Origin of the sequence: Thermoleptolyngbya sp. C42_A2020_037 (assembly GCF_015272455.1) — a bacterium.
In the GTDB taxonomy this organism is placed as follows: domain Bacteria; phylum Cyanobacteriota; class Cyanobacteriia; order Elainellales; family Elainellaceae; genus Thermoleptolyngbya.
Genome location: NZ_JACYLP010000022.1, coordinates 1 through 57,671 on the forward strand (window position 1 = coordinate 1; position 57,671 = coordinate 57,671).

45 protein-coding genes and 1 tRNA gene (1 of these 46 running past the window's edge) are annotated in these 57,671 nt (G+C 57.3%); 27 read left to right on the forward strand and 19 right to left on the reverse strand.

Annotated features, from left to right (window positions below):
• On the reverse strand, positions 1-1,141 hold a 1,141-nt coding region (locus IGS16_RS06620; protein ID WP_297084390.1), incomplete at its 3' end, for a DnaJ domain-containing protein.
• Positions 1,142-1,413: 272 nt separating this feature from the next.
• Here IGS16_RS06620 and IGS16_RS06625 point away from each other — a divergent pair.
• Positions 1,414-2,823, forward strand: coding sequence for an amidase (locus IGS16_RS06625; protein WP_297084392.1), 1,410 nt, complete (start codon positions 1,414-1,416; stop codon positions 2,821-2,823).
• Positions 2,824-2,917: 94 nt separating this feature from the next.
• Here the strand turns inward: IGS16_RS06625 and IGS16_RS06630 are convergent, their stop codons facing one another.
• Entirely contained in the window at positions 2,918-3,436 is a 519-nt protein-coding gene (locus IGS16_RS06630; RefSeq protein WP_197673443.1) for a DUF3172 domain-containing protein, read from the reverse strand.
• 393 nt (positions 3,437-3,829) lie between these two features.
• Between IGS16_RS06630 and IGS16_RS06635 the strand changes: the two genes are divergently transcribed.
• The 4 genes from IGS16_RS06635 (at position 3,830) to IGS16_RS06650 (ending at position 7,551) form a co-directional block, all read left to right on the forward strand.
• The gene (locus IGS16_RS06635) at positions 3,830-4,399 is read left to right on the forward strand and encodes an NYN domain-containing protein (protein WP_297084395.1); all 570 of its coding nucleotides are present in this window, start codon (positions 3,830-3,832) and stop codon (positions 4,397-4,399) included.
• 174 nt (positions 4,400-4,573) lie between these two features.
• Positions 4,574-4,645 (forward strand) — tRNA-Asn (locus IGS16_RS06640).
• 18 nt (positions 4,646-4,663) lie between these two features.
• Entirely contained in the window at positions 4,664-5,857 is a 1,194-nt protein-coding gene (locus tag IGS16_RS06645; protein WP_297084397.1) for an aminotransferase class V-fold PLP-dependent enzyme, read from the forward strand.
• Complete coding sequence (locus IGS16_RS06650) at positions 5,854-7,551, forward strand: glycosyltransferase family 39 protein (RefSeq protein ID WP_297084399.1); 1,698 nt, start codon at positions 5,854-5,856, stop codon at positions 7,549-7,551. Before IGS16_RS06645 ends, IGS16_RS06650 begins: the two co-directional genes overlap by 4 nt.
• Here IGS16_RS06650 and trxA read toward each other — a convergent pair.
• Complete coding sequence (gene trxA / locus IGS16_RS06655) at positions 7,548-7,865, reverse strand: thioredoxin (RefSeq protein WP_297084401.1); 318 nt, start codon at positions 7,863-7,865, stop codon at positions 7,548-7,550. The genes IGS16_RS06650 and trxA overlap by 4 nt on opposite strands.
• A gap of 192 nt (positions 7,866-8,057) precedes the next feature.
• Between trxA and fabG the strand changes: the two genes are divergently transcribed.
• Positions 8,058-8,807, forward strand: coding sequence for a 3-oxoacyl-[acyl-carrier-protein] reductase (gene fabG, locus IGS16_RS06660; protein WP_297084402.1), 750 nt, complete (start codon positions 8,058-8,060; stop codon positions 8,805-8,807).
• 165 nt (positions 8,808-8,972) lie between these two features.
• Here fabG and rpmA read toward each other — a convergent pair whose 3' ends face one another.
• Positions 8,973-9,245, reverse strand: coding sequence for a 50S ribosomal protein L27 (rpmA, locus tag IGS16_RS06665; protein ID WP_068511494.1), 273 nt, complete (start codon positions 9,243-9,245; stop codon positions 8,973-8,975).
• 68 nt (positions 9,246-9,313) lie between these two features.
• Complete coding sequence (rplU, locus tag IGS16_RS06670; RefSeq protein WP_297084405.1) at positions 9,314-9,727, reverse strand: 50S ribosomal protein L21; 414 nt, start codon at positions 9,725-9,727, stop codon at positions 9,314-9,316.
• A 213-nt stretch (positions 9,728-9,940) separates the two neighbouring features.
• Between rplU and IGS16_RS06675 the strand changes: the two genes are divergently transcribed.
• Both IGS16_RS06675 and IGS16_RS06680 read left to right on the forward strand, forming a co-directional pair.
• Entirely contained in the window at positions 9,941-11,515 is a 1,575-nt protein-coding gene (locus IGS16_RS06675; protein WP_297084407.1) for a hypothetical protein, read from the forward strand.
• Between the two features lie 400 nt (positions 11,516-11,915).
• Positions 11,916-12,197: a hypothetical protein gene (locus tag IGS16_RS06680; RefSeq protein WP_297084409.1), complete on the forward strand. Its 282-nt coding sequence runs from the start codon at positions 11,916-11,918 to the stop codon at positions 12,195-12,197.
• Between the two features lie 320 nt (positions 12,198-12,517).
• Here IGS16_RS06680 and IGS16_RS06685 read toward each other — a convergent pair whose 3' ends face one another.
• A complete protein-coding gene (locus tag IGS16_RS06685; protein ID WP_297084412.1) occupies positions 12,518-12,910 on the reverse strand; it encodes an AbrB family transcriptional regulator in 393 nt (130 codons plus the stop codon).
• Positions 12,911-13,842: 932 nt separating this feature from the next.
• Here IGS16_RS06685 and IGS16_RS06690 point away from each other — a divergent pair.
• From IGS16_RS06690 to IGS16_RS06720, 7 genes are all read left to right on the forward strand, one after another.
• Entirely contained in the window at positions 13,843-14,658 is an 816-nt protein-coding gene (locus IGS16_RS06690) for a hypothetical protein (RefSeq protein WP_297084414.1), read from the forward strand.
• Between the two features lie 20 nt (positions 14,659-14,678).
• The gene (locus IGS16_RS06695) at positions 14,679-14,906 is read left to right on the forward strand and encodes a hypothetical protein (RefSeq protein WP_367185742.1); all 228 of its coding nucleotides are present in this window, start codon (positions 14,679-14,681) and stop codon (positions 14,904-14,906) included.
• Positions 14,907-15,094: 188 nt separating this feature from the next.
• On the forward strand, positions 15,095-16,387 hold the full coding sequence (locus tag IGS16_RS06700) for an efflux RND transporter periplasmic adaptor subunit (RefSeq protein WP_297084417.1): 1,293 nt from the start codon (positions 15,095-15,097) through the stop codon (positions 16,385-16,387).
• Between the two features lie 13 nt (positions 16,388-16,400).
• A complete protein-coding gene (locus IGS16_RS06705) occupies positions 16,401-17,582 on the forward strand; it encodes an ABC transporter permease (RefSeq protein ID WP_297084419.1) in 1,182 nt (393 codons plus the stop codon).
• Positions 17,583-17,647: 65 nt separating this feature from the next.
• On the forward strand, positions 17,648-17,980 hold the full coding sequence (locus tag IGS16_RS06710) for a c-type cytochrome (RefSeq protein WP_068511480.1): 333 nt from the start codon (positions 17,648-17,650) through the stop codon (positions 17,978-17,980).
• An 89-nt stretch (positions 17,981-18,069) separates the two neighbouring features.
• On the forward strand, positions 18,070-19,260 hold the full coding sequence (locus tag IGS16_RS06715; RefSeq protein WP_297084422.1) for an NAD(P)/FAD-dependent oxidoreductase: 1,191 nt from the start codon (positions 18,070-18,072) through the stop codon (positions 19,258-19,260).
• A gap of 266 nt (positions 19,261-19,526) precedes the next feature.
• Positions 19,527-20,171 (forward strand): HAD-IA family hydrolase, encoded by a 645-nt coding sequence (locus IGS16_RS06720; protein ID WP_068511475.1) that lies wholly within the window; start codon positions 19,527-19,529, stop codon positions 20,169-20,171.
• A gap of 117 nt (positions 20,172-20,288) precedes the next feature.
• Here IGS16_RS06720 and IGS16_RS06725 read toward each other — a convergent pair whose 3' ends face one another.
• Together IGS16_RS06725 and IGS16_RS06730 are read right to left on the reverse strand one after the other, a co-directional pair.
• Positions 20,289-20,843, reverse strand: coding sequence for a DUF4231 domain-containing protein (locus tag IGS16_RS06725; RefSeq protein ID WP_297084425.1), 555 nt, complete (start codon positions 20,841-20,843; stop codon positions 20,289-20,291).
• Positions 20,844-20,873: 30 nt separating this feature from the next.
• On the reverse strand, positions 20,874-21,641 hold the full coding sequence (locus tag IGS16_RS06730; protein WP_297084427.1) for a hypothetical protein: 768 nt from the start codon (positions 21,639-21,641) through the stop codon (positions 20,874-20,876).
• Positions 21,642-21,886: 245 nt separating this feature from the next.
• Here IGS16_RS06730 and IGS16_RS06735 point away from each other — a divergent pair, with 245 nt between their 5' ends.
• The 4 genes from IGS16_RS06735 (at position 21,887) to IGS16_RS06750 (ending at position 26,733) form a co-directional block, all read left to right on the forward strand.
• Positions 21,887-22,117, forward strand: a complete 231-nt coding sequence (locus IGS16_RS06735; protein ID WP_068511468.1) for a NifU family protein — start codon at positions 21,887-21,889, stop codon at positions 22,115-22,117.
• A gap of 186 nt (positions 22,118-22,303) precedes the next feature.
• Complete coding sequence (locus IGS16_RS06740) at positions 22,304-24,538, forward strand: glycoside hydrolase (protein WP_297084429.1); 2,235 nt, start codon at positions 22,304-22,306, stop codon at positions 24,536-24,538.
• Positions 24,539-24,664: 126 nt separating this feature from the next.
• A complete protein-coding gene (gene mgsA / locus IGS16_RS06745) occupies positions 24,665-25,957 on the forward strand; it encodes a methylglyoxal synthase (RefSeq protein ID WP_297084431.1) in 1,293 nt (430 codons plus the stop codon).
• Between the two features lie 179 nt (positions 25,958-26,136).
• Positions 26,137-26,733 carry a DJ-1/PfpI family protein gene (locus tag IGS16_RS06750; RefSeq protein ID WP_297084433.1) on the forward strand — a complete coding sequence of 199 codons (597 nt, stop codon included), beginning with the start codon at positions 26,137-26,139 and terminating at the stop codon, positions 26,731-26,733.
• A 242-nt stretch (positions 26,734-26,975) separates the two neighbouring features.
• On the opposite strand, the gene IGS16_RS06755 is transcribed toward IGS16_RS06750, so the two are convergent.
• The 4 genes from IGS16_RS06755 to IGS16_RS06770 form a co-directional block, all read right to left on the reverse strand.
• The gene (locus tag IGS16_RS06755; RefSeq protein ID WP_297084435.1) at positions 26,976-27,569 is read right to left on the reverse strand and encodes a molybdenum cofactor guanylyltransferase; all 594 of its coding nucleotides are present in this window, start codon (positions 27,567-27,569) and stop codon (positions 26,976-26,978) included.
• Between the two features lie 17 nt (positions 27,570-27,586).
• Positions 27,587-30,190: a tetratricopeptide repeat protein gene (locus IGS16_RS06760; RefSeq protein WP_297084437.1), complete on the reverse strand. Its 2,604-nt coding sequence runs from the start codon at positions 30,188-30,190 to the stop codon at positions 27,587-27,589.
• 2 nt (positions 30,191-30,192) lie between these two features.
• On the reverse strand, positions 30,193-35,457 hold the full coding sequence (locus tag IGS16_RS06765; RefSeq protein WP_297084439.1) for a TylF/MycF/NovP-related O-methyltransferase: 5,265 nt from the start codon (positions 35,455-35,457) through the stop codon (positions 30,193-30,195).
• A 104-nt stretch (positions 35,458-35,561) separates the two neighbouring features.
• Positions 35,562-35,930, reverse strand: a complete 369-nt coding sequence (locus IGS16_RS06770; RefSeq protein ID WP_297084441.1) for a tetratricopeptide repeat protein — start codon at positions 35,928-35,930, stop codon at positions 35,562-35,564.
• Positions 35,931-36,065: 135 nt separating this feature from the next.
• Between IGS16_RS06770 and IGS16_RS06775 the strand changes: the two genes are divergently transcribed.
• Together IGS16_RS06775 and ftsH3 are read left to right on the forward strand one after the other, a co-directional pair.
• Positions 36,066-36,914 carry a hypothetical protein gene (locus tag IGS16_RS06775; RefSeq protein WP_297084442.1) on the forward strand — a complete coding sequence of 283 codons (849 nt, stop codon included), beginning with the start codon at positions 36,066-36,068 and terminating at the stop codon, positions 36,912-36,914.
• A 332-nt stretch (positions 36,915-37,246) separates the two neighbouring features.
• A complete protein-coding gene (gene ftsH3, locus IGS16_RS06780) occupies positions 37,247-39,085 on the forward strand; it encodes an ATP-dependent zinc metalloprotease FtsH3 (RefSeq protein WP_172354567.1) in 1,839 nt (612 codons plus the stop codon).
• Positions 39,086-39,205: 120 nt separating this feature from the next.
• Here the strand turns inward: ftsH3 and IGS16_RS06785 are convergent, their stop codons facing one another.
• Entirely contained in the window at positions 39,206-40,516 is a 1,311-nt protein-coding gene (locus tag IGS16_RS06785) for a lipid-A-disaccharide synthase (protein ID WP_297084444.1), read from the reverse strand.
• A gap of 216 nt (positions 40,517-40,732) precedes the next feature.
• Here IGS16_RS06785 and IGS16_RS06790 point away from each other — a divergent pair, with 216 nt between their 5' ends.
• The 3 genes from IGS16_RS06790 to IGS16_RS06800 all read left to right on the forward strand — a co-directional run bounded on the left by IGS16_RS06790 (position 40,733) and on the right by IGS16_RS06800 (position 43,922).
• The gene (locus IGS16_RS06790; protein ID WP_367185741.1) at positions 40,733-41,050 is read left to right on the forward strand and encodes a DUF6825 family protein; all 318 of its coding nucleotides are present in this window, start codon (positions 40,733-40,735) and stop codon (positions 41,048-41,050) included.
• A 160-nt stretch (positions 41,051-41,210) separates the two neighbouring features.
• Complete coding sequence (locus IGS16_RS06795; protein WP_297084448.1) at positions 41,211-43,073, forward strand: AarF/ABC1/UbiB kinase family protein; 1,863 nt, start codon at positions 41,211-41,213, stop codon at positions 43,071-43,073.
• Between the two features lie 90 nt (positions 43,074-43,163).
• Positions 43,164-43,922 carry a PP2C family serine/threonine-protein phosphatase gene (locus IGS16_RS06800; protein ID WP_068511442.1) on the forward strand — a complete coding sequence of 253 codons (759 nt, stop codon included), beginning with the start codon at positions 43,164-43,166 and terminating at the stop codon, positions 43,920-43,922.
• On the opposite strand, the gene IGS16_RS06805 is transcribed toward IGS16_RS06800, so the two are convergent.
• Entirely contained in the window at positions 43,919-44,119 is a 201-nt protein-coding gene (locus tag IGS16_RS06805) for a hypothetical protein (protein WP_297084450.1), read from the reverse strand. The two genes, IGS16_RS06800 and IGS16_RS06805, sit on opposite strands and share 4 nt — an antisense overlap.
• A 939-nt stretch (positions 44,120-45,058) precedes the next feature.
• Between IGS16_RS06805 and IGS16_RS06810 the strand changes: the two genes are divergently transcribed.
• Positions 45,059-47,233 (forward strand): ATP-binding protein, encoded by a 2,175-nt coding sequence (locus IGS16_RS06810; protein ID WP_297084452.1) that lies wholly within the window; start codon positions 45,059-45,061, stop codon positions 47,231-47,233.
• Positions 47,234-47,319: 86 nt separating this feature from the next.
• Positions 47,320-48,969, forward strand: coding sequence for an aldehyde dehydrogenase family protein (locus IGS16_RS06815; protein WP_297084455.1), 1,650 nt, complete (start codon positions 47,320-47,322; stop codon positions 48,967-48,969).
• 352 nt (positions 48,970-49,321) lie between these two features.
• Here IGS16_RS06815 and IGS16_RS06820 read toward each other — a convergent pair whose 3' ends face one another.
• Positions 49,322-50,971, reverse strand: coding sequence for a cellulase family glycosylhydrolase (locus tag IGS16_RS06820; RefSeq protein WP_367185743.1), 1,650 nt, complete (start codon positions 50,969-50,971; stop codon positions 49,322-49,324).
• A 1,253-nt stretch (positions 50,972-52,224) separates the two neighbouring features.
• On the opposite strand from IGS16_RS06820, the gene IGS16_RS06825 reads away from it, so the two are divergent.
• Positions 52,225-52,878: a hypothetical protein gene (locus tag IGS16_RS06825; protein ID WP_297084459.1), complete on the forward strand. Its 654-nt coding sequence runs from the start codon at positions 52,225-52,227 to the stop codon at positions 52,876-52,878.
• 122 nt (positions 52,879-53,000) lie between these two features.
• Here IGS16_RS06825 and IGS16_RS06830 read toward each other — a convergent pair whose 3' ends face one another.
• The 4 genes from IGS16_RS06830 to lexA form a co-directional block, all read right to left on the reverse strand.
• Complete coding sequence (locus IGS16_RS06830; RefSeq protein ID WP_297084460.1) at positions 53,001-53,540, reverse strand: nickel-binding protein; 540 nt, start codon at positions 53,538-53,540, stop codon at positions 53,001-53,003.
• Positions 53,537-56,764, reverse strand: coding sequence for a BTAD domain-containing putative transcriptional regulator (locus IGS16_RS06835; protein ID WP_297084462.1), 3,228 nt, complete (start codon positions 56,762-56,764; stop codon positions 53,537-53,539). Before IGS16_RS06835 ends, IGS16_RS06830 begins: the two co-directional genes overlap by 4 nt.
• Positions 56,765-56,956: 192 nt before the next feature.
• Positions 56,957-57,556 carry a pentapeptide repeat-containing protein gene (locus IGS16_RS06840; protein WP_297084464.1) on the reverse strand — a complete coding sequence of 200 codons (600 nt, stop codon included), beginning with the start codon at positions 57,554-57,556 and terminating at the stop codon, positions 56,957-56,959.
• Between the two features lie 106 nt (positions 57,557-57,662).
• Positions 57,663-57,671, reverse strand: the final stretch of a protein-coding gene (lexA, locus tag IGS16_RS06845) for a transcriptional repressor LexA (protein WP_297084465.1). The gene runs 609 nt beyond the window's last position; 9 of the gene's 618 nt are visible here — the last part of the coding sequence; its start codon lies off the right edge, out of view — the gene reads right to left on this strand; its stop codon occupies positions 57,663-57,665.

The window sequence follows — 57,671 nt, forward strand, 5'->3', positions numbered from 1 at the left end:
AGATGCGCGTCTTTTCCAGCCTAGTTTTTCTACCAAGAAGGTGACACGCACCCATCGCCAAGGTGCGTCCGTCGGGGCTAATTTCGAGGGCAGAAACGGAGGTTTTTTGCCAGTTCAAGCCTTTCACTAACTTTCCCGATCGCAGATCCCAAAAGGTAATACTGCCGTCTTTGCTAGCGACAATCAGAATCGGCTGATGCGGATGAAAGGTGAGGTCAGCGATCGCCTCCGCATTGGGTCTGAGCGTTTTGAGCAAAGCGCCCGTCCGCAAATGCCAGAGTTTGACTTCAGGCATGGCATTAGCGCTGGCTAAAATTTCGCCATTTGCGCTAAGAGCCAGCGAGGCGATCGCCGCTGATCGGGTTTCTAATGCAGCCAGTAGTGTGCCTTTTAGCGGATTCCACAGCTTAATTGATCCGTCTTTACTGGCGCTAATTAGGCTCTTGCCATTTGGGGAAAATAGCAGTCCTGTGACTTCATCGTCATGTGGCTCTAGGGGATGAATCCATTGCCACGTTTGACCTTTGGAGTTTTGCGGAGTCAGAATTTCGGAAGCAGTTTCAGGCTCAGATTGAGCCGTTCGATCCGACCGAGAGGTACGGTTTTGGGGAGTGAGTCCCAGTTCTTTGGCTTTTCTCAGGTCTGATTCTGCCCCTAGCTCCAACCCCATCAAAGAATAGACAAAGCCCCGATGTTGATAAGCTTCTGCATAGTCTGGATTGAGCTTGATGGCGCTGCTGAAATGGGCGATCGCCTCTTCATATTTTCCGTCCTTGGTCAACTCAGCACCCGTCCGGTAAAGCGCTTCTGCGGCCGATGCCCCTGAAGCGTAGATTTTGGTCTGTGCCGACGAGGATTTGGATGACGAATGATTTGCGGTTGGGCCTGAGTTTTCTCGCTCTTGAGACTGTTCTCCTGACTCAGTTTGAGGAGAGGGATTTTCGATGAGAAACGCCTTGATTTTTTGATAGGCTTCATTGATTTTTTTGAGTTCCTCTTCGGCCTGTTTCTTCTGTTGCGGATCACGAAACTGATCAGGATGCCAGCGCTTTGCTAGGGCCCGATAAGCCGCCTTTACATCAGCTTCGGATGCGCCAACTTTGAGATGAAGACGCTCGTAATAGGAATGAATTTCTGCCATATTTCAGCACTCAAGTTGGCACACAAGTTGACCTGCTAGTTAACCCTGCTCAGGGTTGCCTGATCGCGACGGGTGGGATGGTCTAGTATTCACAGGAATCATGAGTGGGCAATCAGAATGGGGCAATCTGAACAAGCGCCATTCACATGGAGACAACTGGGACAGCAGGCACAAATCGCGGGGATTCAGAAAATCTGTCCTGCTGTTGCGAGAATTTTGGAGTGGCCTTGCTACAGTCGTCAGAAGTCGCTCCTTACCGAACGTCACTACCCATGAATGCCGTTGACCTTGCCTTTACCCCTGCGCTAGAGCAGGCTCGCCTGATTCGGAGCCGCGAGGTGTCGCCTCTGGAATTGGTAGAGCTATACCTAGAGCGAATCGAGCGGCTGAATCCCTTGCTGGGCAGCTATTTCACCGTGATGGCCGAGGCGGCGATCGCCACGGCAAAAGACCAGACCGAGCGGCTCCGCCAGGCAGACCCCAGCGAACTGCCGCCGTTTTTGGGTGTCCCTATCTCTATTAAAGATCTGACTCCGGTGGCGGGTGAGTGCTGTAGCTATGGTTTGAGCGTGGCAAAGAATCGAGTCGCTGCCGAAGATGCGGGCGTGGTGACGCGGCTGCGGCAGGCGGGCTTCGTGCTGCTGGGTAAAACGGCCACCTCAGAAATTGGCTCCACGCCTTTTACGGAGCCGCGCGGCTTTCCACCCGCCCGCAATCCCTGGAATCCGGACTATACACCGGGCGGCTCTAGCGGCGGCGCGGCGGCCTCGGTGGCGGCGGGTTTGGCGGCGATCGCCCAGGGCACAGACGGCGGCGGCTCAATTCGCGGACCCGCGTTTTGCTGTGGGCTGGTGGGGCTAAAGCCAGCACGAGGGCGGGTGTCGCTGGCTCCGGTGGGCGATCGCATGAACGGGCTGTCTACCGATGGCCCCATCGCCCGCACGGTGGCAGATGCAGCCGCCCTGCTGGACGTAATGGCGGGCTACACCGTGGGCGATCCCTACTGGCTGCCCGACCCCGAACCCAGTTTTCTGGCAGCAACGGAGCGATCGCCCGGTCGCCTGCGGATTGGCTATACTACTGACTTTTCGCCCATCGGGGCTGCCGATGCCGCCTGCACCCAGGCCGTGCTGGACACGGCAAAGCGGCTGGAGGCGCTGGGCCACACGGTCGAACCTGTGCAGATTGACCTGAATCAACTGGTGGAGCCGCTGATCGCCGTCTGGCAAACGGGCGTAGACGTGGGCGTGCCGTGGTTTGTGATGGGCAAGCTAAATCGCTGGCTCTACTGGCGATCGCGCAAACGCAGCGCCGGACAATACCTGACCGCAGTGAACCAAATGCAGATTGCCGCCCGCCAGATTGTCGCAACGCTGTTGCCCTACGATGCCGCCCTGTTTCCCGTGTTTCTCCATCCCACGATTCGCGTGGGGGAATGGGCTAGCCTACCTGCCCACAAAATGTTTCAAAACATTGTCCACTGGGTTGCGCCCAGCCCCATCTTGAACGCAACCGGACAGCCGGGTATTGCTATCCCGACGGGATTCACCGAAACCGGATTACCCATCGGCGTTCAGCTGGTGGGGCGGCCCGCCGACGAAGTGACGCTCATTTCCCTGGCGGCACAGCTAGAGCAAGACCAGCCGTGGATTCAGCACCGGCCGGCGATCGCCATCTCCTAAAATGGGCTTTCCTGCAAATAAGGGCTGACCCCCTGGCCAGCCCCCGCAAACCATGCTCTGAATTAGAGACTCGCGGACTGAGACACCGATAAACTTAGAACCGATCGGTTTCTCGCGGCGTACCAGTGAGTCCAGACTGATCCAGGAACAGGTTTTGGGCCGAGTCGTTTTGGTAAATGCAGGTGACGCGCACATTCTCCCCACCTTTCTGGATGTCGCCCGTAAAGCCGAAGGTATTCAAACGGCGACGGCACTCATTTACTTCCTGCGCGTTCACCACGTTCGCCTTCTCCAGAATCGACCAGTTGCTACTCCGCAACACGCAGCCGGGTTGCATCACCGGACGCGACACATACACGCTAAACGGGTTCAGCGTCAGAAACGCCCGCATGTCCATCGTGATGGCGCTGGCTCCATATTGCACGCAGATGTCAGCATTGGGAGCGCTGCGGTCGATCACTTCTCGCGAGGCGACGTTCTCCGTGCCAAAGTTTGCCGTCGAGCTAAAAGCAATGCCAAGTCCGATGCCCAGAATCAACACGGCAGCCATCAGCATTGCCGTGCCGTAGTTAATGGCTGAGCCGAGGGGCGATCGCTTGGGTTCGTCATCCATATAGCGGGAAGCAGGGGGACGCTGGGGTGCCTTGGGTCTACGTGCCATAGGGAAATATCTGGAAAAGCACAACGACTACTAAAGAAGCCAGGACTGGGCACTTGCCGAATCCTTTCATCCAGTTTAGTGCCTCGCTTGGGAAATCGACAGGCACGGGGGCAGGAATCGAAAAACAGGGTTTGGGGAAAGGGGGGAAAGGGGCAAGTCGAGATTCTCAAGCTTCCAGGGAACAGCGGCAGCGGTTTACGAATTGCAACAAAACCGGGCATCATATAAGAAGAGGTAATACCTAGCTATCACGGCTTTGGAATGATTTAACGCTGCTTTCTGGTTTGCCGTTGGTTTGCAATTAGCTCGCCAATGGTTCGCTACTGTCTCACTCCGCACTCTGCCATGCCCCGTCGCCGCCCCGTGTTTCAGGCAATTCTGCTCGTCGATGGCTACAACGTGATTGGAGCCTGGGACGTGCTGCGACAATTGCGCGATCGCCACGGGCTGGAAGAGGCGCGGCGTGGGCTAGTGGAATCGCTGGTGGGCTACAGCGCGTTTCAGGGCTTTAACACGCAGGTCGTGTTCGACGCGCAATATCAGGATACGCCGGGCAGCCGCGAAATCATTACCGAAAATCTCTGCATCTGCTATACCGACTTTCAGCAAACAGCAGATACCTTTATCGAACTAGCCTGCTCTCGCTTTCGCAACGATCTGCGGAAGTTTGAGCAGCGGCTGATTGTGGCCACCTCTGACCGGGCGCAGCAGCAGACGGTCATCGGCTACGGCGCAGAACTGATGTCGGCGCAGCGGCTACTGTCGGAAGTGGAGGCGGCAGAGCGGCGGGTGCGGCAGCGACAGTTCACCAAGGGGCGATCGCCCGGCCGCTTCCTAGCCAATTCCCTCGACCCACAGGCGCGTGAAAAGCTCTCCCGACTACGGTTTGGAGAGTTAGAGCCTGAACAGCCCTAAAGTGGCTTTCAGCAACCCCAAGCCTCCATCTCTCCCGTCTCTCTTTTCGTTTTTCGTTCTTCTTTTTTCGTTTTTCATTTTCCCTTCTTCCCAACGGCTCCAAAAAAATCTCAAAAAAACTGCGGTTCGCTCTTGCCAACTGGCCGTTTCGATCTGTTAATATGAGATTCGCGTTCCTCAGTAGCTCAGTGGTAGAGCGGTCGGCTGTTAACCGATTGGTCGCTGGTTCGAATCCAGCCTGGGGAGTTTTTTGAATTTTGTGCCATGCTCTCTTCTGCGGTGGTTGATGCGTCGAGTCAGGGCTGGCGAGAGATCTGGGAATTAGACCCTGCTTTTACGTTTCTAAACCACGGCTCCTTTGGCGCGTGTCCACTGGCCGTGCAGCAGAACCAGCAAGCGCTTCGGCGGCAGCTAGAGGCGCAGCCCGTGCAGTTCTTTGGGCGATCGCTCGAACCCTTGCTAGACGAGTCGCGGGCGGTGCTGGCCGCATTTGTGGGGGCGAGTCCTGCCGATCTGGCCTTTGTGCCCAACGCCACGACGGGCGTGAATACTGTGCTGCGATCGCTCTCGTTTCGCCCTGGCGACGAACTGCTGACCACAAACCACGAATACAACGCCTCCCGCAACGCGCTAGACTTCGTGGCCCAGCAGAGCGGTGCAACCGTGGTGGTGGCAGACATTCCCTTTCCGCTCACGAGTCCATCACAGGTCGTGCAAAGCGTGCTGAGTCGCGTCTCCGACCGGACGCGGCTATTGCTCATCGACCATGTGACCAGCCAGACGGCGCTGGTGCTGCCGATTTCGCCGCTGATTCAGGCGTTAGCCAATCAGGGCATCGACACGCTGATCGACGGGGCCCACGCTCCGGGCATGGTTCCGCTGCATCTGGGCGAGCTGGGCGCGGCCTATTACACAGGCAACTGCCACAAGTGGCTCTGTGCGCCCAAAGGAGCAGCATTTCTCTATGTGCGCGAAGATCGGCGCGATCGCATTCGGCCGCTGGTAATCAGCCACGGAGCCAATTCTCCCCGGCGCGATCGCTCCTTTTTCCATCTGGAATTTGACTGGACGGGCACGGGCGACCCCACGCCGTTTCTCTGTGTGGGCGCGGCGATTCAGCATCTCGCGGCGCTGCTGCCCGGCGGATGGGCGGACATCATGGCGCAAAACCGGGCGCTGGCGCTGTGGGCGCGGGAAATGCTGAGTCAACGGCTGGGTTTGGGGTTGCCCTGTCCCGACGCGATGATCGGCTCGATGGCGACGCTACTGCTGCCAGAGGGCGATGCCGACTCGCTCTACCGGGTGCTAGTCGAAGACCACGCCATTGAAATTCCCGTGATCCCCTGGCGGGGCGCGTCCAATCGGCTGATTCGCCTGTCGGCGCAGCTTTACAACACGCCCGCAGACTATGATCGGTTGGCAGATGTCCTTGCGCTATTGCTTGCCAAATCCCAGTGACCGATCGCTTTTCCACAAATTCGACTGCCAAACTTGTCCCTGAAGGGCGATCGCTCCTTTGGCTATTGGGATGGATGCTGCTGGGTCTGGCACTGCGGTTTGCCCGCCTGTCGGACAAAGCCCCCTGGACGGACGAATTTTCTACGATGGTCTTTAGCCTGGGCAACAGCTTCCGCACCGTGCCGATAGACCGCGTGATTTCTCTATCGGAACTGATGCAGCCGCTCGTGCCCAACCCCGATGCAGGCGTGGGCGATGCCGTGCAAACCCTGCTGAGCGAGAGCAACCATCCGCCGCTGTATTTTGTGCTGACGCACCTCTGGCTGCAACTATTTTCCCCCGACGGAGGGTATGTCTCGCTGTGGGGCGTGCGATCGCTCTCTGCCCTCTTTGGTACGCTGACGATTCCCGCTGCCTTTGGGCTGGGCTGGCTGGCCTTTCGCAATCGCCCCGCTGCTCACCTGGCCGCCCTGCTGATGGCAGTGTCGCCCTTTGGCGTGTATCTGGCGCAGGAGGCACGGCACTACACGCTGCCCGTGCTGTGGGTGATGGCCTCCCTAGCTTGCCTGCTGGCGACCGTTCGCGCTTTGCAAACCGGGAAAGCGCCCGCGCTTTGGCTCTGCGGCGCGTGGATTTTGGTGAACGGGCTGGGGCTGGCGACGCATTATTTTGTGGCGATCGCCCTTGCTGCCGAAGCGTTGACCCTGGTCGGATTGGCGCTGCTGCAAATTCGCCAGCGCAACTTTCGCCTGGGGGCGGGCTGGGGGCGGGTGCTGGCAGTGGGCATGGGCACGCTGCTCAGCGGGTTGGTGTGGCTGCCAACGATTCAGGGCACGCAGGAATCGGAGCTAACCCGCTGGATTGTGCGGCGCGATCGCACGGGGTTGGCGTGGCTCACTCCCCTAGGACAGTTGCTCAGCGGGCTGGTCAGTATGCTCTATTTGCTGCCCGTCCAGGCAAAGTCGCAGGTTATTGCCTACGCCTCGGTGCTGGCGCTGGTGGGGCTGGCGCTGTGGACGGCTGCCAAACTCACGGCTGGTCTGCGGCTCCAGGTTCAGAAAACGCCCGATGCAGTCCTGCCGCTGGGGGGCGTGGTGCTAAGTGCGATCGCCCTGTTTTTGCTCATCACCTATGGCTTTCAGCGCGACCTGACCGTGGCATTTCGCTATCAGTTTGTGGTTTACCCGGCGGTCATGGTGCTGGTTGCGGGAGGACTCGCGGCCCTGTGGCAACGGGGGGAGCGGCGGGTGATTCTTCTGGTAGCCTTGCTGGGGCTGCTGGGCAGCCTTACGGTGCTGGCCAACCTGGGCTTCCAAAAAACGCACCGGCCCGACTTGCTGGCGCAGCGGATTCGGGAGAATACCCGCTTTCCGGTTCTAGTGGCGATCGCCCACCGCACGCATGGGCAAACGGGTCGGCTGATGGGCGTGGCGTGGTCCTGGCGATCGCAGTTTCCAGATGCCCCCGAACCGCGTTTTCTACTGGCGCATCAGGAGTCCCCCACAGCGGCGATCGCCCCCAGCATCCTCCGCGCTGTGGCGACCCAGCCTCGACCACTCGACCTCTGGCTGCTGAATATCGAAATTCCCCAGCGTCCGGCGCTGCTTCGGGGACTAGCGCAACAAAACTGCACCGTGCTAGACGACGGCACGGAAGACGGCTATCGGCTGCACCACCTCCGCTGCGAGGGCTAGATCTTCGCGGCAAGGCGCTGCATGAGCTGCGGCGCAGTCAACACGCCCTCAATCCGATCCACAGGCTGCCCCTGCTTAAACAGCACCAGCGTCGGCAGCGCGTAGACCTGATACTTTGAGGCCAAATCTGGATAGGCTTCGGTGTTGATTTTCACGACCCGCAGTTTGGACTTCATCTGGGCATTCACCTCTTCCAAAATCTTGCCCATCATCTGACAGGGGCCGCACCAAGTTGCATAAAAATCCACCAGCACAGGCTTTTCCGACTGGTCAATCATTTCTTGAAAACTGCCAAAGGCTTTTTTAACGGCCATCGTCGCATCCTCCGTTGAGTAGGGCTTGGGGCTGCTTGTATCTCCATCCTAGTGAGGATTTCTCGCCGCGAGGGGCGGTTTTCTGGCAAGGCGCTGCGGGTTTTCTCACCAGTCCTGCCCCCTTGACCGACTCTCCTAAATTCATGGACTCGCATTGGGATAAGATGAACTCTGGATTTTCGAGAAACGGCTATGACAACACAACGGTTAGCAGGACAGGTCGCCATCGTGACGGGTGCATCGCGGGGAATTGGACGGGCGATCGCCCTGGCCCTGGCCGCAGAGGGCGCAAAGGTCGCCGTCAACTACGCCAGTTCCAGCGGGGCGGCCGATGCGGTGGTGGCAGAGATTGCTGGGACAGGCGGTGAGGCGATCGCCCTGCAAGCCGATGTATCGAAGGCGGATCAGGTGGATGCGCTGTTCAACGCCGTCATGGAGAAGTGGGGGCGGGTCGATGTGCTGGTCAACAATGCAGGCATTACCCGCGACACGCTGCTGCTGCGGATGAAGCCAGAGGACTGGCAGGCCGTCATCGACCTGAACCTGACGGGCGTGTTTCTCTGTACCCGCGCCGCCAGCAAGATCATGCTGAAGCAAAAGTCTGGGCGGATCGTCAACATTAGCTCGGTCGTGGGGCTGATGGGCAATCCCGGCCAGGCGAACTACAGCGCGGCCAAAGCGGGCGTGATTGGCTTTACCAAGAGCGTCGCCAAGGAACTGGCCCCGCGTGGGATTACCGTGAATGCGATCGCCCCTGGGTTCATCGCCACCGACATGACCCACGGGCTAAACAGTGAAGATATTTTGAAGTTCATTCCGCTGGGGCGCTATGGACAGGCCGAAGAGGTTGCTGGAGCGGCCTGCTTTCTCGCGGCTGACCCCGCTGCCGCCTATATCACTGGGCAAGTGCTGAATGTAGACGGCGGAATGGTGATGGATTAGAGCGAGAGATGAAGGGCTAAAGCAGGGGCTAGACGGCAATTCAAAAGCCTCTGAGGAAATAGGCCGAAGCTTTACCTCAGAGGCTTTAAGACTAACGCTGGTTAGGTTAGTGCAAGAAAACAAACGAGGCGCGATCGCCTCATCCGCTCCTCAAACTCGTCTCAGCTAGGCAGACGCGGTTTCCGCCACCGGATACACGCTCACCTTCTTGCGGCTCTTGCCCTTGCGCTCAAACGTCACCACGCCATCAATCAGCGCAAACAGGGTGTCGTCGCTGCCAATGCCAACGTTGAAGCCAGGGTGAACTTTGGTGCCGCGCTGACGCACCAGGATGCTGCCTGCGGTCACGGTTTGTCCACCGTAGCGCTTCACGCCAAGGCGCTGTGCATTAGAGTCGCGGCCGTTGCGAGTGCTGCCCGTTCCTTTCTTGTGTGCCATGATTCCTGCCCTTTTCTAAATCAACAAACTCACGTCTCAAAACCAGAAACTGCGCTCCAGCTTACCCTCTAGGCTTCTGCGTCGTCTGCCGCAGGTTCCAGGGCAGTGTCCACCAGATCAGTCGCCTGAACAACTTCAGATTTTTTTGCAGCCGCTGGGGCCGCGCCGCCCAGGTGAATCGCGTCGATCATCAGGCGGGTCAGATCTTGGCGATGGCCTTGCTTCTTGCGGGTTTTCTTTTTGGGGCGCATCTTGTAGACGATGATTTTGCGGGCCCGCAGATGGCGCATGACAGTCGCTTCGACGGTTGCCCCAGCCACCAAAGGCTGACCCACCGAAATTTCGCCCTCGTTTTCAACAAACAGCACCCGATCCAGGGTGACTTTTTCGTTTTCGCCCACATCCAGGCGGTTCACGTCGTAGAACCGGCCCGGCTCTACCCGTAGTTGGGTTCCACTCGTTTCGACAATTGCGTAGGTCATTTTCGTAAAGCGATCGCCGTACAGGCCGCATCAGGGAAAGGCGTTGAGCCATGTCCTTTATGCTGTTTAGAACCTGATCCGAGCGCATAAACAACAGTTAACCATTCTCGCCAAGAATCTGCCAAAGTGTCAAGTTCGCTTTCGTTTCCACCAGGGGATCTATAGTAAATGAGTAATGCGGTGCGAAGAATCGCGTCTGAACGTGACAGCGCTATGAATGCTGGCAATTTCATCTATCGCGGCTTAAAAAACGGCTTGATTCGGCTTATAAAGCTGCACTCGGTTAAAGGGCACTTGGGCTGGGCAGCGGGGTCGGCGCTGGTGGTGCCGCTGTGGTCGATGCCGATTTTGCCTGTGGAGGCGTTTGAGATAGAGGCGATCGCCCCCCTGCCGCCACTGGTGCCGCTGCTATCTACAGTAAGCCTGCCGCCCGCTTCGGCAGATCCGCTGCCCGATTCACCCCAGTATTTACCGAATTTCCCTTCCTTCAACAGCCAGCGGCTCGACCAGCAGATCCGGCTCTATTCGCACTACGTAATGACCGAGGGCACGCCCGATGTGCTGATTATCGGCAGTTCGCGGGCGTTGCAGGGCATCGACCCGGCGGTGCTGCGGCAGGCGCTCGCAGAACGGGGCCGCCCCAACCTGCGAATTTACAATTTCAGCATTAACGGCGCGACGGCTCGCGTGATGGATCTGGTAGTCCGCCAAGTGCTGCCGCCCGACCGCCTGCCGCGGCTGATCATCTGGGCAGACGGGCTGCGGGCGTTTAACAGCGCCAAGGCGGACGTGACGTTTAACGGCATCACATCTTCAGCAGGTTATCGCCAGTTGGCGGCGCGTGTGCGAACGATTCCGCCGGAGCCTGTGCCCGCGTCGCAGGCGATCGCCGAGCAGCCGCCCGAAATTTGCCTGGAGATTCCGCCGATTCCAGTACTGGCAAAGCCTGTGGTCAACCCAGCGGCCCCTAGCGCAACGGCGCAAGCATCGACCCCCGCCCCCACGGACGCGCGATCGCCCGCTGCAACCACGGGGCAAGTCTCAGGGCAAGTCACGGGGCAAATTTCTGGGGGCGATCGCAAAGAAGAAAAAGGTCAAACGCCTCACCCGGAGCCTGTTCTATCCTCCTCTGTAGATTGGTCGAATCCCGACGCGGCGAACTTTTTCTTGGATCTTCGGTCCACGCTGACACCGTTGCAGATGGTTCCTGATCTGACCGATCCACAGCGGGCGTTTCCGGGGGATGCGCTGCTGGCGGAGTCGCCCGTCTGTCTGTCGTTTCTCGATCCGACGCTGCCCGCGCCGAGCCAAGTAGCCTCGGTGGTGGTGTTGCCCGATGTGCCTGCAAATTCGGGATTGCGGGCGGATGGCTTCGAGGCGATCGCCACCCAGTTCAACCCCGCCACGTATTACCGCCAGTTTCCCCGCGTTGCGGGCCAATACGACAGCAACTACACGCCGTTTCAGCTGACTGGCTCCCAGACCCAGGCGACGGTGGCGCTGACCAGCTATGTGCGCGATCGCCAGATTCCCCTCGTATTCGTCAGCCTGCCGCTGACTCAGGACTACCTCGATCCGCTGCGTCGTCGCCGCGAGCAGCAGTTTCGCCAGCACATGCAGCAGATCGCCACCCAGCAGCGGTTTCTCTTCCGCGACCTGAGCCTGCTCTGGCCCACGCGCAATCAATACTTCGCCGACCCCAGCCACCTGAATCAAGACGGTGCCGCAGCGGTCGCTCGTCACTTGGCCCAAGATCCGAATATTCCCTGGCCATCGCCCCGTCCGTGATCTGAGAATTGTGTCTGGCTCTCAGCAGTTTGCCTGACTTGCAAAGCCCGGATGTATGAAGCAATGTCCCCAAGGGCGATCGCCTTCTGTAAATTTTGGGTGGAGGAGGGCGATCGCCCCTGTTGCCATCTCCGGGAAACCGGGCACACTAGACTTAGAGATTCGTGACAGCCGAACTGCAAAACTCGCAATCCTACTGGGCAATCCTACTGGTTTTTCATGACACAGGTTCAGGAAATCTAGAGCCTGAATCCGCTCAAACTCTGTTCAAACTCTCTGGTTCCAGGATGTTAGACCCAACTGATTTGGTCTAGCGTACATTGCATCCTTAGAGATGCACCTTTGAAAGTGCGTCAAAGTGCATCTTTGAAGATACCCCCACAATTCTGCAATACACGCCATGCCCCAACATCAAACGCTTTTATCCAGTGTTAAACCCAGTGTTAAGCCCAGTGTCAAACAGCCAGTCGCAGTGTATCTGGCAGAGTTTGCCTACTTGGGCACAACCGAGCTAGCCGATGAACTGCTCATTCAAGCCGAATCTGCAAAGCAAGCAAGACGTTTCGCAAAAGAATACGCCGCACATTGGGGTATTGAGCTATTTGCCATTACCCAGGCAACCAAGCAGCAAGTCCGCCTGTATCGACTGCTGGGCAGATCCGTTTTGCTGAGTGCAGCCTGAAGACGATTCGTGCATTAAGATTGGGGCATTAGCGGGCATCAGAATAATGTGGCGATCGCCTTGCAATAATGGCAGTAAAAATGCGGCAAATGAGTTAGAGAAACCTCATCTGCCGCACTGATGGAAACAATCATAGAGACGATTGGGTGAAGGCTGTTGAGCCAGACATACTGATGAACCCTTGTACATCAAGCCCCTCATCACATACACCCTTTATCAATCGAAGTGTGCATAGGAAGCGCCTGACAGTCAAAATCTTGATGAGAGGACTCACGGTCAGGAAGTTCGATGTCAGGAAACCCTGATTGATGAGCTTGCGGTTACTCTTCAACTGCGCCGTCTTCATCGATTTGCTTCAGACGAATATGCTTTCGCCCAAGAGAAATCTCAAACTCGTCTCCGGGCTGCAAATTCATCTGCTTAGTGTAGGCAGAGCCAATCAGCAAGTTTCCGTTAGACTGCACCGTAATGCGATAGCTGGCGCTGCGTCCGCCGCGACCATTTGCCGCAGATTTGCTGTCTAGCTCGATTCCCTCCGCGTCAATCAACGCATTCAGGAATTTCATCATATTGACCCGCTCTACACCATTTTTAGTAACGGTATAGTATCCGCACTCCCTAGCCTTCTCTTCCTTGGTAAGGTTTTCTAGTTGCTTCACCTTAGCCAGCAGAGATTCTCCTGTCAGTGGCTCGATCTTCTTTTTTCTACTCATTCACCTAAACTCTAAAACGAGCGACTTAGAAACATTGCGCCTTGCCTAACCGAAGACCCCATTCATCGGGAACTTCTATTCAGGACATTGCTCTAGCTTTTGACTTCACAGCGTTTGCTTGCTAGCTGAAGCATCCCCTCTATGCCCTGTGCAAGGATCATGATAATTCACACCTTCACTTGCTTTAGACCTGCCTCAGAAACGCTGTAGCTTGCCCCTATGTTACAACGAGATAGATAAAGCCATACATTTTTCTAAGCGGCGTTCGAGAAAGCTCATTTCACTCTGGCGCTAGGGCGATTTCACCTTCTGATCGCGGCTAAATGTTCAGCCAAACCATTGCTTGTCAGCAGTTGTCCATATGGACGAGCCATTCATTAGCCCATCTATATAGACGATGAGTTTATATCAAATAACGAGTTTGGAACCAACTTTTTTGACAGGGCTTGTAGGCAAATTGAATGCAACCCGTTTGGTCATCTTCAGGAGGACAGTGGGCAGCCTAGGGGTTGCAATCAGAAACCTGCTTGAGATCGGTGCATCAAGATAGCTTCTGAGGCGGATATCTCTGCTTACTTGCATGACTGACTTGCTGAACGGAATCGACTGGCTGTATGAGCGGAGCGCTGGATAACAATCTCAGCGCGATCGCCCGCTTCTCTATCTCAGGGCAAACGCATACTCAGGACGCGAGGAGGTGAGGGAGGAATCGTCCCATGCAGCACGGTTAATATCCAGGGGTTTGGCAATTCTTCATAGAACTACGCCAAAACCGGAGCCTGCCAGATAGAATCAGGTCAGTGCAACAGCAGTTAGGATTCTTTAGTTAGGGTTCTTTGTCAGGCTCTTTTTTGTAGAACTCTTTGTCAGACTTTATATTGTCAGACTTTGATATTGTCGGACTCTTTGTTGAACCGTGGGGAGGAGGCAGCGTGGACGAGCTAAGGGCAGCGTTGGAACTGGCGACCGAAGAGGAATTGGAAGTGCTGACCGAGATCCTGTTCTGCCGCAAGCTGAACCCGCTAGACTATGTGTATACGCCCGACCCCGTGGCGGTGTGTAGCCAGGAGCGCGATCGCTGGCTGAGCGATTTGGAGCAGCGCTTTCGGTTTTTGGCGGCGGACGGGATAACGGTGTTGCAGGGCAAGACGCGCCACGTCACCTACCGCCAGGTCTTGATCCAGATTTGTCGCTATCTGCGAATTCCTTATTCCCTCAGCCTGTCCACCGCAGAGCTAGAAGCGGAGATTTTTCTGACGTTGCTCCAGCGGGCGTGGCAGCAGTTGCCCCCGTCTGAGCAGCGGGTATTAAACAGCGAATTGCAGGAGTCGCTGTCCCATGCTGAGCTAACTCGCCAACTTCCGCCGTCGCTGCAAACCAACCCATCTGGTCTGCTGATGAAGGGCGGCAGTGCGCTGGCGGTGAGTGCGGTGGTGCGGCCGTGGCTGCTGCAAATGATGGCGCGTCAGTTTACGCTACACGCGGCGACCTACCAAGCAGCAAAACAGGCCGGCGGGGCGATCGCCAATCAGGTTGCGGTGCGGGCGGCCTATCGCGGCATGGCCGCCAGCGCTGCTCGGTATGGGGCTGTGCGCTCGGTGCTAGCGGTACTGGGGCCGGCGCTGTGGGCGTGGTTCTTTGCAGATTTGGGCTGGCGGGCGATCGCCACCAACTATGCCCGCGTCATCCCTGTTGTCTTCACCCTGGCTCAAATCCGCCTGATTCGCGCCGCCGAATGCCCCGCCTAAACCTATCCCCTCATTAAGCCATCATGTTGACTTTGGAAGGAACTGTTGAAAAATCTACCCTTGGCATGGGCGCGTGGGCGCTGAGGACCGAGCAGGGCACCTATGAAATCATGAAAAACGCGCCAGAGGGCTTGCTGAAGGCAGGTCAGCAGGTGCGTGTGACGGGAAAGGTGCGCGACGATGTGATGTCGATTGCCATGATTGGCCCGGTTTTGGAGGTGAGTGGGTTTGAGGTGATGGGATCTTGAGGTGATAGAATCTCGAGGGCATGGGATCGTAGCAGGATTGCCGGAGGACGCGGCTTTCTGGTTCTACCCCCTTCCGTTCCTTGGCCCTGGTTCCGGAATCCTGGCTGCTTTTTGTGTAGTTAGTAAATATTCTCATGTGATATCGGATAGAGATATCATTAGAGCGATCGCCCTTTCAATTTACTGCTATGCTCCAGCCTCCTCCGGTTGCATCTCCCTCCCGGTCTACCCCTCCTGAAAAGTCGGTTTATCGCTTCAAAACTGGATCGCGTCTGATTTTGACTTCGGGCGCATTGGCGCTGCTGAGTTTGGGCGGGTGGGCAGTGTATGCCTGGGTGACCAGTCGGGGGCCCGAGCCAGTAGCGGTGCGCCTGTTGACGATAGAGCGGGATACGGTAGAAACCGTCATTAACGAAAGCGGCACGCTGGAGCTGGGCGGGCAGCAAACCCTGCTGTCGCCGCTGGAAGGGGCTGTGGAGCAGGTGCTGGTGGCACCGGGCGATCGCATCGAGCAGGGGCAAACGTTGATCGTGTTGCGGAATCCCGATCGCCAAACGGCCCTGCTAGAGCAGGAATTGCAAGCCGCAAAGCAGGTGGAAACCCTGGCCCGCAGCCAGATGCAGATTGACGAAGCCAGGGCACAACTGAGCGCCGATCAGGAGCAATTGACCACGCTGCAAGGGCTGGCCAACGCAGGCGCAATTTCGCGGGAACGGGTGCAGCAGCAGGCTACAGAGGTGCGGCGATCGCTGGCAGCGCTGCGAGATGCAGAGACGGCTGTGAAGACGGCTCGCTTAGAACTCCAAAGCTTGCAGTTGCAGCAGCGGCGCACCCAGCAGGAACTTCAGGACACCATCATTACGGCACCGAGGGACGGCGTGGTGCTGGGATTGAGCGTGAAGGACGGGGACGGTGTAGAGCGGCGGACGGAGTTGCTGACGCTGGGCGATCCGCGCCAGGAATTGGTGAAGTTGCAGCTTTCCACTTTGAATGCGGCGCAGGTGCGCCCCGGACAAACGGCACGGGTGACGGTGATTGGACCCGACCCAACGGTGTATCTGGGGCGCGTGGTGGAGTTGTATCCGCAGGCGATCGCCTCTGAGTCTGGTGAGTCCCAATCTGCCCAGACCACCGTGCCGACGACGATTCGCCTCGATCGCCCAACAGGAACGCTAATTCCTGGCAGTTCGGTCAATGTGGAACTGGTGCTACAACAGCGCCAGAATGCCGTGACGCTGGAAATCGAGGCGTTGCAGCGCAATGGCGAAAATTCGTTCGTCTGGCTGATGGACGGCAACGGACGGGCCCAGCAGCAGCCTGTGGAACTGGGACTGGAGGGACTGACGGAGGTAGAAATAACGAGGGGGCTGCGGCCGGGCGATCGCGTCATTGTGCCGCCGCCAGACGTGCTGCTGACGCCGGGAATGCCCGTTGTGCCTGCAAACCCGTTAGATGCATCTGGCAACGCAGAGCGGAATTGACGGAGGGCGAACCGTGAGCCTTGCGCCGGGAGATTTGCTGATGCTGACCTGGCGATCGCTGCGCGGCAACCCCGTGCGATCGCTCCTGACGACCCTGGGCACGCTGATGGGTGTTGCCGCCGTCAGCGCCACGCTGAATGTTGGCGACATTAGCCGCGCCGTGATTGCCCGCCGTCTGGCCGATCAGGAAGCGCCCCAGGTGACAGCGATTCCTGAGTGGATGGGCGGAAATGATTGGGTATCGCTCCAGCAGAGCGATATTGCCTACTTGCAGCAGCGCTTGCCTCAGGCGGCCGTGGTCAGCGGGCTAAAGTGGGACGGGCCGAAAGAGGCGCTATTTCGCGATCGCCGCGCCCGGCCCAGCTTCGTTGCAGTAGACACCGACTATCTCCGCAGTTCTGGCAATCGGTTGCAGTCGGGGCGATTTTTTACGTCCGCTGATCTGGCGGCTTACCGTCCGGTTGCCGTGATCGATCAGATGCTAGCCGCGTCCCTGTTTCAAGATATATCAGCGGTCGGCGAGCAAATTTATGTGAATCGTCAGCCGTTCACTGTGGTGGGTGTCATCCATCGCAAAGTCAATCCCGAAAGCACAAATCGAGACGGTCTTTTATTGGTATCGCTCTCGTTCTATAGCGCTCTTACGGGCAATCGCGGTATGGATGCCGTGCGCGTTCGGCCCAAGCAACTCACTCAGATTAAACCGCTGGAAGATCAGGTGAAGACGCTGATGCAACAACGCTATGGCGGGCATCGCTTTTACACCTGGAATAACGTGGAAGAGGTATTGCAGCAGCAGGAGATGCTAACGCTCACATCGCGGGCCCTGGCGGCCGTCGGAGCCATTTCGCTGCTGGTGGGTGGGGTAGGCATTGCCAATATCATGATTGCCGCTGTAACTGAGCGCACATCAGAAATTGGCATCCGTCGTGCCATTGGCGCAACCCAGCAGGAAATTTTGGTGCAGTTTGTGCTGGAAGCGGTACTGCTGAGTTCGATGGGCGGTCTGGTGGCGATCGCCTCGGTTCACGGACTCACGCTACTCGTCGCCCAACAGTTTGACCTGCCCTACCAATTCAACCCCCGCACTGCTACAGTGGCCATGAGTTCTGCCCTGCTCGTTGGCATCGGAGCCAGTCTGTTCCCTGCCCTCCGCGCCAGCCGCCTCGACCCCGTAACCGCGCTCAGGGAATAAACGGCTGGGCATTCAGGCTTAGATTCAAAATCTAAAATCCAAAATCTAAAATCCAAAATTTCAAAATGCGTCTTTTTCTCATCGCACTGCTATCTTTTTTACTGGTCTTTAGCCCGTCACTTCCCGTTCACGCTGCTGATCTAGAGACGGGTGCAGCTGTGTTCGAGGTTCACTGCGCGGGCTGTCACGTCAACGGGGGCAATATCATTCGGCGCGGCAAGAATTTGAGGCAGCCCGCACTGGAGAAGAACGGCTATGCCACGATAGAGGCGATCGCCCAAATTGTTGCCAACGGCAAGGCCAACATGTCTGCCTACAAGGACAAGCTCACGGCTGAAGAAATCGAATCCGTCGCCGCCTACGTCCTTGATCGCGCCGCTGCGGGGTGGAAATCCTGAGCGTTCCAAAATTTTGGCCTGAAAACCCCGCCCCTCAAAACCTGCGATATCCTAAGGGTGATGCCCGATTTCAACCTTCACATTCATATATGACCCAACGTTCCAATCGAATCTGCATTCTGGGCGGCGGGTTTGGTGGGCTATACACGGCCCTGCGCCTCAGCCAGTTGCCCTGGACAGACGCAAAGCCAGAGATTGTGCTGGTGGATCAGCGCGATCGCTTCCTGTTCTTGCCGCTGCTCTACGAGCTGGTGACTGGGGAACTGCAAACCTGGGAGGTTGCGCCGCCGTTTTCGGAACTGCTGGCCAACACAGGCATCCAGTTTCGCCAGGGAACCGTTGCCCACGTAGATGTCACGGCTCGCCAGGTACAACTTCAGGATGGCGCAACGCTGGACTATGATCGCCTGGTGCTGGCCCTGGGCGGCGAAACGCCCCTAACGATGGCACCTGGTGTGGCGGAATATGCCATCCCCTTTCGCTCGATTGAGGATGCCTATCGGCTGCAAGAGCGGCTAAGAATCCTCGAAGCATCGCCCGCCGACCGGATTCGCGTGGCTATTGTGGGCGCAGGCTACAGCGGCGTAGAACTGGCCTGCAAGCTGGCGGATCGGCTGGGCGATCGCGGTCGGGTGCGTCTGGTGGAACTGGGCGATCAGATTTTGCGAAATTCTCCCAGCTTTAACCGCGACGCTGCGACAAAAGCCCTGGAAAAGCGCGGAGTTTGGATCGACCTGGAAACCCAGGTGACCGAGGTGACCGCAGACAGCATCTCGCTAGACTATCGCGGCAAAGTAGACACCCTTCCGGTCGATATTGTGATGTGGACGGTGGGCAACAAGGTGCCAGACTTTGTGAAAAGCCTGCCTCTGCCCCAGACCGAGCGCGGGCAACTCCTCGTCAGCCCAACCCTGCAAGTGGTAGACTACCCAGAAATCTTTGCCTTGGGCGACCTGGCCGAGATGAAGGATGCCGACGGGCAAAAAGTGCCTGCGACGGCTCAAGCCGCGTTCCAGGCGGCAGACTATGCCGGATGGAATGTGTGGGCTTCTCTGTGCGATCGCCCCCTGTTGCCCTTCCGCTATCAGCACCTGGGCGAAATGCTCTCCCTTGGCACCACCGAAGCCACCCTCACGGGACTCGGCGTTTCCCTCGATGGGCCCGCCGCGCATCTCTTCCGCCGCCTCGCCTACCTCTATCGAATGCCCACCTTCGACCATCAAATCAAAGTAGGGCTGAACTGGATCACGAAACCGATTCGGGATCTGCTGGCAAGCTGAAGGGGAAAAAGGGAAAAGGAAGAACGAAGAAGGAAGAACGAAGAACGAAAAAAGAAAAGCGAAAAAAGATAGAGATGCTTTTCTGGGTTCTTTCCAACTCCTCGCTTGAGCGCCCCTTATGGCTGCTTCGCTCGTCTCTCCCCAGCGCATTAATCCGCTAACCCCAACCCCCAACTTTCACACTTCCTTCTTCCCTCTTCGTTCTTCCCTCTTCCTTTTTCGTTCTTCCTTCTTCGTTCTTCCTCCTTTCATCCCCCCCTCCCCCAATGCCCCTCCCCAAGGTCATTTTCTTTGATGCAGTTGGTACGCTGTTTGGTGTTCGCGGCAGTGTGGGTGCGGTGTATGCCGATCTGGCCAAGCGGTTTGGGGTGACGGTGGATGCAGCGGCGGTGGATCGGGCGTTTTTTAAGAGCTTTAAGGCTGCAACGCCGATGGCTTTTCCAGGAACCGATCCGACGGAGATTCCCGACCGGGAGTATGCCTGGTGGTGGGCGATCGCCGCTGAGACGTTTCAAGAAGTTGGCGTGCTGAACCAGTTTGCGGATTTCTCTGCCTTTTTCAGTGCGCTCTACGATCACTTCGCTGCCGCAGACCCGTGGTTTGTCTACGCCGACACCCTGTCCACGCTGGGTCAATGGCGCGATCGCGGCGTGGAACTGGGTGTGTTGTCCAACTTCGACTCCCGGATTCACAGCGTGCTGGAAGCGCTGGATTTGGCCAACTACTTCTCCTCGGTCACGATTTCTACCGAAGCAGGCGTATCCAAGCCAGATGCTCAAATCTTTCAACTGGCGCTGAAAAAGCACGACTGCCCGCCTGCTGCCGCATGGCACGTCGGCGACAGTTTCCGAGAAGACTATGAAGGCGCGACGCGGGCGGGGCTGCGGGGCATCTGGCTGAAGCGGGAATAGCCTGTCTCCACATGGCTACATTGCGAGCTTTATGGCTGCTCTATCCAGTCGAAAATCCCAATCGAGAATTCCAATTGCAAATCCCAAAAATCGCAAATCTAAAATCGAGAATCGCTCTTAGAAACCTCTCTGTTGGGCAGAGTCTTCGTGTCTCTTGGCAGTGGCAACGGTCGTTGAGTAAGTTTCTACGTCTTTTTGGATAATATCCTCGACTTGGCTGGCGAAGAAGTCGAACGCCTCTTCATGGGTGGGGTATTGTGCGTATAGCCCGGTCAGTTGAGAAAACTGCCAGCCCTGGGTTTTCAGGGACTCTACGCTGCGGCGGTAGTGTCGCCAGCGTTCGCCGTACTTGAAAAATTCCTCGACTGCTGCACAGGCCGCAACCACCGTGCTGATGCCCACTGTAGACCAGCGGATAATGGCATCTGCATTGCGGTTATCAACGTTATTCAGGCTCACCAGCACTGGCACCAGCACGCCGCCAATAATCGTGGTCAGCCGCAGCCGATAATAGCGATCGCGCGCCCTACCGGCCTTGTTCTCCATCCACAGCACCTGATCTAGCCAGCGCGATCGCAGGTAGTGTCGCTGGGTTTCGTCTAGTTCCAAGGTGTTAAACAAGGTGCCAAAATCTTGCTTAAGCTGCTCGCGGTAGGGGTCTTTGCTAGCCATAATGCACCCTGGGTTGTGGAGCTAAAGTCCTCATGAGAGGATTTTACTCGATAAAATCTCGTGAATCACACAGGACAACTTTTCTGAGCTACGCAGATCAACGGCTTGCATCAGCCCCGATGCTACCAGTTTGCGGGCGCGTTCATCGGTGATTTTCCCGGCCAGGGCATCGGCCAGCGCGTCGGCGGTGCGGCCACTGCCTGCCACGACGAGCAGCGGGCGACCCTGCCCCACATTGTGCGACGCATCACTCCAGGTGACTTCGCCGCCGTTGATCAGCACGGTCAGCGAAGGAAAACCATCGGACAGGGCGCTGGCCAGTCGAGCAATCCAGGCGGATTCGTCGCCCCAATAGCGACCGGGCACCAGCACAAAATGGGTGTGGTTTGGCTCTAGATTGGCGGCATCGGGGTGAGACGCACTTCTCCCCGGCAAAATCGCCATCTGTTCTGGCGCAATGCCAATGAGCGGAAAACTGCCGTGGGTGCGGCGACGGGCCTGCCCCATCATCCGCATAATGCCTGTGTCTGTGCCGCCATCAATCACGGCTGCACCGAGGGTTTCCGCCAGGGGCGCTAAAACTTTTACAAAGAGCGATCGCACTTGTGCCTGATCTTCGCGGCTCAGCTTGCCGGCCCCGCCCACCAGCACCAGCACAGGCCGCTTTTTGACTAAGCCCAACTGGTCAAGCACCAGAGGCAACTCGCGATCTGCCTCAGCCCGCAGAACAGCTGCCACAGCACCATCTTCAAACTGGATATCGAAGCGGTTTTCCATCTTGTACGCGCTTGAGATCATGGGTGGCAGGCTCCGTGTTTACTATTGCACCTAGGAGTCAAAATGACTCCCTTCATTAATGTTTTAGAAAACCCGGAGGGATAGAAGCCTCTGAAGATCTACGGAGACAAGGGGTTCCCCCCTCGTTGGTGTCCGGCGATCAGCAATGGCTCTAGAGAGATGCAGAAGCGACTCTCTACAGTCACTTACAATAAGAATAAATACTTCTGGGCGATCGCCTCTTCAGGTAAAAACGAGTGACAACTATGGAACTGACAACCGACAACGTAGAAAAGGTGCTGGACGAACTGCGCCCTTACCTCATGTCCGATGGCGGCAATGTGGAACTGGTAGAACTGGACGGGCCCATCGTCAAGCTGCGGCTCCAGGGTGCTTGTGGCTCTTGCCCCAGCTCTGCAATGACGCTGAAGATGGGCATCGAGCGCAAGCTGCGCGAAAGCATTCCCGAAATTGTTGAAGTCGAACAGGTGTTGTAACACCTCGAATTAAAACCATAAAAAAATTCTGGAAATTTGCTACGCCGCACCGATCCAGGTGTTGGTAGACTCTGAGGCAGGGACAATCGGGTTCCCTGCCTTTTGTTTTCGCGCCGATTCGCCACTGCCTGTTACTGCCTGTTACTGCCTGTTACTGAATGTTGTTGAACGTTATTGAACGTTGATATGCCCTACCCTCTCTACGTCGCCTTTATCTGGCATCAGCATCAGCCGCTCTACAAAAGCCGGACTGCCGGACAATATCGTTTGCCCTGGGTGCGATTGCACGGCACAAAGGATTACCTGGATTTGATTCTGATTTTGGAGCAATTTCCCAAGCTCCATCAAACCGTAAACTTGGTGCCGTCGCTGATGATGCAGATCGAAGACTACGTAGCGGGAACCGCGTTTGACCCGTATCTGACGCTGGCGCTGTCTCCCGAAGACACGCTCGATCAAGAGCAGAAGCAGTTTATTATCGAGCATTTCTTCGATGGCAACCACCGCACGCTGATTGACCCGCATCCGCGCTACGCCGAATTGTATTATCAGCGGCAGAACAACGGGCGCGAGTGGTGCTTGGAACACTGGAGCATGCAGGACTATAGCGACCTGCTGGCGTGGCATAACCTGGCGTGGATTGATCCGCTGTTTTGGGGCGATCCGGAGATTTCGCAATGGCTAGAGCAGGGGCGCGGGTTTACCCTGAGCGATCGCCAGCGAATCTATTCCAAGCAAAAGGAAATTCTCAGCCACATCATTCCCCACCACCGAAAGATGCAGGAAACGGGGCAGCTTGAGGTGATCACCACGCCCTACACACACCCCATCCTGCCCCTGCTGGCGGATACCAACGCTGGCCGCGTGGCCGTGCCTGATATGGCGCTGCCCAACTTCCGTTTTCAGTGGCCAGAAGACATTCCCCGCCACCTGACGCGGGCCAAGCAGATGTATTGGGAACGATTTGGCTGCAAGCCGCGCGGGCTATGGCCGTCAGAGCAGTCGGTCAGTCCCGCGATTTTGCCGGAGGTGGCGGCGCAGGAGTTTGAATGGCTGGTGTCGGATGAGGCCGTGCTGGGCTGGACGCTGAAGCACTTTTTCCACCGCGACGGGCATGGCAACGTGCTGGAACCGGAAAAGCTCTATCGCCCCTATCGGCTGGAAACGCCCAATGGAAACCTCTCGATCGTGTTCCGGGATCACCGCCTGTCTGACCTGATTGGCTTTACCTATGGCGTGATGGAGCCAGAAGCGGCCGCAAACGACCTGGTGAGCCATCTAGAGGCGATCGCCCACACGCTGAAATCCCACCAGTCCGACGGCACAACAACCCTCGAACAGCCCTGGCTCGTCACCATTGCCCTCGACGGCGAAAACTGCTGGGAATACTACCCGCTCGACGGCAAGCCCTTCCTAGAAGCGCTGTATCAAAAGCTGAGCGACCACAGCGAAATCGAACTCGTTACCGTCGCTGAATTTCTCGACCAATTCCCCGCGACAGAAACCCTGCCCGCCGACACGCTCCACAGCGGCTCTTGGGTAGACGGCAACTTCACCACCTGGATCGGCGACCCTGCCAAAAATCGCGCCTGGGATTTGCTGACTCAGGCTCGTGCCGTGCTGGCCGCCCACCCCGAAGCCACCGAAGAAACCAACCCCGAAGCCTGGGAAGCGCTCTACGCCGCCGAAGGATCGGACTGGTTCTGGTGGTTTGGCGAGGGGCACTCCTCCAATCAGGATGCTATGTTCGACCAATTGTTCCGCGAACACCTGACCGCGCTCTACGCTGCCCTCAATGAACCCATACCGCCAGACGTGCGCCGCCCCGTCGAAGACCACGCCCGCGCCCGCAGCCACGGGCCAGACAGCTTTATCAGCCCCATGATCGACGGACGCGCCGACGAGCAAGACTGGGACAAAGCAGGGCGCATCGAGGTCGGCGGCGCACGCGGCACAATGCACCGCAGCAGCAAGGTGCAACGCCTCTGGTATGGCGTAGATCACCTGAATTTTTACCTGCGGGTAGACTTTGCTAGCGGTACGCGGATTGGCGTGGATATTCCCCCAGAGCTACACCTGCTGTGGTTCTATCCCAATCGCACGATGCACAATAGCCCTGCGCCCCTGGCCGACCTGCCCGACGAAGCGCCGATGAACTACTTGTTCCACCATCATTTGGGGATTAACCTGCGGACGGGCGATCGCTGGCTGCAAGAAGCCAGTGACCACTTCCAGTGGCACAACTGCCCCACCCAGGCCCAGGTTGCCCTCGACACCTGCCTGGAGGTCGCCGTGCCCTGGGCCGACCTGCGCGACGTAGAACCCGACTGGGCCCTGCGCGTGGTGGTGTTTCTGGCAGACGAGGGCCGGTTTGTGGCAAACCTGCCGGAGAATGCGCTGATTCCGGTGCAAGTGCCTTAGGGAGAATTGGAAGCGACGGAGTGACAGAGTGACGGAGTGACAGAGTGACGGAGTGATGGGGGAGTGGAGTAACAAGGTAAATTAAGGAAGCGACTCCAACACTTCATCCACTTCACTGCTGCATCAATGCCCAACACGATCGCCCTGATTGCCCACGACTCCAAAAAAGACGACATCGTTCAGTTTGCTCAGCGGCATCAGGCTATGCTGAGTCGGCATCGGCTGGTCGCCACGGGTACGACGGGGCAGCGCATTCAGGACGCAACGAGCCTGACGGTGGAGCGAATGCTGTCGGGGCCGCTGGGCGGCGACGCGCAAATCTCGGCGGAGGTGTGTGAGGGCAAGGTGCTGGCGGTGATTTTTCTGGTCGATCCCCTCTATGCCCAGCCCCATGAACCGGATATTCAGGCGTTGCTGCGGATCTGCAACGTCCACAACGTGCCGCTGGCGACGAATCTGGCAACGGCCGAGGCGATCGCCCTCCACCTCACCAATGTTCCCGTTGCCCATCTGGTCTTTAATCCCGCAGCGGGACGCGGCTCTCCAGACCAAGATCTGACGCTGATTCGCCAGCTGCTAGAGCCACACATGACGCTGCATGTGTATACCACCTCGGAGCAGGAAGACCCGGCAGACTATATTGAAGCGGCGATCGCCAGCCATCCTGATGTGATCATCGCAGCAGGTGGTGATGGCACGGTGTCGGCAGTGGCCAAGGCACTGATTGGCACGGGGATTCCCCTGGGCGTGATTCCCAAAGGCACAGCCAATGCCTTCGCCACGGCGCTGGGTTTGCCCGGAGTGTTTCCCATTCGGAGTGCCTGTCAGGCGATCGCAGGCGGATACACGCGCACAGTCGATGTGGCCCGCTGCAACGGGCTGCCGATGATTCTGTTGGCGGGCGTGGGCTATGAAGCGCTGACGATTGAGCGCTCTAGCCGTGAACTCAAAGACCAGTGGGGCGTGCTGGCCTATCTGATGGCAGGCTGGGAAGCGATGGATCAGCAATCCCTCTTCGACGCTGAAATTGAAGCCGATGGACAAGTCTATCCTTTTCAGGCGCACGCCATTACCATCGCCAATGCAGCACCCCCCACCTCCGTCCTAGCGCAGGGCGCAGGGCAAGTGGTCTTCGATGACGGGTTGCTAGACGTGACGATCGCCTCGGTGCAGAATAAGCTCCAGGGCATCGCCACCATGCTGCAAATTTTTGGAACCGCACTGGTCGGCGGCACCCCGCAGCGACCAAACGTTGTGCATGGGCGAGCGTCTCGCCTGAAAGTGACCACCAATCCGCCGCAAAAAGTGGTTCTCGATGGCGAAATCATTGGCACCACGCCGATTGAAGTCGAAACGATTCCAAATGGACTCACGGTGTTGGTGCCCAAACCTGGCTTCTTGAATGCGCTGTCTGGCTAGCGAGTAGGTTGTTTGGCAAGCAAGGCGCGGACTTGAGCAGCGATATATAGCGATACATGTGGCGATACATTTTGTGAATTACGCTTTGTTGCCCTAGCGACACAGAACCAGATCAACGGCGTAAGGTCAAAAATATGTCCATATCGAACAATATCGAACAGCTTTCAGGAGGACAGACCATGGCCGCGAAGATTCTGATGCTGGTGGGAGACTTTGTAGAAGATTACGAAGTCATGGTGCCCTTTCAGGCGCTGCAAATGGTTGGGCACACGGTTCACGCCGTCTGTCCCAACAAAAAATCGGGGGAGTTTGTCCGCACGGCGATCCATGATTTTGAAGGCGACCAAACCTATTCCGAAAAGCCAGGACACCGCTTTACGCTCAACGCCACCTTTGCCGAGGTGAATCCCGCCAGCTACGACGCGCTGGTGATTCCCGGCGGCCGCGCTCCAGAGTATATCCGGCTGAATGCGGATGTCATCAACATCGTCCAGCATTTTGCCAGTGCCAACAAACCCATTGCCGCCATCTGCCACGGGGCACAGCTTTTGGCTGCCGCTGGAGCCGTGCGCGGCAAGCGCTGCTCGGCCTATCCCGCCTGCGGCCCAGAAGTCACCGCTGCGGGCGGTCAGTATGTTGACGTTCCTGTAACGGAGGCCGTCGTAGACGGCAATCTGGTAACGGCTCCTGCCTGGCCTGCCCATCCGCGCTGGCTGGCAGAGTTTCTTAAGGTGCTGGGCACCCGCATTGAACATGCAGAACTGCTGCGGGTGTAGCGCTTTTCGGCATTGAGTCGCAGCATTCTGATGGGATTTAGGAGATTTCACTGCTCAGGGGCGATCGCCTCTGGGCTATTTTGTCTGAGCTACTTTCTGGGTTGATTTTCGATTTTGGATTGGCGATTTTGGAATGCTTGTGAAGTGTCTGCGGAACGTCCAGCGATTTCATTCGGAGCGACCCCGGGCAGAGGTGATGCCATCTCAAACCGGGTTCAAATCAGTTTAGCCGCATTTCAACATCAGAGATGTGTCAGGTCTTCCGGCGTGTTGCAGTTCAATAAGTGGGCAAAATCAACGGACGGAATTTCGGCAACCGGATGTTGGGCTAGCCACCGCTGAAACGATCGCCCGCCCGCCTGCACAAAGTCGCGCAGCAGCGGCAGACTGCTCAGGCGATAGAACCCACACAGCGGCTGCCAGCCCTGCGAATCGCGTGGCAAATAGGCGATCGCCCCCGACTGGACTGTTTCCAACTGCGCGGCCCACTGCTGCACCTCCGCTGCTTGCAACTGGGGCAGATCACACGCCAGCAGCAGCACCCACTCCGACGTTTCCTGGGCCGCAACCTGCTCCAACCCCTGCCAAAAGCCCACCAGCGGCCCATGAGGCTCGGTTTCTCCGGGCAGCGGCATTTCAGGCACAAACTGGCAGTCGGGCAGCAGCGCAGCGTAGCGATCGGGCCAGGGCGTAACGACGAAGACAGCGTTGGCACAGGACTGGGCGATCGCCCCGGTTCTTTGCAGCAGGGGCACGCCTTCAATCTCAATCAACGCCTTGTCGCGCCCCATGCGGGTGCTGTGGCCACCTGCGAGAATAATGGCGGAGAGCGGCATTGGGGTATTGTGTGACTCTATCTCATCATCCCACCGACCATTTGCTCCAGCGCATCCAGGTTTACAAAAATATCCTCAACTCGAACCAGCGGATAGAGCAGCGATTGCCAGAAGCGCCCCGCAGGAACCTCGCCCAGCAGATAGGCATAGTCCAGCCCGACCAAGTTGCTGAGATACCAGTAGCAGGGATAGACGTAGTTGGGCGAAAACAGTTCTATAACCTGAGTGCCAGGGCGACAGAAGGCAAGGTTGGTGAGTCCGCTGCCGTGGGGAGAGACGATGAGTTCAGCGTTGTAAAAAAGCTGGGCTTGTTCGGCGATGGTGCAAGTCTCCAGGTAGACCGTGGTGAATCTCTTGGACTCAAGAAGTTTCACTACGGATTCTTCGTTGATGATTCGGCGATCGCGCGTTTTCTGCCTAGAAAGATACAAGCGCTTTGGCAAGTCAGAAGTAAAACCCTGGGAATGCAAGAAGGACGACTTGAGCCAGTCGCAGACCCAAGCCTGGGGCCAGGCCGCCGCACCGGGAAATGAAGGAACGATGAGTTTATCTGCCTGGATATGGAGATGCTCCTGAACAGGCAGAATTTTTTCAGATGGAATGTGGAGATGACGTAAACTGTCTTGCTGCCAGGAATGGCGATCGCCCACCAGCCAGTAATCAATTTCATCAAAGTGCAATCCACTATCTTGCAGGATTTTGAGACGTGGCAGGACATCCAGCATCCAGTGAAAGTAGATGTTGTTCGACAACCCTGCAAGCACAGCGACAGTTCCCGATATCTCCTCTGCTGGCGGCAACTTTTGGGCAGAAAAGACCCAGTGCTGACGGGTGAGCCAGGCGGGATGTCCGGGGGTGAGCAGCGGAAACTCGACGGAGAGATCCCGCATTACGTCGCCTGTCGCGTTGAACACGGCCAGACTGCTCTGATCGGGATCGAGCCAAAACCGTCCCTTTGACAAAACAGTGACAAAGGTTTCAGGAATAGACAGAGCATTTCCTAAACCAAAGCTCAGGTGAGGCAGCGACTCTAGACAGCGAGGCGGTTTGAGGGCAACGACCTGGGGCGGATGCACAGGGATTAAGCAGGCTTCTGGCTCAGAGGCAACCCAGTCGCTAGTCTGTCTGACTTCGCGGGTCGGCGCGTCAACGGGCAGCGTCTTCTTCCAAAGTGGGTCATCGGGTATGGGCGATGCTGCGCTGCACGGCGGTTGCCCAGTCCGTTGGTCTAGCCAGTTTGCCAGCAGGTTTGCGACCTGGGGAGCCAGGTTGGAATTGAGCCTCAGCGCCGTTTGCAGGCATTGCAGCGCTTCCTCCTTTTGACCCGCCTGCATGAGCGCTGTCGCCAGGTTGCACCAGCCCTCGACGGCTTCGGGCTGCTGAGCTAGGAGCGATCGCCAATGCTCGGCCGCAAGGTCTATGTTCCCCTGCGCCAGATACGCTAGCCCCAGCAGTCGGTGTGCGTCTGTGAGGTCAGCGTTTAAGGACAAGGCGTGATGGGCAGCGGCCATCGCCCCTTCTGTGTCCCCCTGTTTCCAGAGCGCCTGCCCCAGACTCAGCCAGAGATGGTTGGCATTTGGGGTTTCGCTCAGCGCGGTTTTATACAGGGCGATCGCCGCTGGAATTTGCCCCGTTTGCACCAGTGCGTTGCCCAAATCTATAATGGCTGCGAAATTTGACGGATTTTCTTGGAGCGACTGCTGATAGAGGGCGATCGCTCGTTCGCTCTGCCCGCCACGAGCCAGCAGATTTCCCACCTGGTGCAGTGCCGCATCGGAATGGTCGGCCACCGCCAGGGTTTCTAAAAACGCTGCATTGGCGCATACCGCAGGATTTTGCGGCGGTGTTTTTGCCCAGGCGCAATAGGTTTCGGCAAAGTCTGACCGTTGCCAGAGTGCCTGACGCAACCCCGACAGCGCCTCCGCCTCTTGCCCCAGTTGCAGCAGCCCATAGCTCATATCTGCTAGAACGGGCGCAGCATCGGGAGCCAGCGCATGAGATTGTCCCCAAGCCTGCACCGCTGCATCCCAATCGCCCTGCATTGCCTGACACCGACCCAACCCCGCCCAGGCATCGGCAGTTTCAGGCTGGAGCGTCGTCCATGCGGCGTAGCATTCGCCTGCTTCGGCAAATTGCCCAAGCGTCTGGTAGGTCTGCGCCTGCTGTGCCCAGGCATCCACAAAATCTGGCCGAAGCGCGATCGCCCGTTGCCAGCTTGCCAGCGCCGCATCCAGGTCACCCAGTTGCGCCTGGGCGATTCCTAGCGGGTGGTGATACTTCGCCTGCTCGTCCAGTTCCAACAACTGCCGCGAAAGCCGCTCGGCCTCTAGGAATTGCTGATGTGCCAAACAGTGGGTTAGCGCTTGCTCCAGGAGATTTGCCAAATCGCTCAGGTAGGCTTCTAGCGCGTCTGGTTCGGCATCGGATAGCGGGGTCATCCACACCGCCTGGGCTTCGGCTTCCTGACCTTGCAACAGCAGCGCCAGACCCAGCAGGGCATAGTGCCGGAGGTCTGCCTCGCCCTGGGCAATCTGCGCTTCGCAGTGGGTGTTAGCGAAGCTTTCCGAAGGAATCGCCCCGGCATGGTCGCCCTGAAATACCCAGTCCAGCGCCTCGCTCATGGCTAGCCAACCGATTGCGTTGGTAAGGTGTCGAGGGCAGCGCGGGCGATCGCCGCAGTGTTGTTGTGGGGCAGGTCAATCCGGGCGGTCAGGCGCGGGCGCAGCAGCGTCCACTGGTCGGCAGGTAGCGGCGGCAGCAGGGTAATCTCCGGCGCGTCTTCTCCCAGTTCTAGTTCCTCTTCCTCCATCAGGTGCAGCGTCACGCTAGACAGGGCAAAGTCTGCTTCCTGCGCGTCCATATTGCCCATGTCTACCAGCAGCGTGGTTTCTTCGCCGCCGGGAGCGGTGATCACGGTTCGCAGCAGGTCTGCTAGTTCGGCAAACAGCACGTCTTCGGGCTGCTGCCAGTCGGGTAGGGCGATCAGATTGCGATCGCGCAGGTGCAGGGTTTCCGCAAGCTGCCGCTGCTGATGGGAATGGTACAGATCCCAAAGCACCCGGCTCATCTGTTGCCCATAGCGCTTGCTGTCGAGGAAGCTCGGCGTTTGCTGCATAGCAGCCTGGAGGCGATCGCCCAGGTCTTTTCTGAGGCTGGCATCGGTTCCCAGGGCGATCGCCCGCGTGACGTATTCTTCGACCGTCGTGGCGATTAGCTCCGGCAGTTCCAACTCTCGCAAGAACGCCGCACCCCGACCTAGGGAAACAGGCGTATCTTGCTCTATCACTAGCGTTGGAACGCTGGCCATTAGCGGATCGAGCAGCGACGATAGGCCAGACATCGGGAACGAGTCGAGATACACATCGGCTAATTGCACTCGCGCTTGCAGGTTGGCTCGGCTGGAGGTGGGGCCCAAGATCAAGAGGCGATCGCCTTCCACGTTTCTGGCGGACAGTTGTTTCGACAATCGGCGCTGAAACGCCGCCAGTGGGTACTGGTTTGAGTAGTTTGGGTTAAACGGGTAAATCAGCAGCCGAGAACCCGGAACATTGGCCAGAATTTCTGCCCAGGCTGCCTCTAGTTCGGGCGAAATTTTGTAAAAACTTGCGCCACAGATAAACACCACCTCATTGTCCGCAATGCCCAGCATGGCGCGGTCTACAGGTTCGGTTGGCGGGTCAGCTCCCTCGACCGAAAGGTCAAAGCACTGGCCAGCAGCTTCTAGAGGCAGTAGGTGTTCTGTAAAGTGGCGCTGCGCCTGATCCGCCGACCCCGCTAGGCGGCTGGTGAGCCAGTAGTCGATTTGGGCAATCCCGCTGGAGATGGGCGAGTTCATGCCACAAACCTGCACCCGCGCCAGCCGATGGGATGCCAGGAGGGTTATAGAATCCGTCACAGCCGCAGTATTGGTCGCAATCCAGAGGATGTCTAATTCCGCTTGCCGGAGGACATCAACCTGTTCTGCTAGCCGCCCAGGAAGCTGCACTGCCCGATCGGCATATTGCAAGCAATACTGAGCAGCCGGGTGTTCATAGGAGGTCAGGGAAAAGAGAATGACTTCAAACTGGTCGCGATTGAGGTCGCGGAAAACAGGAAGCGTTGCAGCCGTCTTGGTTTGAGGAATAAAACCAGGAGACAGAATCCCCAGCCGGAGCTTCTGACGCGGCTCTGGGGCAACCGGGAAGTCGTAATCTAAGGCGGCTCCTTCAGCAGTGAGCGCTTGGGCAATCAGCGCTGAACGCTTCTGGCAGAGAGATTTGAGCGATCGCCGCGTCAGGTAAAGCGGTGTGAGATCGAGGGTTTGCAGCGTGACCTGAGCTACCTTTTTCCAGAGGAAATCGGTGGGGTCGTTTTGAACCTGTTCATAGAGTCTGTCCACCCATCGCTCCAGGTATTTGGCATACTCGTCAGCCTCGCCCAGTTCCATAAACATCGTAGGCGGCGTACAGAGATACCGCACGATGTCTGCCAGCAGAGACGGTGGCACAAAGGTCGGATCGAATCCATCGGGGAGATGGTGGGGATAGCAATACAGCATCGCTGCCAGCAGTGCGGATGTCTGGTTTGCCCATCCCTCCGAAAGGGTGGCAATGAGTTGGAGGGCGATCGCCTCGTCGGTTTCTGTGAGGGGTTCCAGCCGAATCCCAGAATCCAGCATCAGGCGATGTGCTTGTCCCAACTCGCCCGCAAAGGCGGTTTCCAGGTCCTCCGGTGCAATATTCAGCAACTGCTCAATCAGTTGGTGACGGTACTGACGGATTTGTTCCAGAGCCGAGAGACGGTCTGCCGCCGATCCCGCAGATTGATAGCGGGCGATCGCCGACCGCACCTGTTGCAGGGCAGACCCCTGAGATTGCTGAAGCTGCTGCTGGATCAGTTCCGCAGCCAGCAGGTTGGGGACGAGCCGCAGGGCGGCCGCAGTCGCCGCAGTCGCCAGCGGGCGATCGCCCAACTGGTAGGCCAGCGTGCCCAACTGACAGAGCAACTGCCCATAATCCTGCGCGGGGGCGATCGCGTCTGATTTGCGGAACCAAACGCCCGTGGAGTCAATCCGCCGGAGCGCAAAGCTAGAGCGCTGCTGCCGCTCAAACTCATGAATTGCCTGCCGACAGCCCTCCCAGAACCCGTAGTCGTCAATCTGCACCACGCCGCCCGGAATCACCTGGTGGTATAGCAGGTTGAAAATGGCGAGGGTCGATTCGTACCAGTCCCCGTCTGCGTGCAGCAGTGCAATATCGCCCATTTCAGCGCGGTATTCGGGCAGGGTGTCCTGGAATAGCCCTTTTACAGGAACTACGATGTCCTGCACGTCTAGGGCTTGACAGACGACGGCCAGGTTTTCTTCGATCGGGGCCTTGAGCGTGCCCGCTCCCCAATCCGTGTCATTCGCCGGAACGCCGTTGTGCTTGTCTACTTCTACCGGATCGGGCATTCCCTCAAAGGTGTCGCAGGCATAGAGTTTGCGCGATCGCTGGCTATAGCGCTTGACGACGGCGGCAATCAGCGCGGCGGCTCCCCCCTTAAATGTGCCGCACTCCACAATGTTTCCCGGCAAATCTTCGAGGCAAATCTGTTTGGTCAGCGCGTAGAGCGAGAACAGGCGCTCTTCCGACAGGAGCGTGTAGGGACGAACCACCTGAACGAGTTCCTGGAACTCTGCATAGGAGGCTTTGCCAAGCGTGGTGTGGGCCGTATTGGCCCAGGCAAAGTGCTGGACGCTGGCTTGAAGCTGGGCGCGTTGACCGTAGAGATTGCTGAGGATGGCATGAGCAGACACCGCACCCGCACCCAGCTCGATGGCGCGATGGCAACGCTCCAGCGCGGTGTCCCAATCTCCTGCAATATAGGCGGCTTGTCCTTCGCGCAGATCAGTGGCGATCGCCCGCGCAGTTTCCTGGGAGATTGGCTCTGCCACAGGCGGCAGCGCTTCTACCTGCTCTGCCATTTGGATTAGCGCATGAAGCGCCGGATGAGCAGTGGGTGCAGCTTCCTGCCAGCCGCTAACGGTGTAGTGCTTCAGGTGGGCAGGCAGCGTCCAGGACACCGCCGGGTCTGGGGTATGGCGGATGGGTTTGACATTCCCGCGCCACGCCACGCCCATAATTTGCATGGTTTGATAAACGAGCGTGTTCCAACCCCGCTCGCGCAAGTAGTCTAGCCCCTGCGCCACATCGGGCGAAGATAGGTCGTGGAAAATGATGAGGGCATCCTCTGTGGCCAGCAACTCACAGGCGATCGCATCCTCCAGGGGCCCAGGCGCTTCGTGGTTGCCGTCGATAAAAATAAGAGACCATCGACGCTGCTCCTGCGCTGCCAATGCCTGCACTGCACCGGGGCTGAAGCCAGGATAGAGCGCGACGCGATCGCGCACCCCGGCCGCCGTCAACGACTGACTCACGCTGTCAAAAAACTCAGGCCGCTCCAGCAGCGGGTCAACCACGTCTAACTCAACGCCCGCCAGCGCCAAGTGGCAGGCCGACCAGCCCATCCAGCAGCCAATCTCCAGGGCCCGCTGTCCGCGAAACTGGAGCGCCGTGTTGTAGAGAATATGCGCCTCGTCGCGACTCAGGAAGCCGACCACCGGATGCCGCCGATCCACGTACCAGTTGTGGGGGACCTCGCGACGCAAATAGGGCCAGCCGCAGTCCTCACAGTTGCCCACAATCTTGTTGGGGAAGGCGTGGTCTGGACGAACCAGCGCCAGTCCCGGTGAAACATAGTCTCCCGCTGGAAGCATTAGGTCTGCAAGCAAACTAATCGTTTCGTCCAGCATTCGGTGCTGCTGAAACAGATTGATAGCCCGCTGGCGGCAGCCCTCACCAGCCGCAAGACGCTGCTCCGGGTACAGGGCCCAGGTTTGGATAATGTCCACCAGGTCTGCAATCGTTTGCACGGGGTTTTGATTGGGGTCGCTGAGCAGCTTGCCCGTTTCCCCCAGTTCTTCTGGAATACCGCTCACCGCCGACGCAGCGACGGGGAGGCCTTTGGCCATGGCTTCCATAATGGCCAGGGGCATCCCTTCGCGCCAGGAGGGCAGGAGAAACATATCTGCCGCGTCATACCAATCCTGGATATCCCACCGCCGACCCAGCAGATGAACGCGATCGCCCGCGCCCATCTCGGCAATTTCTTTTTCGTACTGCGCGGTCAGTGCCGGATCGCCGCTGCCAGCCCAGGCGAACTGCAACGACGACCAGACGGGCAGATGCCGCAACTGGGCGATCGCCCCTAGCTGAAGCTGGAAGCCTTTTCGAGCGACGATTTGAGCCACAGAAAAGCACAATACTTGGTCGTCTTTGATGCCCAGCTCTGCCCGTAGCCGCTGCCGGGTTTCTGCATTTCTCGGCTCAAAAAACTCAGCCGGTCGCCCATACAGGATGACGCGCCCCTTGTTGTCTGGCAGACGGAAATGCTGGCGGAGAAGCTGGAGGTTTTCCTGAGAGACGAGAATCACTTCTCTGGCGTGGTGATACTGCTCTGACAGGGCATCGAGGCGATCGCCAAACCACTCTGCTAAATCGGGCGCAACGTATCCAATCACAATGGCGTAGGGGATACGCTGCTGAATCGCCACTTGCTTGGCTGCGAAGTTCGAGAGCGGATGTGAATCGCTGAACAGAATAAAGTCTGGACGCACCCGATGGAAAATGCGCTCTGGGCTTGCCGTATCGTCAAGCGTGCGCTGCACCTCCGAGATCGTGTTGTAGTCCAGCCATTCATGGACGACCCCTGCCTTGGCTTGCGCTTGCGTTTGCACCGTGTCCACTTGAGTTTGCACCAGCGTTACCCGATAGTCTTGGGCACGCAGCCCCAAAACAACTTCATGGTTGTACTGGGCAACGCCGCCGCTGCCAAAGTCATCTGTGTAGAGCAAGAGGTGTTGAGACATACCTTTAGCGTTTGGGAAAGGGGCAAGTTGGGGCAAGGCAAGTTGGGATAGAGAATGGGTCTGAATATCTCTGAAATATCTCTGAATATTTCTAATATCAGCGCTTATGGCTGGTGTTGTTTCTGATGAGCTTCTTCCAGGGATTGCCGATAATCCGCTCGATCGGGATAGAGCGATACCAGTTTTTCCAGAGGGGCGATCGCCCCAGCGTAATCTTTAAGCTGCATCCGGGCATTGGCTAGCCCCTCCAGCGCCGTCTGGTTCTCCGGCTCTCGCTGCAACACTAGCGCAAAGCCTTTTTCTTCTTCGCGTAAAAGATCCTGTTTAGAGGGCTGCTCGATGGAGGCGACGGGCTGCCCCGTTTGCTGATTCTGTCCGGCATAGAGCGGCACCAGCCCCATCACCATCGACCCTGCAAAACAAAGCCCTGAAACTAAGACAAAGGTGCGTTGCAACCGTGGTTTCGCCAACATAGCGGTCTGGATTCTTCAATATTATGAAGATTGAATGTGGATAGGTTTAGCGTTCCCAGGTTTGCAGGTAGAGAGATCAGGGAATCAAATGGGGAATAACGGAGGAATAGAACTGAGGTGATTGGGAGGAACGCGATGCATGACACAGGATCGGTCTTAGCGGATCAGACGTTGGAAAATAGCGCCAGGGAAACAGCGGCGCAGGAATGGGGAAAGCTGGCACTAGCGGTGCTGGGGGTGGCGGGGTGCCTGGGGGCGATCGCCCTACTTCAGGTTCCCCAACTTCGGCAAATCCAGACGCGCAGCCAAACGGCCAGCCTGCAAGAAATTCAGCGCGATCTGGAGGCAGAGCGGGTGCGGCTGAATGTGCTGGAGCAAGCGCCTTCTTTGGGATTTGACAATCTGATTGCAAGCTGGACGTTTCTGAACTTTTTGCAGTATTTCGGAGACGAACCCGTGCGATCGCGCACCGACTACACCCTCAGCCCAGAGTATTTCGACGTGATCCTCCGCCGCGATCCGCGGTTTTTGAGCGCATACACGTTTCTGTCTACCAGCACTGCCATGTATGCGGGCAATCCCCAGCGGGCGATCGCCCTCACCAACGAAGGACTGAAACATCTGTCGCCAACGCTGCCGCCCGATTCCCACTACATCTGGCGCACCAAGGCCATCGACGAACTGCTGTTTTTGGGCGATGCAGCGGCGGCCCGCCAGTCCTTTGAAACCGCCGCAGATTGGGCAGAAGCGTCTGGCCAGCCAGAGGGGCAGTCGGTCGCCAGCCTTTCGCGCCAAACGGCGACGTTTTTGGCTAACAATCCCGACAGCAGCTACGCCCAGTTTGCAGCCTGGATGATGGTGCTGACGAATGCCCCCGACCGCCGCACCCGCAACACTGCCGCCGACCGCATCAAAGCCTTGGGAGGCGATGTGGTTCCCCAGCCCGACGGCACGTTTCAAATCAAGCCACCCCCCAGTGATTAACCCCTGATCAACCTCTGATTAACCCCTTGCCAGGCCGTGATCAACCCGCGATTAGGCAACGGCGTTGAGCAACGGTCTATAATCCGAGGAATAGGATGGATCGCAATGAAAAGGGAGTGGCGACGGGCGATCTCGCCCTTCAGTTGAGTCAATTTGGTGAGTCAACCGGGTGAGTCGATCTGTCGAGGCTCAGGACGGGTTGAGCCAAGCGCCGAACCGGGGAAGCGGCCCGCCTCACGCTCATTTATGAAATTGAGTTAATATTAGTTAACAAAGATTCCGTTGCGCGGCCCGCAAGCCCGCCACACAACACATTCGGAGGAATAGCCTCAGTGAACAAGCGGTGGAGAAATGCAGGACTGTATGCCCTTCTTGTCGTCGTCGTCATTTTCCTGGCTACGGCGCTGCTAGACAGACAGCCCCAAGATATTGAAACCTGGCGCTACAGCCAGTTTATTCAGGAAGTGCAGCAGCAGAACGTGAAGCGCGTCGAGATTAGCGCCGACCGCTCTCGCGCCCGCGTCACCCAGGAAGACGGCGAAAAGGCAATCGTCAACCTGCCAAACGACCCGGCGCTGCTGGATATCCTGACCGAGAATAAGGTGGATATCCTGGTCACGCCGCCCTCGGATGATGGCGTTGTGGCTCGCGTCCTCAGCACGCTGCTGATCCCCTTCTTGCTGCTGGCGGTGCTGTTCTTCGTGCTGCGCCGCGCCCAAAATGGCCCTGGCAGCCAGGCGATGAACTTTGGCAAGTCCCGCGCCCGCGTCCAGATGGAGCCGCAGACCCAGGTGACTTTTGGCGACGTGGCGGGCATTGAGCAGGCCAAGCTGGAATTGGCGGAAGTAGTGGACTTCTTGAAAAATGCTGACCGCTTTACGGCGGTGGGGGCCAAGATTCCCAAGGGCGTGCTGCTAGTGGGCCCGCCAGGCACGGGTAAGACGCTGCTGGCCCGCGCGGTTGCGGGCGAAGCCGGAGTGCCTTTCTTCTCTATCTCTGGCTCTGAGTTTGTGGAAATGTTTGTGGGTGTCGGTGCATCTCGCGTCCGCGACCTGTTTGAGCAGGCCAAGTCCAATGCGCCCTGCATCGTGTTCATCGATGAGATTGATGCTGTCGGCCGTCAGCGCGGTGCTGGACTCGGTGGCGGCAACGACGAGCGAGAGCAGACGCTGAACCAGTTGCTCACGGAGATGGATGGCTTTGAGGGCAACACGGGCATTATCATCATCGCGGCTACGAACCGTCCCGACGTTCTAGATGCGGCGCTGCTGCGTCCCGGACGCTTTGACCGTCAGGTGGTGGTGGATCGTCCCGACTACGCGGGTCGTCTGGAAATCCTCAATGTCCACGCTCGTGGCAAAACCCTGTCGAAAGATGTGGATCTGGAGAAAATTGCCCGTCGGACTCCCGGCTTTACGGGGGCGGATCTGGCAAACCTGCTGAACGAAGCTGCAATTCTCGCGGCTCGTCGCAACCTGACGGAAGTGTCGATGGACGAGGTAAACGATGCCATCGACCGCGTACTCGCTGGCCCCGAAAAGAAAGACCGCGTGATGAGCGAAAAGCGCAAGTCGCTGGTGGCTTATCACGAAGCCGGACACGCCCTAGTGGGTGCGCTGATGCCCGACTATGACCCGGTGCAGAAAATCAGTATCATTCCTCGCGGCCGCGCGGGGGGTCTGACCTGGTTCACGCCCAGCGAAGAGCGGATGGATTCGGGCTTATATTCTCGCTCCTATCTGCAAAACCAGATGGCCGTTGCCCTGGGGGGGCGCGTCGCCGAGGAAATCATCTTTGGTGAAGAGGAAGTGACTACGGGCGCTTCCAATGACCTGCAACAGGTGGCGCGGGTGGCGCGGCAGATGGTGACACGCTTTGGCATGAGCGATCGCCTTGGGCCGGTGGCGCTGGGTCGTTCCCAAGGCGGCATGTTCCTGGGACGCGACATCATGGCCGAGCGCGACTTTTCGGAGGAGACAGCCGCTGCGGTAGATGACGAAGTTCGCAACCTAGTGGATCAGGCCTATCGCCGTGCCAAAACCGTGCTGATGGAAAACCGCGCAGTCCTTGATCAGCTTGCCCAAATGCTGATCGAGCGCGAAACGGTGGACTCTGAAGAGTTTCAAGAACTGCTGGCCAACAGCGACGTAAAAATGGCGGCGATCGCCTAGTTTCGTCCAACCCACCGTTCAAACCTGAAGGGGGCGCATTCCTGCTAGGGGTGCGCCTTTTGTCGTGGCTCATGAATTGGGAGTCGCCTTGCCAAGCAAAATCCTGACCCTGAAACCGCTCTATTCCTGGATTCCTAGCTCCGCCACCACAATTTCAGCCAGCTTTTTGGCGGCTCCGGGCTTGCCCCGCACCCGACGCAGGCGATCGCGCACGGCATCTCGCGTTTCGGGATGCTCTAGCCAGTCCAGCGCCAGGGTCGAAATATCCTCCGGCTTCAGGTTGCCGACCAGTTCTGGCACGATCGCCTCCCCTGCCCAGATGTTGGGCCAGGCCAGCAGGCGAGACTTGCGAAGAAACCACCCATTGATCAGTTTGGCGATCGCCCCACCCACCCCCGGCAAGTTGGCCAAAAGCCCTGGAATGCCGTCCCAAGCTCGCATTGCGTCAAGCTGCTGCGTCGGCAAAAACACAATCATGGGCACCGCCAGCGCTCCCAGTTCCGCCGTATTTGCCCCCACCGTCGTCAGGCAAAGCTGGCATCGTTGCAGCAGGTCATAGGCCGGAAACGGGGTCCACAGGCTGATTTGTAGACCGCTCTCGGTTTTCAGACTGGGGCAATGGGCCGGAAACGGGCCGCTGGGATCAGCCGCAGGCAGCAGGCGGGCCGAAACTGCGCCGAAGTAATGGGCGATCGCATTTTGCTCTGGGTCAGCAAATCGGGCCAGCGTGTCCAAGTCCAGCGTCGGCGCAACCGGAATGACAAACTGCACATCGGGGCGGGCGGCATGGATCTGCTGGGCGATCGCCAAACAAAGCGGCACCCCCTGAGCCAGTTTGGCGGGCTTGGAGCCAGGCAACAGCCCTACCAGCGGCGTATTCATCCTGGGTAGGGCTGGATCGTCTAATCGACCCTCTGAAGCAGTTGAGTCCTCCACTTCCATTCCCGCATTCACATCCGCCATGAGGTCGCCAATGATAGTGAACTTGTGGGCATATTGCGCGGGGGCACGGCTGGCTACCGCTGCATTCATTACGGCAAAGCAGTCAATCCAGCCGTGCCAGCGGGTTTCCCACTCGCCATAGATCACCGTGCGATAGCCCAGTCGCTTGCCAATGATCACCGGATAAACCTGGTCGCCGCCGAGAAACAGCACCACGCCGCGATCGCCCCAGTCCCAGTCTTCTGCTGTTTTGCCCCACAGCAAGAACGGGAAAAAATGCGCCGCCGCCTGAATTCGGTCGATTTCAGGATAGCGCTGGGCGATCGCCCCCTCGCGCCCGGTTGCATTCGGACAGGGCGACAGCACGAGCGAAATCCGCACCCGTGAACGATCTTGCCCCAGCTTTGCCCGCAGCGCCTGCAACACTGGCCGCACCCAGGTCGCCAGTTCGCCGGGGCCGTTGGAGAGGATGAGGAGGTCTAGAGGCATAGGCAGGTCAGAAGGAGACGGAAGGGAGAATGAAGTGCTTGCCTAAAATCCCTGTCGGAGACCGGCTCATCTTCGGGACGTCCCATCATCGCATCATCCCCCTATTTCCAAAATTCCACAAAACCTGCGGCGAATTCGTCACCTCGCTGCCCAAATCCGGGCACTCTCAAAGCAGGGCAAGTTATAATTTCTGCGGATATACCGCAAACTTTCTTTATGAGCAGCCCTTTGGTTCACGCATTTTTTGTCGGTCGAGCGCTAGCCGAAGCACTGACCGAGCAAGCCAGCAACCTGGCATCTACGCTGGTCAGCGAGGCTGGCAAATTTGATGCCGAACAGCGCGATCGCCTCCGCCAGTTTACCGAAACGGTGCTGGAAAAGGCGAATCGAGAAGCCGCCCAGGCCAGTCAGGGACGCTCCTATGCAGCGAATGTAGCCGGAGAAGACCTGCAAGCGCTGATCGACGACCTGCGGGCCGAAATTGCCCAACTCCGCACCGAGCTTCAGCGCTACCGCAGCCGCTCTGGTATCTAGCCTGGTGGTTCCTTTGGGGATATTTGGTGCTTTGATCTCTAATGATTTTACCTCCGGTGCTTTTATAGAAGACATGCTCTGGTTTTTCTAATCCCGATTTTCGGTTTTCCAAGGTCGCGCTCCTGCCCGGTGTTCTGTTGTTTTTTGAGAAGCCTGTCGCGTGTCTGCCCGTTTTAACGATGCTATGTCCCCAGACTGGAGTGCCGAATCTGCCGCACCGCCCGTCTCGCACGGGGTCGCCCCAACTGGTCAGACTCCACAGGCTTCCTTCTCCAAATCTTCTGCTACCGCTCCTTTCACCCCCTCGGAGGCCGCAACGGTGACTTCGCCCATCGACAGCGGTAAATCCTATTCCTCTAATGCCTACCGCTGGAACCGCAAAAGCTACTCGCGGCAGCGGCGCTATGTGGATATCTGGACGTTTGTTTTGCAACTGCTGACGGCGCAATGGGCCTATAGCAAACCCTGGACTTATCCTGGCGGCATGACCGAAGAAAACCAGGCCATCCGCCGCCGCAAGCTCGCCGTCTGGATTCGCGAAACCCTGCTCGACCTAGGGCCGACTTTCATCAAAGTGGGGCAGCTTTTTTCCACCCGCGCTGACCTGTTTCCAGTGGAATACGTCGAAGAACTCTCGAAACTGCAAGACCGGGTGCCAGCCTTCGGCTACGAACAGGTCGAGGAAATTATCTGGCAAGAACTGGGCAAGGGCATTCCCGAACTCTACCGCAGCTTCGACCCGATTCCCATTGCCGCCGCCAGTCTAGGCCAGGTGCATCGAGCGCAGCTTCATTCCGGCGAGGAAGTCGTGGTCAAGGTACAGCGGCCAGGTCTGGCAAAGCTGTTTGATATCGACCTGAAGATTCTCAAAGGCATCGCCCACTATTTTCAGCGACATCCCAAGTGGGGGCGCGGACGCGATTGGCTGGGCATCTACGGCGAGTGCTGCCGCATTCTGTGGGAAGAGATTGACTATCTCAATGAAGGGCGCAACGCCGATACGTTTCGGCGCAATTTTCGCCATGAAGACTGGGTGAAGGTGCCCCGCGTCTACTGGCGCTACAGTTCGCCCCGCGTGCTGACGTTGGAATATGTGCCGGGGATCAAGATCAGCCACTATGAAGCGCTGGAAGCGGCCGGGCTAGATCGTAAGATGCTAGCAAAACTTGGGGCGCGGGCCTACTTGCAGCAGCTTTTGGACAAGGGCTTCTTTCATGCGGACCCGCATCCGGGCAACATTGCGGTTAGCTCCGATGGGGCGCTGATTTTCTACGACTTTGGCATGATGGGTCAGGTGCAGCCTGTGACCCGCGAAAAGCTGATGAATACGTTCTTTGGCATTGCCCAAAAGGACGCAGATAAGGTGGTGGAGGCGCTGGTGTCGCTGGGGGCGCTGTCGGTGTCGGAGGACATGGGGCCTGTGCGGCGATCGATCCAGTATATGCTAGACAACTTTATGGACAAGCCGTTTGAAACGCAGTCCATCAGCGCCATTAGCGATGATTTGTATGAAATTGCCTACGATCAGCCGTTTCGCTTTCCGGCAACGTTTACGTTTGTGATGCGGGCCTTTTCCACGCTGGAGGGGGTGGGCAAGGGCCTTGATCCAGAATTTAATTTTATGGAGGTCGCAAGACCCTTTGCGATGCAGATTATGGCCAATGGAAATGGTTCGGAAACTGGCGGGCTGCTGGAGGAATTTAGCCGTCAGGCAGCCCAGGTTAGCAGTTCGGCGCTGGGGCTACCGCGCCGGATTGAGGATACGATCGATCGGCTGGAGCGGGGAGACATTCGCCTGAGGGTGCGATCGCAGGAGACGGATCGCGTCCTGCGTCGCCTGAGTAACGTTAATATGGGGACTAATTACGCTCTATTGGCGGGTGCGTTTACGCTGTCGGCAACGATCTTACTGGTTAATAACCTGATTTGGGTGGCGGTGCTGATGGCGATTCCGGCGGCGATCGCCCTGTTTGCCTGGGTGCGTCTAATGATCCGCATTGACCGTGCCGACCGCATGTTCTAAGGCATTTCTTATGGTTTCCTTAACCCCGAGCGTCTGTGTTTTACCCTACTGAGTCTCATCTCTCCGTCCGCTGCCTCGATTATTTCGATTATGAAGTGCCTTTTCACCGGAATTACTGACCCGGGACTGCTCCGCAGCGTTAATCAAGACGCTTACTACATCGACCCCAGCGGCCGATTTTTCATCGTGGCAGACGGCATGGGCGGACATGCGGGCGGGCAGGAGGCAAGCCTGATTGCCACCAAGATGATTCAGAACTATCTGGACTCTCACTGGACTTCCGGAGAGGACTCGCGGACGCTATTGGAGCGGGCTTTTTTGATAGCCAATCGGGCGATCGTTCAGGATCAGTCTCGGCATCCCGAACGGTCGGACATGGGCACGACGGCCGTGGTCGTGATGTTTCGCAACGGTCAGCCCTGGTGTGCCCATATCGGCGATTCGCGGCTCTATCGCCTGCGAGGAGCCAAGCTTGAGCAACTTACTGAAGACCATACCTGGGTGGCCCGCGCCATGAAGGTGGGCGACCTTACCCCGGATCAGGCCCGTGTGCATCCGTGGCGACATATCCTGTCCAAATGCCTGGGGCGGGAAGATCTGCGACAGATTGACGTGCAGCCCATTGATGTGCAGGGGAGCGATCGCCTCTTGCTCTGTAGCGACGGACTGACGGAAGAGCTATCAGATCACCTGATTGCCTTTCACCTCAAGTCGATTCGCGCCTGCGACAAGGCGGCAGCAGCTCTGGTCAACGCCGCTAAGGACAAGGGCGGGCGCGATAATATCACCGTCGTAATCGTGGCGATGGACAGTCAGCCGCTGTCAGACCTTCCCACCACGTCGCCCTAGGCAACTTTATTTTTGGCAACTTTATTTTTTATTTTCCGAACAACCTCGTTCACCGCCTGTTGTCCATTGCGGATCGATAGCCACCCCGTCAGCCCCACCGCCGCAAAGATTTGCAGCGCAAAGGGTAACACCAAGAGCGATCGCAGCAGCAGTCTTCTTGCTAAGCTCGGCCAGGTGCAGGTAGGACACTTAAGCACATAATCCGGCTTGGTTGGAAACCAATACTTGGTTGGAAACCAATACTATCAGCTACCGCTCACTTGGGAGACGACTGCAATCCGGTGGTGATAGAGCTGTGATTGGGAAAATGCACTTTTAAGATTCTCACAGCAAATAAGTCGTAAAAGATCCCAAGTCATAACGAATCAAACAACTATGGAACAATGATTGATAAATGATAAAAAATTGATTAAGTTAGGTGCTGTATTAGGAGTTCCCTTCAGTCACATAACGGTCAGGGTTCCAGAGACAGACAGGGCCTTAGAGAGCTTGAGACTGCCCTAGGCAGAAATTTTCAGGCGTTCAACCGACTGTTCGGCTTGAGCAGCGAATGATTTGCAACGCTGGACTGCGGTTTGAGGGATGGGAAAAATCTCGAAGTCGAAGCAGCAAAAGTTCTCTAGGAAAAGGGTCAAAGTTTTGACTGGCGTTTGGATATCACCAATGAGTTCCCAACATTTTTCAGAAGACTGGTGTGACAATTGAGCCTTTCAACTCAAGCCATCCACAAATGGGACAGTTGAGAAACAGCACCCTTTCAATCTTTGTTCAACCTTAGTATCCCCCCTTGCAACTAAATTGCAACGCTTTGCCCGATCGTGCTTTCATGTCTCAAACACTCAGAATTTGTCAAAAACTCAAGACATAATTTCATGATTCCTGCTGGGCTGAGTGATGTGAGCGATGATCCAATGAGACTGAATTCCAATGAACCCCAAGCCTTACTACAATCAGCCTTACTACAACCAAGGATGCGCCCTATGTTGCTGCACATACCGCAATTTGCGAAGAACCCGGTCAGGGCATGGCATCTTATTGCTTTAACCAGAATCACCACAGCGAGCAATACAGACTTTGAAAGCGCGGCTTTACCGGCGATAAACCTGGGAGACGCAGTGAGGTCGAGGAGGTAGGGAATGGCTGCATGCTGGCTTGGACTATTGGGGTGGGACAGTATCGGGCAGTTTTATAAGGGAGCAAGTCTGGGCATGGGGTCTGCTGCGTCTTCGTTTATCCCACATGGACACTGCTACTTGTGGCAGCCGGGGCTGGTTGGGCTACATGTCGGTTCGGATGTGCTGATTGCGCTGGCATATTATTCCATTCCGCTGACGCTGTATTACTTTGTTCGCAAGCGCAAAGATTTGCCCTTTAACGATATTTTTCTGCTGTTTGGCGCATTTATCGTGGCCTGCGGTACGACGCATCTGCTGGAGGTGTGGACGCTGTGGCATCCAGACTACTGGCTGTCGGGTTCGATTAAGCTACTGACCGCAGGCATATCCCTGTTTACAGCAAAAGAGCTGTTTTCAATTGTGCCTAATGCACTGGCGCTGCCCAGTCCGACTCAGCTAGAACAGGCAAACCAGGAACTCCAGGCGCAGATTGCCGAGCGCATGGCGATTGAGGCAGAGCTGAAATGCTATCAGGCCCAGCTCGAAGATCGGGTGGCGGAGCGTACAGCCCAACTCGAAGCTTCGAATCATCAGATGGAAGAACTGCTGCATCGAGAGCAAGAAGCCCGCAGCCAGACTGAGCAAGCCCGCACCGAAATTCAGCGCTACGCCAATCGCCTGACGCTGGCGCTGGATGCCGCAGAGATGGGCTTTTGGGAATGGGATATCGATTCTAATCGGATTACGGGTACGCCGCAGTTTGCCAGGATTTTGGGGCGCGAACCGTCCAGTCTGGAGAATTTTGGCGTGGAGGACTGGAAAGCCCAGATTCTTCCTGAAGATCGGGCCTTGGCTGCCTCCGTGACTGAAGCGGCGATCGCCCAGTGCCAGACCTTTCGCTGCGAATATCGCCTAAGGCATCCCAACGGCAGCCTGCGCTGGGTCAACTCGGTGGGTCGCTGCGAGTACGATGCAGACGGGCAGCCCATGCAAATGTCGGGCGTGCTGATCGACACGACCCAGCGCAGGCTCGATGAAGCCAACCTCCGCGAAAGCGAAGAGACGACCCGCCGACAGCTTGCAGAAATTGAGGCGATTTACACCACTGCGCCGATTGGTCTGTGCGTGTTTGACACTCAGTTTCGATATGTGCGGCTGAATGACTTTCTGGCAGAAATCAACGGCATCCCCATCGAGGATCACTTGGGCAAAACGGTTTGGGATATCGTGCCAGAACTGGCCGAGCATCAGGAACGGGTTTTGAGGCAGGTTGCCAGCACAGGACAACCCGTTCTCAACCTGGAAGTGCAGGGAGAAACGCCGCTGAAACCGGGCGTGCTGCGCGACTGGCTGGCGAATTACTATCCCCTGTGGGGGCTAGACGGCAACTTGCAGGGCATCAACGTTACTGTGCAAGAAGTAACGGAGCGCAAGCGCGACGAACGAGAGCTAGAGGCGCGAGCGCAGGAGTTGGTGCAGCTTAATCTGTTGCTGGCGCAAAGTACGGCGCAAGTGCGCGAACGCAATCAGGAGCTAGACCAGTTTGCCTATGTGGTGTCCCATGATTTGAAAGCGCCGCTCCGGGCGATCGCCAATCTCGCCTATTGGATCGAAGAAGACTTGGGCGACACCCTGCCAGACGAAACCCGGCAGCATCTCACCCTGATGCAAAGCCGCGTCCGCCGAATGGAGGGGCTGATCAACGGGCTGCTGGAATATTCTCGCATTGGTCGCTCTGATACGACGACGGAAACCGTCAACCTGACGACGCTGCTGCATGAAGTCGTTGATTTGCTCGACCCGCCGGACACCGTGCAGATTCTTGTCCCTGAAGATTTGCCAACCCTGACGACCAAGCCGCTGCTGCTCAGCCAGGTGTTGGCAAACCTGATTGGCAATGCCATCAAACACCGCGATCGCCCGGATGGACGGGTCGAAGTCACCGTTGCCGATCAGGGCAGCCATCTTCGATTCACCATTACGGATGACGGCCCCGGCATCGACCCCCGCTATCACGATCGTATCTTTGCCATTTTCCAAACGCTAAAGTCCAAAGACGATCAGGAAAGCACGGGCATCGGCCTATCCATCGTCAAGAAAATCATCGACACCGAGGGCGGCGAGATTCACCTGGAATCTGAGCTGGGTCAAGGAACCACGTTTTGGTTTACCTGGCCGAAGGGTGGGATGGAGTGAGGGCGGATGGAGTGATAGGGTTAGCAAAGTAGCAGCCTTCAAAACTTTATCCCGCTCTCCCTCTCCCGTCTGCCCAATCCTTGCCCATGCACGCTGCCGACACTGCGATCGCCCATCTCCAAGCCCACAAGTCTGCCTGGGCAACTTTGCCGATTCCGGCGCGGCTAGACTTGCTGCATCGCTGTATTGCGGGAACGGTGGCAGTAGCAGAGGATTGGGCGATCGCCGCTTGCCACGCCAAGGGTATTGATCCCAATGCGCCACTGGCAGGAGAGGAGTGGCTGCTGGGGCCTGTGGGTCTGCTGCTGAATTTGCGGCTGCTGATTCAGGCATTGGCAGCAGGAGGACAGCCGCGCCCCGTGTCCGTGCGCTTGCGGGCAGACGGGCAGCAGGTAGCCCAGGTGTTTCCTGATAATCCGCACGATCGGCTGATGTGGCTGGGGTTTCGGGGCGAGGTGTGGATCAAGCCAGGCCAGCCCGCCAGCCAGGGGCGAATTTACCGGCCGGGTGGCAACTCAACTGCGGGCGTGGCGCTGGTGCTGGGGGCGGGCAATGTGTCGGCGATCGCCCCGATGGATGCGCTGTCGAAACTCTTTGCCGAAAACCAGGTGGTGCTGCTCAAGCTCAACCCGGTGAATGACTATGTAAAGCCGTTTCTGGAAACTGCCTTGCGGCCCCTGATCGAAGGCGGGTTTCTGGCAATGATCACCGGGGATGCAGCAGTGGGCGCATTCCTCTGCCAGCACGAAGGCATCGACACGATTCACGTCACCGGATCGCACCACACCCACGATGCGATCCTCTGGGGCAACACGCCCGCAGAACAGGCCGAGCGCAAGGCCGCCAATCGGCCCGTGATTGCCAAGCCCATCACCTCAGAACTGGGCTGCGTTACGCCGATTTTGGTGGTGCCGGGTCGCTGGTCGGCCGCCGACTTGCAATACCAGGCGCAGCACGTCGCCAGCATGGTCGCCCACAACGCCAGCTTCAACTGCGTCGCGGGTAAGGTGCTGGTGCTGTCCAAACACTGGCCGCAGCGAAACGACTTTCTGGACGCGCTGAAGTCTGCGCTGGCTGCCACACCCGCCCGCAAGGCCTACTATCCCGGCGCACAGGATCGCTACCAGACATTTCTCGACCGCTACCCGCAGGCGATCGCCCTTGCGCCTCGCACCCCCGACATTGTGCCCTGGACGCTAATCCCCGACGTGCCCCCCGCTCCCGGCGAATATGCCCTGACGACGGAAGCCTTTTGCGGCGTGCTGTCCGAAGTCAGCCTAGATGCGGGCGACACCGCAGCGTTCTTGCAACAGGCCGTAGACTTTGCCAATGAAACCCTCTGGGGCACGCTGTCCTGCGTCTTGCTGATCGACCCGGTAACGCGGCGACAAAATGCAACAGCGGTCGAGCGGGCGATCGCCCAACTGCGCTATGGCAACATCGGGATCAACGCCTGGACGGGCATGAACTTCCTGCTCAGTGCCCTCACCTGGGGAGCCTTTCCCGGCAATCCCCTCAGCGCCATCGGCTCCGGTCGCGGCATTGTTCACAACGCCTACCTGTTCGACTATCCCCAAAAATCTGTGGTCTATGCCCCATTCCACATCCGCCCCAAGCCCATCTGGTTTGCCAATCACCGCACCTTGCAGCAGGTGGCGCGGCGCTACGTGGCATTTTTGGAAAGACCCGGCTGGGGACGACTGGCGAAAGTGGCGATCGCCGCTTTGGGCGGGTAATTTCGATTTTGGATTTTGGATTTTGGATTTTGGATAGCCCGTCCAACGTCTGCGGGGTTTCCAGCCACTTCGGCCGCAGTGCCATCTCAGTGCCATCTCAAGCGCCATTTCAGAGAATCGATCGAACCGAAGCTGTTCGAGCGCCAAAAAATCGAGCGCAAAAAAATCGAGCGCACAATAAGCACAAAAATAGACGGCTGATGCAGAAAAAGCCTCGCATCAAGCCGTCCAAAGAGAGTCGATTTTAGAATGCTGATCTTTGATTTTGGAAACTGCGGATTTCCCGACCAATCTAGGCCGTTCAGCCCAGAGCTTCAATCCAAAATCTAAAATCTAAAATCGCCTAAATTGCCTAAATCGCAGTGGCGATCGCATTTCTCGGTCGATAATCCGATCCCTGCTTGTTTGCACAGAAGCCCAAATCAACCGATTGTCCTGGCTGCAAGCGCTGTCCCCAACTCGGCGGCGAAACGGTATACCGCGTACCCTGACGGCTAAAGGTGCCATTCCAACTCTGGTTGATCGTCGCCTGGTTCATGTCAAACGTCAGTCGCCAGTTGTTTACCGCGCTGCGGCCCTGGTTTGCCACCCGAATGGCAGTACAGAAACCAGTCTGCCAGTCTGACTGCATCGTTAAGCTAGTGCTGAGTCCAGATGAGGGACTGGGGCTGGGCGATGGACTAGGCGACGGACTGGGCGATGGACTTGGAGATGGGCTAGGTGATGGACTAGGGCTAGGCGACGGCCTGGGTGACGGACTCGGAGACGGACTCGGACTGGGCGATGGGCTGGGGCTGGGCGACGGACTGGGCGACGGACTCGGCTTCGGAGTCGGGCTGGGGCTGGGTGATGGGCTGGGGCTGGGTGATGGACTTGTCCCTGGCGCAACCCCCGGCACGGGCAGCAATTGGTTCAAAAGTTGCTGCTTGTCTGCATGAATCGTCTGCCAGTTGTCTTGCAAGATGCCGCCTGTGTCGCCGCTATTCGGGTTCCAACTCCAGTAGGCGAAATGAAGCTGATTTTGCCCAATGAAATTGACAAACTGGCGCTGCCAGATCCCTTCTTTGGAACGAGTATCAACCTGTCTGCCGCCAAACTCACCCACAAAAATCGGCGCGATACCTTCGCGAGCAATATAGTTGAACCCGATCTCCCAGCGCTCATACAGATTTTGGGGAAAGCTGGGTTCATTAAACCAACTTTGGTTGTAAACCCCTGCGCCATACTCGTGAGGAGAGTACACCAGTTTATTGGGACGGGTCAGGCGCACGGGATAGTTTCGCACACCCTCCAGATTGCCGCCCCACCAGTGAACTGCAAGCCGCTGACCCGGTACGTTTTTCTCCACGCCTTCGACTACGATCAGCCAGTTGGAGTTCACGTTCAAAATGCTGTTTCCGGCTCGCTCGGCGGCCAATCGCCAGTCGGTGGACTGGTCGCCTGTGCCCCAGCTTGCTCGACCGTGTGGCTCGTTTTTGAGGTCGGCCCCGATGACGTTCGCCTGGTTTCGATAGCGGTTGGCCAGCATCGTCCAGGTGCTGATCCAGTCCTGCTCCGTAAAGCCATCGCCATACCATAGTTCAGGAATGCGCTGGTCATTCAGCCGGTGGCAATCTAGCAGGATCATCAAACCCTGGCGCTGGGCTTCCTGAATCACCAGATCCATGACTTCGAGGGGCGTTTTGCCCTGCAATTCGCGGTTGCTGCCGATGGAAAAATCCACGCCGCTGATGGTTTGCGATCGCAGCGATTGAATCGAGAATGGCAGGCGAATCACGTTGTAGCCGAGGCTGCGAATCTGCGCCAGCATTTGCTTATAGTCGCGGGCCCAAAGTCCATGCGGCGCGTGGGTTTCTGTCTCGATGCCAAACCAGTTCACCCCGCGCAGCAGAATCGTTTTGCCCGAAGCGTCGAGAATCTGTGAGCCACGGGTCGAGAGCGGAGTTTGTACGACTGTAGAGGCGATCGCCACGGGTGAATCCGACAACCCCGACGGCAGCAGGCGGAGCGTAAAGCCAACGGTGAGCAGCAGCGACAAGCTAAACAGCAGCAGTCCTTTCAGACTTTTGCCGAGTCTCCATGGCCGTTTGGTCAAAAACCCGTCTGCGTCTTGATGTCCCCTCTGGCGTCGTCCTCCCCGATTGACCAACCCACCTCGAAAGATCTGCGTGAGTTTTCTGCTCATGGTTATTAAGTCCTCCATCGAAAGACGTATTGGAGAGTGAAAGACACTCAGAAGATGTACCGCCTGATTCAAAAATGACCTCTTTCCTCTACATAGGTTTCCGCAAAACTCCGGGAAGCTTGAATTCTTCCTAAAGCAATATTCAAGTTTTGATAAAGAAACCTAATTCGGTGATTCTTCGGATGATTTCATCACAGAAAATACTTAGGAGGATTTCGGGAGAATTCTCTGTGCGGCATGTATTTATCCAGAGATCCCCATTGCTTTGAAGATTGATGTAGAGATTCAAGTGGAGATTGAACATGAGCCAAATAATTCTCTGAAAATCAGTGCTTCATGCCTGCTTTATTTTTCACGTATTTGATAAAGCTTTGGAAAAATGTTTGAAAAGAATCCGAAAAGCTTCCAGTAAATTGAAGCATCAATATTCAAGAGATAGAATTTCCGAATCCAGCATTATTCCAGTATTTATTGATGGGCGATCGCCCCCTTTTGCCAGGAAATTGAAAAATTTGCAAAACCACATTTTCGTCTAATCTTATACAGTTTTTATCGAAAACATCAGGTTTGCATCCACTCGATGGATGGCATAGCATAATTAGCTCCCTGCATCAGTTCAGGATCTTTTCCATAGAAACCTCTGCCTCTGGCAAAAGACATACTGATGTAAGTTAACTAAAGCGTCTGTTTTTTTGCTTTAGATCATTTCTGTCTCAGGTGGCGAAATGAGTGTTTATATAGAGCGCGATATGAAAGTTTACTCGAGCTTTAAACGCAAGACTGTGCTCTTTACGAAAGGCATACCCAAGCCCCTTGGTCTACGGGTTAGTCTTGTAAGTAAGCAGATGTCTTCCCAAACTTTAGCCACCAGGGTATCGTTACGCAGCACGGGTTGTACCACGACTTGAAAGTGGGCATGTCTAATTAGGGATGACAATTTCACGTAGTTAGCCGCTTCTATATTTCTGTTGTTTTTTGGTTCCTGAACTATGAGCTTTCCACGTACTTTATTGTCTTCGTCACTGCTCGCAGGTGTTGTGTTTTCGGCAGCTACGCTTCCTATGGCTGCGATGGGTTCTCAGCCCCTAACGGTTCACTTAGAAAACCAGCCCATTTTCGCAGGGCAACTTAAGGAGCTATCGGGGCCCTACCTGGGGCTTGCAACGGCGGTCAGTCTGGGTGCTGGCGTGACGGCTCTGGCGCTGTTGAGCTGGAGCAACTCTTCTCGGAAGCTAAGCAAAGCGGAAGATGAAGTTTCTGATCTTCGTCAGAAGTTGAAAGACAAGGAGAATGAGTTAGAGAGCCTGCGATTTTCGGAGACGCGGCTGGCTTCGGCAGGTCTGGAGTCTTTCCTGGATGAGGTGGAGACTGTTTCTCCTGCGGCTGAACTACTTCAGCACTCGCTGGCGCAGGTTGAAGTGGAACAGCGAGCCACGGTTGCGGTTGGCAAGCAAGCAGAATTAGTCAGCCTTGAGCCAATCAAGCGCCATGCGGTTTCTGCCGAGGCGGCTCAGCCTGCTTCTCTCGAAGCGACGGTCGAAAGTGTGTCTCAGGCGCTAAAGGGTGCGGACAGCCCCGCTCAGATCGACGACTTGCTGAATCACCTGAAGCAAATGATGGCTCAGATGGAAAATCTGAAGGCAGAGCAGCCCGAACAAAAGCAGCAGCCCCGCTTTACTCGTGTGCCCAACACGGTATGGCAACAGCAGCGCCTTGCGTCCTAATCTGTCTGTAAGCCAGGTTCGTCTCTCATCCTTGCTCTGATTTGTCTCTGATTGAGAATCCCTGCTGGGTAAGACCTTGCGGGGATTCACGCTTTTTAGCACATTGCCCCACAAAAACCGGACTAGGGCTTCAGCAGCGTGGCCGACCACAAGCGGGAAAGGGGTAGACCGACCTGGCGATGGGCCGCCTCGATGAGTGCCGGATCGGGCGCATTGAGTTCCGACAGGATCAGGGTTTGGGCTGGCGAAACGTGCGATCGCACCCATTCCACCCCCTGCTCTGCATAACAAGGCAGCAAGCGCTGGGTGATAACTTGCCACTGCGCCTGCTGCTCTGGCTCCGAAAGTCCCGCTGGATAGGCGATCTCGACCACCACCAGCGCAGACTCGTTCCACACAGGCGGAATACCCTCCGGTTCGCGGAGATGGTCAACCCACATCTTCTCAAAGGGAACATAAGCCGTGCGGTAGGACATACGGACGGCTTCGGCATCAGGAGCCTCAAAGCTGCAAATCATGCGGTGGCGATCGCCCGACAGCAGGGAATATCGCCAGGTTGCATTTCGCGCTGCCAGACAGGGAAACACTCGATTTCCTTCGTCTGCCAGAACCTCTGGCGTGATGGGATCGGGGCGATCGGTTTCAACAATGATGAGGGTCATGGCGCTTTTTCCAGAGCAACGGCATGGGGATGCATTAGGGCCATCTGGTGTCGGGTTTGGGTAACGGCGGCGCGGGCGCGGCGGCTGAGATCGGCAACACTGATTTGCGGATAGAACTGCTGGAACAGGTCACTTGCCTGCTGCCGGGCCGCGGCGACAGCGTTGCGGTCGGCAGCGCTTTCGGAAACTCGCAGCCAGCCTTGCACCAGCAGCGCCCACGCCAGCGTCACATCGACGGGCTGATTAATTGCCTGAGCTTCGGACAGCGCCACGGCTGCTTTCTCAATGGCTTGGGTGGGGCGATCGCTCGCCAAATCAACCTCAGCGGCACTACTCAGCAAATACGACAGCATTCGGCGATTGTCGAGCTGTCGCAGGACAGCGATCGCCTGATCGAGTGCCGCCGCTACATCGGTTTTTTGCAAATGATATCGGGCTAGGGCTGTCAGCGCATCTGCTACGGCGGCTTCACTGCCCTGGCCCTGAATCTGCGAGGCAACAGTGGCGATCGCCTGACTATAGGCCAGCGCTGCCACCGGGTTTCCTGCTTCCAGTTCTGTCATCGCGAGATAGGTCAGTACCCAGCATTCGCGCCAATGATCCTGCTCCTGCTGCGCGATCTCGTAGGCCCGTTGCAGCAGTGCCCGCCCCTCGTCATAGTCGCCCGTGTGCAGTCGCACGCGACCCAGCCCACCGTACAAATCCGCCGAATCTTGCCCCACTCGTGCCGCCAGCGATCGCGCTTCTTCCAGCAGCGCCTCTGCCCGCGCCATCTCTCTACCCACTTCCGCCAAACAGGAACCACTGGATGCCAGGGCGCGAGCCGTCATCATGGGATTAGCCAACCGCCCAATTTCCACGACTCGCTCGGAATGTTGCTGCACATAGGCAAAATTGCTGTACTGAAAGTTTAGAATCATCAGCACTTCCAGCCCCGCCATCTCCGCTTCCGAGAGGCCCAGCCGATGGGCTTCTTGCACCAGTTCCTGAACTTCTGCCTCCAGCGGAGCCACCTGTTCGGCAGGAACTCCGGCAAACAGCAGCACTTGCAGCAGTTCGATATGCAGCCGAACGCGGGTGCGCTGATCTAGCACCTGGCAATGCTGAATCCCGCGCAGAGAAAGTTCCGCAGCTTCGGCATAGGCAAATAGTTTGAGCGAATAGTTGGCCGCCGCCAGACACGCCGTGGCTGCCAGAGCGCGATCGCCCCCCAGCGCGGCGTGATGGGCGATTTCTGCCGCCAAAGACGAGTCATGGCTTGCCCGCTGGTGCAGCTTTTGGGAAATCTGGAGATGCAGCAAGCGACGACGGGGTTCCGACAGTTGCCGATAGGCCACCTGCCGCACGATGTCGTGGGCAAAGTCGTAGCGTGTTTCCTGTCCGTGAGAGGCGCTCACCCGAATTAGGCTTTCTCGCTCTAGCTGCTCAATGCCCGTCAGCAGCTTAGACAGCGGTGCATCAGCAATGTCAGACAGCGTGGTGGGATCAAAGGTTCTGCCCAGCGCGGCCGCCCAGGGAATGAGTTCGCGAGCGTAGTCGTCCAGCCGTTGCAGGCGATCGCCAATCAGCAGTTCCAAACTATCGGCGTGGGTTGCTTCGCCTGAGGACATCGCCCGCGCAATTTCCAGCGCAAACAGAGGATTGCCGCCGCTGTCGATAAACACCTGCTGCGTCTGCTCTGGCGACCAATCCTGCTCTAGAGGCGCGTAAACACTGCGAATCAGCGCGGCAGTTTGTTCTGGCTCTAGCGGTTGCAGCGGCAGCGTCAGCAAGCGCCGTTCTCGCCGCAGCGCTTGCAATCCTCGCAGCACGGCTGCATTGTCGTCTAGCTCTTTGGTGCGGGCGGTGCAGGCAAAAAAGACGGAATGCTGACTCAGCAGCCGAATGGCATAGTGCAACAGCGATGACGATGCTTCATCGATCCACTGAATATCGTCCAGAACAATCAAAACGGAACACTGGCTGGAACAGAGCGTGGAAATAAACTGAACCACGCTGTCGAATAGATAGCTGCGATCCGACGGACTGCGATCGGAACTTTGCGATGAAGGACTCGATTCACTGAGTAGGTAAGTCAAATCTTCCGGTATTTGCACGTTGGCATTCGTCACAAACGCACGCAGCGCATCAATCCACACGCCATAGGGACGCACAATTTCTGCTTCAAAGCCGCGCCCCCACAGGATGCAGTGATTCTGCTGCTGAAACTGCTCCTGAATTGCTTGCAGCAGGCGCGTTTTGCCAATGCCCGGTTCTCCCGTCAGTAGCAGCACCGGGCGATCGCGCAGGGTGTCCAAAGCTGCGTTATCCAGCGAATTCTCTGCCCCCATCCACTGCTGGATGGTGTCCCATTCGTGGGTTCGCCCAATCAGCGGGCTAAGCTGCTGCGCTGCCGATGCAGGAGACAGCAGGGCGGCACTGACCAGCGGGCGATCGCCCCCAGAAGCAGTTGCAATACTGCCTGCAAGACTGCCAAATGGCTCATCGTCTGCGTTGAGGATTTGGTCGTACAGCTTGCGGAGGGTGGGACCAGGGTCAACGCCCAATTCTTCCCGCAGCAGCGTCATACAGTGGTGATAGACCTGGAGTGCGTTGGCGCGATCGCCCTTCAGCCAGTGCAGATGCATCAGCGTCGTGTGGGCGGATTCGTTGAGCGGGTCGCTTCGCAACACCTGCTGAGCGTAGGCGATCGCCATATCGTAATCCTGCTGTGCTTTGAGCAGCGTGATGGTCTGCTGCAATGCTCGCTTGTGCGTCTGCTGGAGGCGATCGCGCTCTGGCTCAATCCACTCGTCTGTGCAACTGGGCAGCAAATCGCCTTGGTATAGAGATAAGGCGGCTTCCAGGTGCGATCGCGCGATGTCGGGTTCGGTCGCCTGGGCAGCCAGCTTTACCGCATTCTCAAATTCCGCCACATCCAGAACAATGGAGGCGCTGGGTGACCATTGCAGCGTTTTGGCATCTGCCAGCAGCACCGTATCCGGCTCTGGTAGGGCTTGTCGCAGGTGGGAAAGGGCCTTTCGCAGGTTAGAGCGAGCCTGGGATTCGATGGAATCGGGCCAGAGGTGAAAGGCAAGGCGCTGGCGAGGCTGCGGCGTGCGGCGATGCAGCAGCAGATAGGCCAGGAGAGCCTGTTGGCGATCGCTGCCAATGCCCAACGAAATCTGTCGCTCATCGGTAATGGCAAAGTCTCCAAGCAATTTAATGTGCAACCTGGGAGGCATGGCATCACCCGCTCAAGTGTATCGTTCTGGAACCTCCTTCTGGAACTCCCTTCTGGAACCCCTTGCAAGTCCACGTCCAGACGCTTGTCAGGATTTTACTCCATGTCTGAAATTGCCTGTGTTTCTGCGTCAGCACTGCGGGGCGATCGCTCCATTTTGGCATCCAATCGAGGAACGCCGCTCTGGGGCCAACTACGGCTGCACGGTCCCATCTGGCAGAATCGCGCCCTGAAAAACAGCCCCTTCCTGGGTTGCGCCGTCTAGCTTCGCTCCGCTGAGATCGCTGCCGCTAAAGTCGGCATTGCTGAGATTAGCATTGGTAAAGTCTGCGTTCCGCAAGAAAGCATTCTTCAAGCTGGCACCGGAGAGATTTGCACCGCTGAGGTTTGCAGAGGGCAGCGCGGCACGGTTGAGGTCTGCGTTGCTCAGATTTGCGCCGCTGAGGTTGGCGGTGTCTAGCAGCGCTTCGCTTAGATTGGCACCGTTGAGGTCAGCGCCGCTAAGATTGGCGCGATTGAGCTTCGCGCCCTTGAGGTCAGTATTGGCCAGAACCTTGCCCTGCAAATCGCACTCGATACATTCTTTAGTATTAGCCAGGCGGGCTTGCGGATCAGGACTGGCACAACTGCTGAGGAGCAGAAGAGCAAGGGCGATCGCCCCCACAGGCACTGCCGTTCGCCCCGCTTTTGCAAAGCTCTGGGAAGCTGACTCTAGCCTGGGCAGGCTAGGCCACCCAAAGGGCGCTCCAAAATCACGGGTTTTCGCAAGGAACCAGTCCCAACACGTCTGCATAGAATCGATGGATAGCCTTCAGCCTGATTATTTGCCTTTTCGATTCTCCATCACATCGATCGGCAGCGTGGCGCTGATCCAGAAATCTTCAGGAAGGCAGTAGGTCTTAGCCAAC

What these genes read in the sequence shown, in the direction of transcription:
- IGS16_RS06755 (WP_297084435.1), bottom strand. Translation starts at nt 27,569, where the DNA reads ATGCCGCTCTCCGCCATTATTCTCGCAGGTGGCCACAGCACCCGCATG.
- IGS16_RS06725 (WP_297084425.1), bottom strand. Translation starts at nt 20,843, where the DNA reads ATGGCTAGCAAAGACCCCTACCGCGAGCAGCTTAAGCAAGATTTTGGC.
- IGS16_RS06825 (WP_297084459.1), top strand. Translation starts at nt 52,225, where the DNA reads ATGGGTTCTCAGCCCCTAACGGTTCACTTAGAAAACCAGCCCATTTTC.
- IGS16_RS06625 (WP_297084392.1), top strand. Translation starts at nt 1,414, where the DNA reads ATGAATGCCGTTGACCTTGCCTTTACCCCTGCGCTAGAGCAGGCTCGC.
- fabG (WP_297084402.1), top strand. Translation starts at nt 8,058, where the DNA reads ATGACAACACAACGGTTAGCAGGACAGGTCGCCATCGTGACGGGTGCA.
- IGS16_RS06730 (WP_297084427.1), bottom strand. Translation starts at nt 21,641, where the DNA reads ATGATCTCAAGCGCGTACAAGATGGAAAACCGCTTCGATATCCAGTTT.
- IGS16_RS06685 (WP_297084412.1), bottom strand. Translation starts at nt 12,910, where the DNA reads ATGAGTAGAAAAAAGAAGATCGAGCCACTGACAGGAGAATCTCTGCTG.
- rpmA (WP_068511494.1), bottom strand. Translation starts at nt 9,245, where the DNA reads ATGGCACACAAGAAAGGAACGGGCAGCACTCGCAACGGCCGCGACTCT.
- IGS16_RS06760 (WP_297084437.1), bottom strand. Translation starts at nt 30,190, where the DNA reads ATGAGCGAGGCGCTGGACTGGGTATTTCAGGGCGACCATGCCGGGGCG.
- IGS16_RS06715 (WP_297084422.1), top strand. Translation starts at nt 18,070, where the DNA reads ATGACCCAACGTTCCAATCGAATCTGCATTCTGGGCGGCGGGTTTGGT.
- IGS16_RS06770 (WP_297084441.1), bottom strand. Translation starts at nt 35,930, where the DNA reads ATGTTGGCGAAACCACGGTTGCAACGCACCTTTGTCTTAGTTTCAGGG.
- IGS16_RS06645 (WP_297084397.1), top strand. Translation starts at nt 4,664, where the DNA reads ATGCTCTCTTCTGCGGTGGTTGATGCGTCGAGTCAGGGCTGGCGAGAG.
- IGS16_RS06800 (WP_068511442.1), top strand. Translation starts at nt 43,164, where the DNA reads ATGAAGTGCCTTTTCACCGGAATTACTGACCCGGGACTGCTCCGCAGC.
- IGS16_RS06810 (WP_297084452.1), top strand. Translation starts at nt 45,059, where the DNA reads ATGGCTGCATGCTGGCTTGGACTATTGGGGTGGGACAGTATCGGGCAG.
- IGS16_RS06840 (WP_297084464.1), bottom strand. Translation starts at nt 57,556, where the DNA reads ATGCAGACGTGTTGGGACTGGTTCCTTGCGAAAACCCGTGATTTTGGA.
- IGS16_RS06785 (WP_297084444.1), bottom strand. Translation starts at nt 40,516, where the DNA reads ATGCCTCTAGACCTCCTCATCCTCTCCAACGGCCCCGGCGAACTGGCG.
- IGS16_RS06765 (WP_297084439.1), bottom strand. Translation starts at nt 35,457, where the DNA reads ATGTCTCAACACCTCTTGCTCTACACAGATGACTTTGGCAGCGGCGGC.
- IGS16_RS06710 (WP_068511480.1), top strand. Translation starts at nt 17,648, where the DNA reads ATGCGTCTTTTTCTCATCGCACTGCTATCTTTTTTACTGGTCTTTAGC.
- IGS16_RS06815 (WP_297084455.1), top strand. Translation starts at nt 47,320, where the DNA reads ATGCACGCTGCCGACACTGCGATCGCCCATCTCCAAGCCCACAAGTCT.
- IGS16_RS06750 (WP_297084433.1), top strand. Translation starts at nt 26,137, where the DNA reads ATGGCCGCGAAGATTCTGATGCTGGTGGGAGACTTTGTAGAAGATTAC.
- IGS16_RS06830 (WP_297084460.1), bottom strand. Translation starts at nt 53,540, where the DNA reads ATGACCCTCATCATTGTTGAAACCGATCGCCCCGATCCCATCACGCCA.
- IGS16_RS06680 (WP_297084409.1), top strand. Translation starts at nt 11,916, where the DNA reads ATGCCCCAACATCAAACGCTTTTATCCAGTGTTAAACCCAGTGTTAAG.
- IGS16_RS06790 (WP_367185741.1), top strand. Translation starts at nt 40,733, where the DNA reads ATGAGCAGCCCTTTGGTTCACGCATTTTTTGTCGGTCGAGCGCTAGCC.
- IGS16_RS06700 (WP_297084417.1), top strand. Translation starts at nt 15,095, where the DNA reads ATGCTCCAGCCTCCTCCGGTTGCATCTCCCTCCCGGTCTACCCCTCCT.
- IGS16_RS06675 (WP_297084407.1), top strand. Translation starts at nt 9,941, where the DNA reads ATGAATGCTGGCAATTTCATCTATCGCGGCTTAAAAAACGGCTTGATT.
- IGS16_RS06635 (WP_297084395.1), top strand. Translation starts at nt 3,830, where the DNA reads ATGCCCCGTCGCCGCCCCGTGTTTCAGGCAATTCTGCTCGTCGATGGC.
- mgsA (WP_297084431.1), top strand. Translation starts at nt 24,665, where the DNA reads ATGCCCAACACGATCGCCCTGATTGCCCACGACTCCAAAAAAGACGAC.
- trxA (WP_297084401.1), bottom strand. Translation starts at nt 7,865, where the DNA reads ATGGCCGTTAAAAAAGCCTTTGGCAGTTTTCAAGAAATGATTGACCAG.
- IGS16_RS06740 (WP_297084429.1), top strand. Translation starts at nt 22,304, where the DNA reads ATGCCCTACCCTCTCTACGTCGCCTTTATCTGGCATCAGCATCAGCCG.
- IGS16_RS06630 (WP_197673443.1), bottom strand. Translation starts at nt 3,436, where the DNA reads ATGGATGACGAACCCAAGCGATCGCCCCTCGGCTCAGCCATTAACTAC.
- IGS16_RS06720 (WP_068511475.1), top strand. Translation starts at nt 19,527, where the DNA reads ATGCCCCTCCCCAAGGTCATTTTCTTTGATGCAGTTGGTACGCTGTTT.
- rplU (WP_297084405.1), bottom strand. Translation starts at nt 9,727, where the DNA reads ATGACCTACGCAATTGTCGAAACGAGTGGAACCCAACTACGGGTAGAG.
- IGS16_RS06735 (WP_068511468.1), top strand. Translation starts at nt 21,887, where the DNA reads ATGGAACTGACAACCGACAACGTAGAAAAGGTGCTGGACGAACTGCGC.
- IGS16_RS06835 (WP_297084462.1), bottom strand. Translation starts at nt 56,764, where the DNA reads ATGCCTCCCAGGTTGCACATTAAATTGCTTGGAGACTTTGCCATTACC.
- IGS16_RS06775 (WP_297084442.1), top strand. Translation starts at nt 36,066, where the DNA reads ATGCATGACACAGGATCGGTCTTAGCGGATCAGACGTTGGAAAATAGC.